We start from the raw sequence: 56,737 nt of genomic DNA, 5'->3' as shown, positions 1-56,737 counted from the left end.
CGCGCCTTCAGGGCGGCCTTCGGAATGACCCCACGCGACGTGCGAAGCAGCAGGCAGGGGTTGCGGTCTTCGGCTGCCGGTTCGACCGATGCCTTCAAGCGCTGGTTCCACGAGCTGGCGATTCTGTGAAGCTCGGACAAGGCGCTGGACCTTGTGGTGTTGGTGCAGCGAGGGGGGGGCGGACGCACCGAAGCCCGACCCGTCTTTCGATCAGGCGCTACGGACGGAGTTCGGGCGTGCTTGATCGCTCATCTGATCCAGCGACGGCCCGACCTGGGAGGCGTCGCCGTCGTTGGTGGTCGCATCGACGGCCAGATGCAGCTTTCCCCAGGTCCGGCGCCCGCGCACGCCATGCTTGTCACGGCGCCACTCGCCGGCGCCAAAGACCTTCAGCCCGGTGCTGTCGATCACCAGGGTGATCGGGAACCGGCAGGTCCACGCCCATGAGGTCCAGCAACGAGCTGAGCAGCCCTTCGGTCTGGCGCGGCGGTTGATGGAAGACGAGGCGGACCATGACCGTCGTTTCGATCACAGGATTCGAATAGCGCGCCTGACCGCCCGGCGTCGTGCGCGGCGCCGCCCGCTAGGCGGCGATCACCGCGTCGCTGACCCACAGCGTCAGACTGCCGCGCCTCTCACGCAAGCAAAGCTTGCGCTGACGGCGTCAGGCGAAGCACGGCTTCGCCGAGAGCAGACGCAAGCCAGCTTCGGACGCGGCCCAATTCGTCACCTGGAACCGCATCTTCGGAATGTGATGGCGGCGGTCGTCATTGTGCTTGTTCGGCATGCCGGGCGCTGACCAGTCCACGAAAAGGAAAAGAAGTTGTTCTGTAGGGCCGCACCACCACCTGCCAACACGGTCATCGCCTCGCTGCACCAAAACTGCGGCTCTCCATTTTTCCAGGGAAACTCCAGTCCTGTCGCGTGCGAAGACCACGAAGGCTTGCCGCGCCCAACGCGGACGCGGCAAACCGGCGTGGCGGTGTTTACACCATCCCGCCCCGGCTGAAGGGCAGGGTCTGCACCGGCTTGCCCGTCACCGCGAAGACGGCGTTGGCGACGGCGGGGGCCGACGTCGGGACGCCGGGTTCGCCCGCCCCGGTCGGGCGTTCGTGGGAATCGACGATGTGCACCTCCACCTTCGGCATGTCGGACATCCGCAGCGGCAGGAAGCCGTCGAAGTTGCTTTGATCGACCAGACCGTCGGTCAGGGTGATTTCGCCGCGCAGCGCGTGGCCGATGCCCCAGCCGGTGGCCCCCTCCATCTGGGCGGTGACGACGTCGGGGTTGACGACCTGCCCGCAATCGACGGCGACGACGACGCGGTCCACCGTGACGTGGCCCTTGTCGCTGACCGTCACCTCGGCGACATGGGCGACGAAGGTGTTGAAGCTTTCATGCACCGCGACGCCGCGCCCCTTGCCCTTGGGCAGCGGCTTGTCCCACCCGGCCTTTTCCGCCGCCAGCGTCAGGACGTTGGCCATGCGCGGATGGTCCTTCAGCATCGCCAGCCGGAAGGCCAGGGGATCCTTGCCCGCCGCCCTGGCCAACTGGTCGATCATCACCTCCTTGGCGTAGGCCGTGTGGGTGTGGCCGACCGAGCGCCACCACAAGGTCGTCACCGGCGAGGTCGGGCTGTGCAGGTCAACCGCCAGATTCGGCACGGCGTAGGCCATGTCCGACGCCCCTTCGACGGAGGTCGCGTCCACCCCGTTCTTGACCATCATCTTTTCAAACGGCGTTCCGGCCATGAAGCTCTGACCGACGATCCGCTGCCGCCACGCCACCAGCGCGCCGGAGGAATCCACCGCCGCCTTGATCGTGTGCAGGAACAGCGGGCGGTAACGGCCGCCCTTGATGTCGTCCTCGCGCGTCCACACCAGATGGACCGGGGCCTTGCCATAGGCCTTGGCGATGATCGCCGCCTCGGCGATGTAGTCGGCGTTGGTGGTGGCGCGGCGGCCAAAGCTGCCGCCCGCCCATTGGGTTTCGATCTTCACCTGTTCGGGTTTGCAGCCCAGAACATGGGCGACGACCATCTGTTCGACGCCCTGGAACTGCGACCCCGCCCAGATGGTGCAGCCGCCGTCCGGGTTCAGCGCGACGGTGGCGTTCAACGGCTCCATCGGCGCGTGGGCCAGATAGGGGAACACGAACTCGCCCTCGACCACCGCCGCCGCTCCGGCGAAGGCCTTGGCGACGTCGCCCTTGTCGGCGGCGACCGCGCCCGACGTCTGCGCCAGTTTGCGGTAATCGGCCAGCATCTGATCGGTGCCGCGCGTTTCCGCCTTGCTGTCATCCCAGACGATCTTCAGCGCCTCGCGGCCCTTGATCGCGGTCCAGGTGTTTTTTGCGATGACGGCGACGCCGACCGGCAGGGTCAGGACGTCGAGCACCCCCGGCACGGCGCGGGCCGCCTTGTCGTCCACGCTCTTGACCGTTCCGCCAAAGCGCGGGGAGCGGGCGAGCACCGCCGTCACCTGCCCCGGGCGGCGGATGTCCATGGCGAAAATCGCGCTGCCGTCAGTCTTGCTGACATGGTCCAGCCGGTGCAGGCCGGGCTTGCCGATCAGGGTGTAATCCTTCGCCGCCTTCAGCGCGACCTTCTGCGGGACCGGCAGCTTGGCCGCGTCCTCCGCCAACTCGCCAAAGGTGAAGCGGCGGTTGCTGGCGGCGTGGGAGACGACGCCCTTGGCGACCGTGACCTCACCCGCCGGCACGTTCCAGCGGGCGGCGGCGGCAGCGACCAGCATGGCGCGGGCGGCGGCCCCGGCCATGCGCAGCTCGTCCCAACTGTTGGCGATGGCGGTCGAGCCGCCGGTGCCTTGAATGCCGAAGAAATGGTTGCCGTAGAGCTTGCTGTCGGCGGGTGCGAAGGCCCCGCGCATCTGCGCCCAATCGGCGTCCAACTCCTCGGCGACGATGGTGGCCAGCCCGGTGACGATGCCCTGCCCCTTGTCCAGATGCTTGGCCAGCACCGTGACTGTGTTGTCGGGGGCGATGATGACGAAGAGATGCGGGCGCGGGTCCGCCGGACCGACGATTCCGGGAGGCGCGCCGCCAGCGGCCAGAGCGGGCAGGGGCAGATGCGCGCCCAGGATCAGCGCGCCGCCCGCCCCGGCGGCCTTCAGGAAATTGCGGCGCGACGGCGCGACCTGGACCAGCGTCCGGCCAAAGGATTCGTCTGGAAAGCCGGACTGGGCGGCCTGTCGGATGAGATGATGCAGCATGGATCAGGCCCTCACGCTCTGGGCGGCGTCTTTGATCGCCGCGCGGACGCGCCCATAGGTGGCGCAGCGGCAGACGTTGCCGTCCATCGCCGCGTCGATGTCGGCGTCGGTCGGGTTGGTGTTGGCGGCGACCAACGCGATGGCGCTCATGATCTGGCCCGACTGGCAATAGCCGCACTGGACGACGTCCAGCTTCTGCCAGGCCGCGCGGACGGCCTCGGCCACCTTGCCGGACGCGCCCTCGATCGTCGTCACTTTGGCGCCCGCCGCCAGCGTGCCGACCGGCGTTTGGCAGGCCCGCGTCGGCGCGCCGTCGACATGGACGGTGCAGGCCCCGCACTGGGCGATTCCGCAGCCGAACTTGGTGCCGGTCATGTTCAATTCATCGCGCAATACCCAAAGCAAGGGCATGTCGTCGGGGACGTCGACCTGCCGTTCCTGCCCGTTGACGGTGATGCGAATCATGCTCTCAAAGCCTCTCTGTCAGATGAGGAACCCGGTTCGGTTCCGCCCGCCCGTTTCGGGCCTGGGCAAATAGATGGAGCGTTCGCCGCCAACCGCCATCCCCCCCTCTTGGCCGCGCGGGGTTGGCGCGGCGGGCGTGTCGGCGGACGGTCGGTTGCGGATCAGGGTGGGTGTGTGGGTGGACAGACTACGCCGCCGCAGGCACCATGAACAATCCAGAGCAGGTTCATATCGACATGAAGCGCATTCATAGCCCCGCCCTCGACCTCAACCTCATCAAGGTGTTCGACGCCCTGCTGGAGGCCCGCAGCGTGTCGCGCGCCGCCGAAACGCTGGGCGTCAGCCAATCGGCGGTCAGCCACGCGCTGGGCCGCTTGCGCACGCTGGTCGGCGATCCCCTGTTTGTGCGGACCGGCGGGCGAATGGAGCCGACGCCGCGCGCCCAGCGCTTGGCCGAACCGCTGCGCGACTTGCTGCTGGGCGCGGCGCGGGCGCTGTCGGTCGAGGAAAGCTTTGACCCGCTGTTGGAGGACCGCAGTTTCACCATCTGCACGTCGGACGCCGTGCAAGCCGTGCTGCTGACCGGGTTGCTGCGCGACATCAGCACGGAAGGGCGGGAGGAGTCGCGGGTTTCCATCGCGTTGCGCAGCCTGGATCCCGACGCCATGCTGAACGGGCTGGACGACGGAACCATTGATCTGGTGATCGGCTATCTGCCCGAGGTGCGGCGCTGGCACGACCGGGAGTTCCTCTATCTGGAAAACCACGCCTGCCTGTTCAACCCGGATTTGCTTCCGCTGACCGCGCCAATCAGTCTGGAGGATTACACCCGTTACCCCCACCTGATGCCGGCCTTGCGCGGCGGATTCAGCAGCTTCATCGACGATGATCTGCACGCGCTGGGCGCCCGGCGGCGGGTGGCGGCGTCCACCACCCAGTTCCTCGCCATTCCGATGATGCTGAAGCAGACGGCGATGATAACCACCTTGCCGACGCGGACGGCTCGATTCTGCGCGCAGACGGTTGGGCTGGCGATCAGCCCGCTGCCGTTCCCGTCGGAGGATTTCGAGGTGTCGATGGGCTGGCACCGGCGCAACACCGGCTCTCCCTCCCACAACTGGCTGCGCCAACGCATTCTGAACGAGGCCAAGACTCTGTGACCGGGGCGGGCAGGAGGCTTGAAAAGCGTTGCCGGTAACGGATTTGCCGCCCGTCAAAACGGAGAGTGCGGAGATCCCGGTGGCTTGCAATCTAGAGATGCCGGTTGTGTGGCGAACCTGTGGCGGCGCGTCGCAGGGCAAGCAGGGCTTTCGGCAAAATTGCAGACATCGAATACAAGCGAGTGCGCATAAGACGGGCGGAAAAACAACCATGCCGAATGTTGTTGTCGCAGTTTTTCAATAAATTTGCCATACAGTCAGTTCTGACGGATATTATCCGAGAGGCCATCAAACGGCTCTAGAACGCCAGAAACGCACGCGACGGAGAACCTGTGTTGCGTGTGCGATAGATTTTCTGCTAAAAGACGTACAACTGCGCTCTTCGATTACTGCGTGTTAGCAATGGGGGATCAATTGAACGCGATTTTTGGCGCGACGGTTTCCATGTGTCTCGCTCTGGCTGCGGTTGGCGCCGAGGCGGCGGAAAAACTCAAGATCGGCCATGTTCTCCCGAAAGGCTCGCAGTTCAGCGAAGCGGTCCAGGTCATGGACCAGGAGCTGCAAAAGCGGACCGCTGGTCGCTACAGCATTGAAGAATACCCGGCCAGCGCCCTTGGCGACGGCAAGGCTATGCTGGACGGCGTGAAACTCGGCACCATCGACATGGTGATGTCGTCCTCGGGCGGCGCGCTGGGGCAGTTCAACCCGACGCTGGGCATCCTCGACCTGATGCTGCTGTTCCGCGACGAGGCCCACGTCGATTCGGTGCTGGACGGTCCGATCGGCAACAGCCTGCTGGACAGCTTCAAGGCGCAGGGCACCGTCGGGCTGGCCTGGGGCGAAAACGGCTTCCGCCAGTTGACCAACTCGCTGCGCCCGGTGAAGACCCCCGCCGACATCGCGGGCATGAAGATCCGCATCGCCGAAAGCGAGATCTACAAGAAGGCGTTTGAGGCGCTTGGCTCCAAGCCCTTCACCCTTCCCTTCGCCCAGGTCTATCCGGCGTTGAAGAACGGGCAGGCCGAAGGGCAGGAAAACCCGATCACCACCATCGTCGGCTCCAAGCTGAACGAGGTGCAAAGCCAGATCACGCTCAGCTATCACACCTACGCCCCGGCGGTGATCCTCATCAACGCCGACCGTTTCGGCGACATGACGCCCGAAGACCAGAAGGCGCTTCAGGACGCGGCCAAGCTGGGCGGCAAGGCCTCGCGGGTGTTCGTGCGCGCTCGCGACGCCAAGGGGCTGGAGGCGTTGAAGGCGTCGGGCATCACCATCACGCCGACGACCGATTTCGACCGCGCCGCCTTTGAAAAGGCGCTGGCGCCCTTCTACGCCGAGATGGCCAAGGTCTATCCGATGGATCAGATCATGGCGATCAAGAACACCAAGTAAGGCTGCCGCCCCAACGGGTGACGCCGATTGCGTTTAGAAACGGGGAGGGTCGCTTTTCGCACGGGAACGCCCAGACGAAGCGACCCTCCCCCTCCTCATTCAGATTTTACGCTCCTGCACAGCGCGCAAGACACAGGACAACCATCATGAATAGCCTCGGCGGAAAAAGCAGACTGACGTCGCGCCTGAAAATTTCGCACAGGATATTCATCGGCTTTTTGGCCATGATCTGTTTGATCGTGTTCCTGGGCGTTCAATATGTCGGCAGCGTCCGCTCCATCGGCGAGGAGCTGGACCATGTGATGGACACCGGCCAGGACGCCCTGACCACCTCGCATCTGGCCGATTTGAGCGAGCGGATGGACCGGGCGGTCCTGACCTACATCGCCTCGCAGACCGAACTCGACCTCGCCAACGCCCGCAAGGAGGTCGAGGAGTTTGAAAAATCGCTGGGCAATCTGAAGTCCCAGACGAACTCGCCGGTGGATGAGCAGAAAATGGCGGCTGTGGCCGCCGTCGCCATCCAATACCGCGCCGCCTTCGACGACGTGGTCAACGCGGTGGTGCAACGGCGTGAAGGCGTCGGGCAGACCTTTCTGGTTGGCGCGCAGTTGAACACCACGGCCATGGCGATTGTCGACGCCGCCCAATCCTCGGGCGAAGCGGAGGTCTCGCAGGCGACGGTTCGGCTTCAACAGGCGTTGCAGGGCACCCGCATGTCGGCGGCCCGCTATTTCACCACCTTTGATCCGAACGACGCCACCGCCGCCAAGAACGAGTTGACCCGGCTGGGCGAGGCCGTCGCCGACACCAAGGCGAAGAGCGCCGCCAACCGCCGTCTGCAACGCTTCCTGACCGCGATGGAACCGCAAATCGCCGCCTTCTCCAAGGGGCTGGAAACCGCCGTCGGCGGCACCCTGAAGCTGCTGGACACCCAGAGCAAGATCCGCCTGATCCTGGATCAGTTGATTTCCGGCGTGCGCAGCATCGTCACCTCCTTCTCCGATTTGCAGAAGAAGACGCAGGAGCGCGCCCTGGTCTCCATCGACGCCAGCGGTCGTCAGGCCATCGTCACGCCGTTGATCGCGCTGTTGGGCGGCGTCGTCTTCGCCGGCTTGATCGCCGCGTCCATCGTGCGCCCGATCCGCAGCATGACCACCGCCATGGCGGCGCTGGCCAACGGCGACACCAGCACGGAGGTTCCGGCCACCGGCAACCACGACGAAATCGGCGACATGGCCCGCGCGGTCCAGGTGTTCAAAGAGAACGCCATCAACATGGACCGGATGCAGCGCGAACAGGAAGACACCCGCCTGCGCAACGAGGCGGAAAAGCGCGACACCATGAACGGGCTGGCGATGAATTTCGAAAGCACCGTCATGGACGTGGTCGAGCATGTCGTCCGCGAATCGGAAATCGTGCAGACCAACGCCCGGATGGTGTCGGCGGTGGCCGAACAGACGCTGCAACTCGCCGCCCAAGGCGCCTCGGCGACCGAAGAGGCCAGCACCAACGTGCAGATGGTGGCGGCGGCGGTTGAGGAATTGTCCCGCTCGGTGGCCGCCATCAGCTCGCAGGCGTCGGAATCGACCGACATCGCCCGCAACGCGGTGGGCGAGGCCCGGCAAACCAACGACGTGGTGGCGGCTCTGTCCGAAGGCGCGCGCCGCATCGGCGACGTCATCCATCTGATCGAAAACATCGCCAAACAGACCAACCTGCTGGCCCTGAACGCCACCATCGAGGCCGCGCGCGCCGGGGAAGCGGGCAAGGGCTTCGCCGTCGTCGCCACCGAGGTGAAGGCGCTGGCCAACCAGACGACCGTCGCCACCGGCGAAATCAGCGTCCAGGTGGACGCCATCCAATCCTCCACCCAGAACGCGGTCGACGCGATCCGCCGCATCGGCGAAACCATCAACCGGATGGACGTCATCGCCGTCAGCATCTCCTCGGCGGTGCAACACCAGTTTGAAGCGACGCAGGAAATCTCCGAGAATCTGCGTCAGGCGGCCTTGGGCACCACGGAGGTGGCCAGCACCATCACCCATGTGCTGCACAAGGCGACCGACGCCGGATCGTCGGCGGAAACCCTGCTGGGCAGTTCGGGCATGCTGACCGATCAAACGGCGGTGCTGAAGCAAGAGGTGAACTCCTTCACCGACCGCATCCGCATCAAGTAACCGGACCGCGCCGCCTTCCCACAAAAAAGCCCCGCTGATGGAACGCCATCAGCGGGGCTTTTCGTTTCGCCGGGCCATCACACACAGGCCCAATCACGCCGCCCGAATCACGCCAGACGGGGCGCCTCGCGCATGAAGCGCGACGCCAGCGCGCCCAGCCCCAAGGCGACGCAGACCAGGGCGACGCAGCCCGGCCACCCCGCCGCCGTCCAGGACAGACCCGGCAACACCGCGCCTAGGCTGCCGCCCAGATAAAAGAAGCAAACATAGAGGCCCGCCGCCGCGCCCTTGTTGACCGGAGCGGCGCGCCCGACATAGCCCAGCGCCAGCGATTGGCACAGGAAGATCCCGGCGATGAAAACGCCGATGCCGGCGATGACGGCGGCCAGAAAGGGCAGCAACAGAATCATCTGCCCGAGAAAACAGACGCTCAAGGCCGCCAGAAAGGCCCCGCGTCCGCCAAAACGCTGAATCAAGCGCCCGTTGAACGGCGCCGCCGAGGCGCTGATCGGGTAGACCAGAAAGACCAACCCGATGCCGCTCGCCGTCAGCAGGAAAGGCGGGTCGGCCAGATGAAAGCCGACATAGGACAAGGTCGCCGTCATCGAAAACAGAACGGTGGAGCCAAAGGCGCAGACCGCGCGGATGCGCGGGTTGGCCAGATGGCGGCGCATCCCGGCGACATGCGCGGCGATCCCGTCGATGGGCCGCCCCTGGTCGGCGGGGAGCCAGAGCAAAACCACCAGCGCGCACAGGGCGGACAGGGCGGCCAGAGCGGCGAAGCCGCTTTGCCAACTGATGAACTCCGCCAGCAACCCGGCGACGAAGCGCCCGGCGAAACCGCCCATCGCCGATCCCGACACGAACAGCCCGGTCATCGCGGCGGCCTGCGGCCCGGACCAGCGGGTGGCGATGTAGGCGACCGCCCCGGTGAACAGGGCGGGCAGGGCGATCCCCTGGGAAAAGCGCACGCCCAGCAATTGGGACAGGTCGCGGCACAGGGTCAGCAGCAAAGTCAGCGGCACCAGCAGGAAAATTGCCGTCAGCATGGCCCGTTTGCGGCCAAAACGGTCGGTCAGCGGCCCCGCCGCCGGAGCGGCCAAGGCCACAGCCAGCGTGGTCGCCCCGATCACCGCCCCGGCGGCGGCGGGCGTCGTGCCGAAATCGGCGGACAGTTGCGGCAGCACCGATTGCGGGGCGTAGAGCGGCAAAAAGGCGGAAAAGCCGAGCAGGAACACGGCGATCCGTTCCTGAAGCCGAATGGCGTTCGGGGTGTCCTGAGCCAGATTGGGCAAGGGAAGTCTCCGTGATCGTCCGCGAACGGGCAGGGCAGGGGCGGACGGGGGCGACGAAGGGAAAGCCCCCGCGTTCGGCGGGGCAGGGGGGTGACGCGCCCCCTGCCCCGCCGCGCGCGGGGGCTGTCGGATCAATCGTCGCGGTCGAAGTTCAGGCTGTCGTCGGCGGCGTCCTGCGAGGCTGGTTGGACTTGGCCGAAGGTGGCGATCATGCCCTCCGGCCCGCGCAGGCGGATGGTGGCGTTGATGCCGTTCACCGCCGACCAGAACAGCTTGTGCTGGCGGACGCTGGCCTTGCGGTCGATCACCGCCTCGATCAGGCACGGCCCCTTGGCGGCCATCGCCGCGTCCAAGGCGGCGTTCAACCCGTCCAGATCATGGATTTCCCAATGCTGCCAGCCGCAAGCCTTGCCCGCCGCGCCGATGCTGAGCGTCGGCGGCGACAGGAAATCCTGATACTCCGGCACGTTGGCGGTCGGCAGATACTCAAAAATGCCGCCGCCGCCGTTGTTCAGCACGACCAGAACGATGTCGAGGTCGCCCGCCAATTGCAGGCTGCCGACGTCGTGGGAAAAGGCCATGTCGCCGATCATGCAGACGGTCTTGGTGTGGCGCTGGGCGGCGGCGATGCCGATCAGGGTGCCGATGGATCCGTCGATGCCGTTGGTGCCGCGATTGGCCAGCAGCCGCAGCCGCGTGTCCGTGTTGCCCGAAAAGCTGTCGAAATCGCGCACGCTCATCGAGTTGCCGGAGAAGACCACCGCCCCGTCGGGCGCGGCCTTGATGAGCCGCCGGACAATCGGCGCCTCCCACAGCGAGGTGTCGAAGGCGCTGCGCGACAGGGTGTCGATGAAGCCGTCGCAGGCGATGAAGGACTGGCGCCACACGTCCGGCGCGGGCTTCAGAGAACCCGACTCGGTCAGCGCCCGGCACAGGGTTTCCGGGCTGGAGCGCACGATGTGGGTCGCCCGCAGCAGCGGATCGGACCAGCGCGTCGTCGGATCGACGACGATGTAATCCGACGCGGTGGATTCCTGCATGTAGGTCAACACCGGCTTGGACATCGCCGGGCCGCCGAAATTCAAGATCCATTCGGGCTGGTGGGTGGCGGTGAAGCGCGCGGCGCGCAGGAAGGTGTCGGCCCGCGCGATCACGCCCGACTCCGCCGGAGCGCCAAACCGCAAATTGCTGAAGGGATCGGCGATGATGGGGGCGGCCAGTTGGCGGGCCAACTCGTACACGGCGGCGGGGAAGCCCGGCTCCTCGGCGTTCTCCGTCGCGCCGCAGACGATCACGCCGCGACGGCCCGACAGCGTTTCCGCCATCCGGTCGATGTCTTCCTGGCGCAGTTGAATCACCGGCTCGGTGATGGTCGGCGGCTTGGGGACGGCGCGCTTGACGCGGTTTTTGGGAACCAGCGGGTCGCGGAAGGGCTGGTTGACGTGCACCGGGCCGGGCATCGGCCACAGGCTCTGTTCATAAATGCGCGAGGCGAGCGCCGACAGCGTGTCGATGCTGGCGTCCGGCAGGGGCAGGCTGTGCGAGGAGCGGGCGTGCGCGCCATAGGCGCGGATCTGGTCAATCGCCTGGGCGGAGCAACGATCCTGATTTTCCGGCGCGCGGTCGGCGGTGATGAGGATCAGGGGGATCATCCCGGTGGACGATTCCATCACCGCCGGGAAGAACTCGCCCACCGCCGAACCCGAGGTGCAAATCAGGATGGTCGGGCGCCGGGTGACGCGGGACAGGCCCAGCGCGAAGAAACCCGCCGCCCGCTCGTCGATCACCACGGTGATTTTCAAGGCCGGGTTGGCCCGGCAGGCCAGCGCCAGCGGGGCCATCTGCGCGCCCGGACACATCACGACGTGCGTCACGCCCGCCGCCACCAGGGAATCGATCAGAAAGGCCGACCATTCGAAATTCAACTCGGCGTCGCCCTGGACAATGCCGCGAAAGGTGGTGTTGTCCTTTTCCGCCGGGCGGCTGTCGGGCGTGCTCGCGGCGGTTGGCGCGGCTGCCGGTTGTTCGATGACGCTGTCGAGACTGCCTGTTGCACTCATGCGATGAATCTCCTTTGCGACTGCCGCCACCACAGCGCAGACGTTTGGTTTTTACACCATTAGGAGAAAAAATGACAATACCCCAACGTATTTGATGAATTTGTGTCGCGATTCCCACTATTTTCCTGGTTCATATTGCAGGATGCTGCCGGAATAAATTGTATAAAATACGGATGTATGTTGAAAAATGCGGCGATTGCTTGGCCCTGACCTGCCAAGGCTCCGCCATTTTCCCACGTCTTGTGGAAATTCATGGCCGAGCAGCATCTTTTAGTTTCATGCGCATTGAGGGGCGCGCCGGTTCATCACGGCCAAGCGCCGCGCTGTTTCACATTTTGGGCGCGGCGCTTCAACCGGCCATCGCCTTGCGCCAGTCCGTCAGGGTGACGAAGCGAAAACCACGGCGGCGCCCGGCGTCCAGAATGGTCGGCAGTGCCTTGACCGAGGCCGCCTTGGTGCTGTGCATCAAGATCACCGCGCCCGGGGCCAGACGGGCGGTGACGCGGTTGGCGATGGTCGCGGCGTCGGTTCCCTTCCAATCCTGGCTGTCAATGGTCCACAGCACGGATTGCAAGCCTTGGGCGCGGGCCAAACTGAGGGTGGTGGCGTCGAAATCGCCGAAGGGCGGGCGGAACCAGGTCGGGTGAACGCCGATGGCGCTTAGGGCCTGGTTGGCGGTCGACAGGTTGCGGTCCTGCTCCGCCGCCGACAGGTCGCTCATCATTGGGTGGGTCTGGCTGTGGCTGCCGATTTCGTTGCCGGACGCGGCGACCGCTGCGGCGGCCTTGGCGTGTTCGGCGATCTTCTGCCCGATGAAGAAAAAGGTCGCCCGCGCCCCGTGCTGTTTGAGGATGTCGAGGATGATCGGGTCGTTGGGATCGGGGCCGTCGTCGATGGTCAGCGCGATCACGCGCGCGGAGGCGGCGGACGGGTTGACGCGCGACAGATCCAGGGCGTCGCCGGGAATCAGATGCTCGGTGACGAAGGGAGCGGCGCCGTGGGTCGCGGCGAAACTGCGCGTCTTGCCGACCGGCGGGGCGGCGGCGTGGAGCGCCGACCAGGGCGACAGGGCGGCGGCGGTCGCGCCGAACAGGACGGCCCGGCGGGTGGGCGTGGCGGCGGGCATGGACGTGAAAACCCCGATCAACAGATGCGCGGGGCAGAGTGTCCGGGCGAACGGCGCGGCGCAAGGCCGTTCGCCCGGAGATCGTCGGTTTTCGCCAGACCTACAGTCTTACGGCTGACGGACCTTGGCGATTTCCGCCTGAAGACCCTTCAACAGATCGGCCCCGCCGTCGGCGGCGTATTTGTCGAAGGCGGGCTTGACCATCTCGCGCATGCGGCCCAGCTCGGCGGTGCTCAGCTCGTTGATCTTCATGCCCTTTTCCTTCAGCAGGGCAAGGCTCTGGGTGGTCGCCTCGCGGCTGTCCTTGCGCTCGAAATCACGCGAGGCGATGGCGGCCTCTTGCAGGATCTTGCGCTCGTCCGCCGACAGGCCGTCAAACCAACGCTTGCTGGCCAGCACGATCCACGGGCTGTAGACATGCTTGGAAATCGTCATGTAGCCCTGAACCTCGTAGAATTTCGAGGACAGGATGGTCGTCACCGGGTTTTCCTGGCCGTCCACCGTGCCGGTTTCCAGCGCCGTGAACAGTTCGGAGAAGGCCAGCGGCACCGCGTTCGCGCCAAAGCGGTTGAACATGTCGATGTAGACCGGGTTCTGCATGACGCGCAGCTTGATCCCGTTCAGATCCTCGATCTTCGTCACCGGGCGCTTGCTGTTGGTCAGGTTGCGGAAGCCGTTTTCCCAATAGACCAGCCCGACCAGACCCTTTTCGTTCAGCGACGCGATCAGCTTCTGGCCGAACGGGCCGTCGAGCACGGCGTCGGCCTCCTTCTCGTCGTTGAACAGGAAGGGCAGGTCATAGACGCCGAAATCCTTGACGATGCCGACCAGGGTGGCGGTGGAGCCGACCATCATCTCTTGCGCGCCGCCGATCAGGGCGTTTTGCATCTGGATGTCGCTGCCCAGGCTGGCGTCGCCGAAGCCCTTCAGCTTCAGCTTGCCGCCGGACCGCTTGGCCAGCTCCTCGCTGAAGAATTTGACGGCGCGGCCTTGGTTGCTGGCCTCCGACAGGCCGTAGCCGAAGCGGATGATGCGCGGCTTGACGTCCTGCGCGGAGGCGGCGACTGGGGCGAGGATGGCGGCGGCGAGGCCGGTGGCGAGCAGAAGTTTGCGGAACAGCGTCATAATGTCGATCTCCCAAATTTTCGTGTTTTCGGTTTTTCGAGCGTTGGGCATTGGGCGTTGGGCGGCAGCGTCATTTGAACATGTGAAGGGGGGCGGTGATGATCTCCGGCACGGCGATCAGCAGGCCGGTCAACACGAGGTAGGTGAGCAGGAAGGGCCAGATGCCGCGCGTGGCGCTTTCCAGCGAGATGCGGGCGACGCCGCACACCACGTTCAACACCGTGCAGACCGGCGGATGGATCAGGCCCAGCGTGCCGATCAGCACGAACATCACCCCGAAATAGGTCGGGTCGATGCCCGCCGCCACCGCCAGCGGGGTCAGAACCGGCCCCAGCACCAGAATGGTCGGCGTCAGATCCATCACCGTGCCGACGGCCAGCAGCAGCAGCGCGATGGCCAGCATCAACAGCTTGGGTTGATCCATCAGCGGGTGCAGAAGCTCGGTCATCTGCTGCGGCAGGTCGGCCAGCGTCACCATGTAGGACGACACCAGCGCGGCGGCGCACAGGAACATCACCGTGCTGGTGGTGCGCGCCGCCTGAACCAGCAGCGGCACGATTTGCGCCAGCGTCACCTGACGGTAGATGAACAGCGCGACGAACAGCGAATAGACGGCGGCGACCACGGCGGCTTCGGTCGGGGTGAACAGGCCGCCGCGCAAACCGCCGATGATGATGACCGGCAAGGCCAACGCCCAAACGCCGTCAATCAGCGCCTTCAGCCGCTCGCCCCCGCTCGCCTTGGGTTGGAGCTTCACCGTCATGTCGCGGACGACGAACATCCAGGCGCCGACCAGACCGATGCCCATCAGCAGGCCCGGCACGATGCCCGCCATGAACAGCGAACTGATTGAGGTGTTGGTGGTCACGCCGAAGATGATGAAGGGCATGCTGGGCGGAATGATCGGGGCGATGATGCCGCCCGACGCGATCAACCCGGCCGAACGCGGCACCGGATAGCCATGGTCGCGCATCATCGGAATCAGCAGCGTGGCGAGCGCGGCGGTGTCGGCGATGGCCGATCCCGACAGGCTGGCCAGCATCACCGACGCGCCGATGGTGACATAGCCCAAACCGCCCTTGATGTGGCCGACCAGACTGACGGCCAGATTGATGATGCGCTGGGAAATGCCGCCCGCGTTCATCAACTCGCCCGCCAGAATGAAGAAGGGCACCGCCATCAGCGGGAAATTGTCGGCCCCGCTCAGCATGTTCTGGGCGACGAGCTGGGCGTCGAAAAAGTCCAGGTGGATCATCAGCGCGACGCCGGTCAGCATCAACGCGAAGGCGATGGGCATCCCCAGCAGCATGAAGCCGAACAGCGAGGACAGGAAAATCGTCAAGGTCATGGCGTGCGTCCGTCCTCGAAAATCAATGGTCTGTCGAAGCGGCGCCGAAGGCCGCCTGGGGATCGCCGGGAATGCGGGCGTCGGGCTGGCCGGACAGGATCCGCCACAGATTGACCAGCACGGTCAGCGTCATGGCGATGGCCGGGAAGAAGCCCGCCGCCGCGTAAAAGGCCATGGGGAAGCGCAGAACGGTGGAGCGCGTCTCCAGCCCGATCAAAAGCTGGATCCAGCTTCCTTCGATGAACAGCCACAGGGCGTAGAGCATCAGCAGATGGGCGACCACCGCGCAGGCCCGCCGCGCCTTGAAGGGCAAGCGGGCCTGGAGCAGCTCCAGCCCCAAATGCTGTTGACGCCGCAGCGCCAGCGTGGCCCCCAGAAACACCAGCCAGACGAACATCAGGCGGGAAATTTCCTCCGCCGCGACGATGCCGCTGTTGAAGGCGTAGCGCAGAACCACATTGCCGAAGATGAGCGCGACCATGACGGCCAGCATCGCCGCCATCATCCATTCGGTGATTTTTTCCAGCCGATCCGCCACGCGCGTCATGCGTTCCCCCCGGCGGTCGTGTTCGCCGCCCTGTTGATGGTGTTCAGATGCCGACAAGCTTCGGCCACAATGGTCTCGGCGGACAGGCGAATCGACTGGGTCAAGGCCGCTTCATCCGCGCCGGGCGGCTCCAGATCGGCGAATTGGCTGTCGATCAGCGCCGTCGGCATGAAATGCGCCGTGCGCGCCGCCATGCGCGCCGCGATCAACGGCTTGTCGCCGTCCAGATGCAGGAACAGCACCCGCGCGCTGTCGCCGCGCAACTGGTCGCGGTAGCGCCGTTTCAGGGCCGAACAGGCGATGACCAGCGGTTGGTCGGTCCGGTCGGCGTCGGCGATGAACCCCGCGATCACGGCCAGCCAGCCTTCGCGGTCGGAATCGGTCAACGGGATTCCCGCCGACATCTTGACGATGTTGGCCTCTGGGTGGTGCTGGTCGCCCTCGATGAAGCGGCAGCCGAGCGCGTCGGCCAATCCCTGCCCCACGCTGGATTTGCCGCAGCCGCACACGCCCATGACGACGACGATGGGGGGTCCGATCATGACCTTCTGTTCCTGAAGCCAGGGCTGACGCAAAGCCTTGCGTCAGTCATATGTTAGCGCTATCATTTCAGCGTCGCCACGGCGCTTCCGGTCGGGAGACCGGCGGGGCCGCTGTCGTGACGCCAGGATGCGCGATACTGTTAGCGCTAACTTTTCGCCGCGTAAAGTGTTTTGTTGGGACTGCGAACGAACAAAATCACCGTTGCCCGGAGACAGGGAAAGACCAGCCAACGCGACGCGCGACAATCGCCTTGCGCCGCGCCGACTCCGCCCGCCATCATCAACCGCGACTTTCCGCCGCGCCAAGGACAAAGGAACCAGAATCCCGTGACCAGCCGCCACCCGGACCCGCTCGCCCCCGTTTCCCCCAGCGCTGGAAAAACGCGCAAGCCGCGCTCGTCGCGCACCGGGCGGTCCACCATGGCCGATGTGGCGAACAAGGCCGGGGTCAGCGCCATCACGGTGTCGCGCGCCTTCAAACGGCCCGAATTGGTGGCCCCCGACCTGCGCGCGCGGATTTTGGAGGTGGCCCAGGCCATGGGCTATGTCCCCAACCAGGCGGCGAGCGCGCTGGCGTCCGCCCGGTCGATGACGGTGGCGGTGTTGATTCCGTCGATGACCAACGCGGTGTTCGTCGAAACGCTGGCCGGGATTCACGACGCGCTGCACCCGCGCGGCTATCAGATCCTGATCGGCGTGTCCCATTATTCGCCGGTGGAGGAGGAGCGGCTGCTGCGCACCTACCTTCAGTTCCAGCCCGACGGCATCCTGTTGACCGGCAACGACCACACCCCCGCCACCCAAACCTATCTGGCGGCGCTGGGCCGCCCGACCGTGCATATGATGGAGCTGCTGGACGACCCCGCCAGCTACAGCGTCGGCTGTTCGCAGTTTGAGGGCGGGCGGCTGATGACCCGCCATCTGCTGGAGCGCGGCTATCGCCGCGTCGGCTTCGCCGCCGTGCAGTTGGACCCGCGCACCCTGGCCCGTTTGGAAGGCTACCGGCAGGCCCTGCGCGACGCCGGACTCTACGACCCCCGGCGGGTGTGGCAGGTTCCCGAACCCTCCTCCATCAGCCTGGGCGCGTCCATGCTCGACCGCATGATCGAGGATCAGACCGACTGCGACGCCGTGTTCTTCTGCAACGACGATTTGGCGCAAGGGGCGCTGTTCCAATGCCAGCGGCGCGGCGTCCGCGTGCCCGAGCAACTGGCCATCGCCGGTTTCAACGACCTCGCCGCGTCGGCCTGGACCACCCCGACGCTGACGACGGTGGCGACCCCGCGCTATGGCATCGGGCGCGAATCCGCCGCCATGCTGCTGGATCTGATGGAAGGCCGCGAACCGCCACAGCGGCGCCTGGATCTGGGGCTGAGTTTCGTCGGGCGGGAAAGCACCTGAGCGGGGGAGGGCGGACGCCCGTTCGTTTACGCGGCGGCCATGCTGTGCAGGAAGCCCGACACGCTGCTGGTCAGCCGGTCGGCTTGGTCGGACAAATGACCGGCGGAGCGCAGCACTTCGCCCGCCCGCGCGGTGGAGCGTTCGGCGCGTTCGGCCACCGCCGTGATGCCGTCGGTGACGGTGTTGGTGTTGACGGCGGCCTCCGCCATGCGCTGGCTGATTTCGGCGACGGCGGCGGATTGCTCCTCAATCGCGGCGCTGATGAGGGCGCAGGCTTCGCCCAGATCCTCCGTCACCGCGTGCATGCCCTCCACCTCGGTCATCGAGGCCGACGCCAGCCCGTGCAGGTCGCGCAGCCGCTCGCCGATGTCGTCGGTGGCGCGGCTGACCTGTTGGGCCAACTCCTTCACCTCCCCGGCGACGATGGCGAAGCCCCGGCCATACTCCCCGGCGCGGGCCGCTTCGATGGTGGCGTTCAGCGCCAACAGATGGGTGCGGGCGGCGATGGCGCTGATGAAGTTGGCGATCTGCTGGGCGCTGTCCACCGCCGACGTGACTTGCCGGGTGCGCGCCACCGTGCGTTCCCCGCCGTGCAGCGCCTCGTCAGCGATGCCGCGCATGCGGTCGATCTGGCTGGCCATGTCGTTGACGGTCACGGCGATCTGTTCGGTCGCGGCGGCGACGGAGGTGACGGCGTGGCCCGACTGGCTGGCCGCCTGCGAGGCGTTCGACGACATCGACAAGGCGTCTTCGGCGATTTTCGTCATGTCCTCGGCGGTCTGCTCCAAGGAACCGGAGGCGTTGGACAGCTCCGCCGTGATCGCTCCGATGCGCTCGCGGAATTCGTGGGTCAGCGCGTCGATGCGGCGGGCGCGGCGCAGGTCGGTTTCGGTGCGGGCCATCGCCTCGCGCTCCAGGGCGGCGCGGGTTTCCAGCGCGTGGCGAAACTCCTGCATCGCGTCGGCCATGGCCCCGATCTCGTCGCGCCGGTGGCCGTCGGTGATCGCCACGCTGACGTCCCCCTCCGACAAACGGCGCAGGGCCGACAGGTTGCGTTGCAACGGCCCGATGATGCCGACCCGCGCGATCAGCACCGCCGTCAAGGCCCCCAGCAGAGCGGCCAGCGCGGCGGCCCCGATCATCACGGCGATGGCGTCGGCGGCGTCGGCGTCCGCCGCCTGGGCTGCGGATGCGGCGGACGCGGCGGTTCCGCTGGAAATGGCGGACGCGGCGGCTTCGATCCGCTCGACCAGCTCGCGCCCGTCGAGCAACAGATCGACGATGGCGTCGCGCGCCGTCGGGTCGAGAATCGCCACCTGCGCCGCGCCGATGACCTTCTTGATGTTCTGACCATACTGGGTGAGGTCGGCCTCCAGCCGCGCCGCGTCGGCTTTGGCGACGGCGCCGCGCTCCACCAAGCGGGCGAGGTCGGCCAACGCCCCGTCCAGATCGCTTTGCAGCCGTTCGGAAAAACGGTCGACGACCGCCGGGTTGGCGGCGACGGCGAATTCAGCCCGGTTGATGGCGGTGATGCGGGTTTTCAGCCCCGCCGCGTCCAGCGCCACCTGACCGCCGCCCTGCACGCTGCCCAACCGTTCGCGGTCGCGATTCAGCCCGCGCACGCCCACGGCGGCCACCGCCGACAGGCCGAAGGCCAGCACGGCGACGATCAGCAGCGTCTTTTGAGTCAGTCCAATTCGGGCGAGCATGGCCGTGCTCCTGCTGCGGATGGGGCGCGCATGAGGCGCGGATGGGCGACAGACCAGGGATGACGGCGCCGGGCGGCGCCGCATTCGTCCTTGGTCTGTGCGTCGAGGGGGGTTTTTAAGAGAAGAGAGGCGGCGTCAGCGCGCCCGCGATCCGCGCCCGGCCTTGCGGTCCAGCAGGGCGTGGCGGTTCAGGCGCTCCAACGCGAGGCCGTTGGCGTCGAACAGATGGCAGGCGTCGGCGCGCAGCGACAGGCCAACGGTTTCGTGCAGATCGACGGCGGTTTCACCGTCGGCCTCCACCACCAGCAACCCGGCCTCGGCGGTTTGGACATAGAGGAAGGTCTGGCCGCCCAGCCGCTCGACCACCGACACCTCGCCGCGCACCGGCCCGGCATCGTCCAGCATCAGATGCTCGGGCCGCACGCCCAGGGTCAGCGCCCGCCCGGCGATGGCCTCGCCGCCGCGCACGGGAACCGTCACCGCCCCCTGGCCGACGCCGACGGTGACGCCGTTCGTCTCGTCCACGCTCAGGCATGTGACCGGCACGCTGTTCATCTTCGGGCTGCCGATGAAACCGGCGACGAACAGATTGCGCGGGTGGTGGTACAGCTCCAGCGGGCTGCCGACCTGCTCGACCTCGCCCGCGCGCAGCACGACGATCTTGCTGGCCAGCGTCATCGCTTCGACCTGATCGTGGGTCACATAGACCATGGTGGCGTCGAGCTGCTCGTGCAGGCGGGCCAGTTCGATGCGCATCTGCACGCGCAGCGAGGCGTCGAGGTTGGACAAAGGCTCGTCGAACAGGAAGACCTTGGGCTGGCGCACGATGGCGCGGCCGATGGCGACGCGCTGGCGCTGGCCGCCCGACAATTGCCCCGGCTTGCGGTCGAGCAGATGGTCCAGTTGCAGGACGTCCGCCGCCGCCTTCACCTTGGCGTCGCGCTCCTCCTGGGGCACGCGGGCGAGCTTGAGCGAGAAGGCCATGTTGTCGGCGACGCTCATGTGCGGATAAAGCGCGTAGCTCTGGAACACCATCGCCAGCCCGCGCCCCGCCGGGGCCACGTCGTTGACGCGCCGGCCGTCGAGGATCAGGTCGCCCGAGGAGATCTCCTCCAACCCGGCGATCATCCGCAGCAGGGTGGATTTGCCGCAGCCCGACGGGCCGACGAAGACGACGAACTCGCGGTCCTTGATCTCCAGATCGACGCCCTTGATGACCGAATGGTTGCCGTAGGTTTTGTGAACGGCCTTCAGCGTGAGGTTTGCCATGAGGGATACTCCCGAGAGATTGGATCGGCGAACGCTTGAACTGGTCTTTCAAGCGTTCGCCGACCGCCGCGACGGCGGCGGCGCGCCCGCGTGGGCGCGGTAAAGCCTGCGTGGCGTTTGAACGCGATACGACACGCCACACGCGTGGCGGGGCGGTATCACTTGACGGCGCCGAAGGTGAGGCCGCGCACCAGTTGCCGCTGGCTGAGCCAGCCGAAGACGAGGATGGGGGCGACCGCCATGGTGGACGCCGCCGACAGCTTGGCCCAGAACAGCCCCTCCGGCGCCGAGAAGGAGGCGATGAAGGCGGTCAGCGGACCCGCCTGGGCGGCAGTCAGATTCAAGCTCCAGAAGGCTTCGTTCCAGGTCAGGATCACCGCCAGCAGGCCGGTGGAGGCCAGGCCCGGCAGCGACAGCGGCAGCAGCAGAAAGCGCAGCTCGTCCAGCGGGGTGGCCCCGTCCATGCGCCCGGCTTCCAGGATCTCGCGCGGGATTTCCCGGAAGAAGGTGTAGAGCATCCACACCACGATCGGCAGGTTGATGAGCGCGTAGACGAAGATCAGCCCGGCCAGCGTGTCGATCAGGCCCAGATCGCGGAAGACCAGCGTCACCGGCACCAGCGCGCCGACCGGCGGCATCATCTTGGTGGACAGCATCCACAACAGGGTGCCGCGCGTCCGCTTGGTCGGGAAAAAGGCCATGCCGTAGGCGGCGGGAACCGCCAGCGCCAGCGCCAGCAGGGTCGAGCCGAAGGAGACGACGACGCTGTTCAGGGCGAATTTCAGATAGTCGGCGCGCTCCTGGACGGTGATGTAATTGTCCAGCGTCGGCGTGAAGATCAGCGACGGGGTGGTCGCCACCGCCTCGATCTCCGTCTTGAAACTGGTCAGCAGCATCCAGGCGATGGGGAAGAACAGCGCGCTGGCGGCGAGCCAACCGGCGAGGCTGAGGGCGGCGTGTGTGTCGAGCTTCAGTCGCATGGCGGCCCTCACGCGTCGAGATTGCGGGCGATCGAGCGGACCAGGAAGGCCGCGACGATGTTGGCGAGAACAATGGCGATGACGCCCCCGGCGGACGCCGTGCCGATGTCGTATTCCAGAAGCGCCCGGAGATAGATCAGATAGGTCAGGTTGGTGGAGGCCAACCCCGGTCCGCCGCCGGTGGTCACGTAGATTTCGGCGAAGATCGACAGGAAGAAGATGGTCTCGATCATCACCACCACCTTGATGGCGCGGCCCATGTGCGGCAGCACGATGTACCAGAAGATCGCCAGCGGCCCGGCCCCGTCCATCCGCGCCGCCTCCTTCTGCTCATGGTCGAGCGATTGCAACGCGGTCAGCAGGATCAAGAGGGCGAAGGGCAACCATTGCCACGCGACGATGACGACGACCGAGAACAGCGGCCATTGGCCGAACCAATCCACCGGCTGAAGGCCCAGCGCGCGGGCGATGGCGGCGCTGACGCCGTTGACCGGGTGCATCAGCAGGTTTTTCCAGATCAGCGCGCTGACCGTCGGCATCACAAAAAAGGGCGCGATGGCGAGCAGGCGGGCGATCTTGCTGCCGAAGAACTCCTGATCGAACAGCACCGCCAGCAGCGTGCCGCCGACGATGGTGATCGCCAGCACCCCGCCAACCAGCAGCAGCGTGTTGGCCATGGCGATCCACAGCGAGGAATCGGTCAGCAGAAAGCTGTAATTGCTGAGGCCGACGAAGCCGGACAGCTCGGGGCTGAGAAGATTGTAACGCTGGAAGGAAAACCACAGCGTCATCACCAGCGGGACGATCATCCAGATGAACAGGATGACCACCGACGGGGCGACGAACGGCAGGGCGTTGACGCCCCGTCCTCCCTTGATTGGCTGGTTCATGATGCGGATGTCCAAAAAACGGGATGCGGCGGACGGAAGAGGGGCGCGCGGTCGGCGCGCCCCTCCGCCGGTTGGACGCTTACTTGATGTAGCCGGCCTGCTTCATCGTGCGCTCAACCGCCGTCTGGGCGGATTGGAGCGCTTGATCGACCGTGCTCTGCCCCGACAGGGCGGCGGCGACCGATTGACCGACCTGCGTGCCGATGCCCTGGAATTCCGGGATCGCCACGAACTGGATCCCGGCGTAGGGAACCGGCTGGGCCGTCGGGTGGGTCGGGTCGGCGGCCAGGATCGCCTTCAACACCGTCTCGCCGAAGGGAGCGGCCTTTTTGTATTCGGGGTTGTCATAGGTGGATTTGCGGGTGCCCGGAGGGGCGGAAACCCAGCCCTGCGTTTCGCCGACCAGCGTCACGTAATCCTTCGACGTCGCCCAGGCGATGAACTTTTTCGCCGCGTCCGACTTCTTGGACGAATTCGGCACCGCCAGCGCCCAGGCCCAACCCCAACCGGCGCCGTTTTCGACCTTGGCGACGGGGGCCTTGGCGAAGCCGGTCTTGTCGGCGACCTTGCTTTCCGCCGGGTTGTAGATGTGGCCCGCCGCCGCCGTGGCGTCGATCCACATGGCGCAATTGCCTGAGGAGAACAGCGCGCGGTTTTCGTTGTGGCCGTTGGAGGTCGCGCCGGGAGGGCCGTAATTCTTCAGGATGTCGACGTAGAAGGTGACGGCCTCCTTCCATTCCGGCGAGGTCAGTTGCGGCTTCCAATCCATGTCGAACCAGCGCCCGCCGAAGGTGTTCACCAGCGTGCCGACGTAGGCCATGTTCTCGCCCCAGCCCGGCTTGCCGCGCAGGCAGATGCCATATTGGTTGTCGGCGGGCTTGTGCAGGGCGGTGGCGAATTTCTTGATGTCGGTGTAGGTCGGCTGTTCCGGCATGGTCAGACCGGCCTGGGCGAACAGATCCTTGCGGTAATAGGTGAAGGAGCTTTCGGCGTAAAAGGGCGCGGCGTACAGCTTGCCGTTCACCGTCAGCATGTTGCGGACCGGCTCGATCACGTCCTTGTAATCATAGGAATCGCCCAGATCGTCGAGCGAGGCCAGCCAGTTCTGCTTGCCCCAGATCGGCGTTTCATAGGCGCCGATGGTGACGACGTCGAACTGCCCGCCCTTGGTGGCGATGTCGGTGGTGACGCGCTGGCGCAGCACGTTTTCTTCCAGAATGACCCAATTCAGGTCGATTCCGGTCTTTTCCTTGAACTTGGGCGACAGCTTTTGCATCACGACCATGTCGGCGTTGTTCACCGTGGCGATGGTCAGCGTCTCCGCCGCCGCGATGGTGGCCCCGAAACTCGTGAAGCCCGCCATGAGCGTGGCGGCGATGGTCTTGCGCATTGTACGTTTCCTCCGCTTTTTGATTGGATAGTCGAGGCTTTGGGCGCTTTTGGAAAAGGGCAAAATGACGGACGGTCGCGATGGCGCGCCGCATCGGGCGTCAGAGCGGGCATTTTGACGAGTTTTGAGCGTTTGCCCACATCTTGCCGGGGCGATGGCGCCTCCCAAATTGGGCGTTTGCTCGATAAGTGAGCAATAAAACACTTCGTGCGTCAAGCGAATTTCTGAGGCTGCGTGATGAAATATCGCGTGCGGCGCAACATAAGGCCGATATTGGTCGCTGCAACGCAGCAATACGCCGGATGTTCGCTGAGCGTCCGCTCACCCAACAAATTTTTGTTGACAGGGCGGTTGGGCTATTTCTCATATAGGTGACATTCGCTCAATCGCGTGGGCCGCCGGGGACGCGCAGCGTCGCCCCCGCCCACGCTCCTTTCGGACCCGCCACGGGATCCGCACCGGGGAAACGCCATGTATATGAAAAAATATGATCTTTCGGGTCGCGTCGCCGTCGTCACCGGCGGCGGGCGCGGCATTGGTTTGGCCTGCGCCCAGGCGCTGGCCGAGGCGGGCGGCGTCGTGGTCATCGCCGAGGTGGACGCGGCGGTCGCCGCCAGCGGCAAGGCGGAGCTGGAGGCCGCCGGTTTCAGCGCCGACGTCGTCCTGCTCGACGTGACCAAGCCCGACGACGTCACCCGCGTCGCCGACGACATCGTCGCCCGCCATGGCCGGATCGACATTCTGGTGAACAACGCGGGCATCGCCCGCAGCGGCACGCCGGGCGAAGAGGTGACGGACGAGCATTGGCTGAACGTCATCGACGTCAATCTGAACGGCGTTTTCTGGTGCTGCCGGGCCTTTGGCCGCCACATGCTGGAACGCGGCGTCGGCGCGGTGGTCAACATCGGCTCGATGTCGGGCTTCATCGTCAACAAGCCGCAGCCGCAAAGCTATTACAACGCGTCGAAGGCGGCGGTGCATCATTTGACCCGCTCGCTGGCCGCCGAATGGGGCGCGCGCGGGGTGCGGATCAACGCCGTCGCCCCCACCTACATCGAAACCCCGCTGACCAAATTCGGCATGGAGGAGGGCGGCGACCTCTACCGCACCTGGATTGAAATGACGCCGATGGCGCGCATCGGCCAGCCGGATGAAATCGCCTCCGTCGTGCTGTTCCTGGCGTCGGACGCCGCCAGCCTGATGACCGGCTCCATCGTTCTGGCCGACGCCGGTTACAGCTGCTGGTAAGCTAGAGCGCCGCCGAGACCGTCGTTGATGAGGAAAGGGTGAGATTGTGGCTATCCGGGCTTTGCTGTTTGATCTGGACGGCACCTTGGCCGACACCGATCCGCTGCATTTCGAGGCGTTCGTCGCCGCGTTGGAGCCGCATGGCATCGCCATCGACCACCAGTTCTTCAAGACGGCGATCTCGGGCCGCTCCAACGAGGCGATCTGCCGCGACCTGTTCCCCAACGCCAGCAGCGCCGAGCATGACCGCTTCGCCGACGACAAGGAGGCGGCCTTCCGCCGCGCGTCGGGCGGGCTGACCGCGATTGACGGTCTGCACGCCCTGCTGGAGCGGGCGCGCGGTCTGGGCGCCCGCATCGGGCTGGTGACGAACGCCCCGGCGGCCAACGTGCGTCATGTGCTGGATTTGCTGAAACTGACCGGCGTTTTCGACCCGTTGGTTCTGGGGGAGGAGCTGCCGCGCTCCAAACCCGATCCGCTGCCCTACCAGACGGCGCTGGCCGCGCTGGGGATGCAGCCGGGCGAGGCGCTGGTGTTCGAGGATTCGCTCCCCGGCGTGCAGGCGGCCAAGGCGGCGGGGATCCTGACGGTCGGGCTGACGACGACGCTGTCGGCGGACGCCCTGCGCCAGGCCGGGGCCGACGCGACGGTCGCCGATTTCCTCGACCCGATCCTGCCGCTTCTGTTGACGCGCGGCGCCGACGCGTTGACGCTGCGGTGAGAAACGGAACCAACCAAAGCCGCGTGGGGAGGACAGGATGACGAGCGAGGCCGCCGAGACGGTGATCGGCGTCGATGTCGGATCGACCAGCGTCCGGGCGGGCATGTTCACGCCGGACGGCCGCCTGCTGGGCCGGGCGGTGCGCCCCATCGCCACCCACCGCCCGCAGGCCGATTTCGTCGAGCAGGATTCGGCGAACATCTGGCAGGCGGTCTGCGCCGCCGTGCGCGACGCGGTGGCGGCGTCGGGCGCTGCGGCGGATCGGGTGGTCGGCATCGCCTATGACGCCACCTGCTCCCTGGTGCTGCGGCAGGCCGACGGGGGCAAGATCGGCGTGTCGCCGGATGGCGACGCTCCGGATCAGTGGGACACCATCGTCTGGATGGACCACCGCGCCATCGCGGAGGCCGAGGAATGCAGCGCCACCGGGGCGGAAGTGCTGCGCTTTCTCGGCGGGCGGATGTCGCCGGAAATGGAAATCCCCAAGCTGATGTGGCTGAAGCGCCACCGGCCTGACGCTTGGGCGCGCTGCGGTCTGGCCTTCGATCTGGCGGATTTCCTCAGTTGGATGTCGACCGGACGGAACGAGCGGTCGGTCTGCACGCTGACCTGCAAATGGACCTATCTGGCCCACGCCGAACAGCCGTGGGACCGGGCCTTTCTGGCGCGGGTCGGGTTGGATGATTTTTTTGAACGGACCGGGGCGCCCGACCGCGCCTTGCCCATCGGCCACCCTATCGGCCCGCTGACCGCGCAGGCGGCGGACGCGCTGGGGCTGACCACCCGTTGCGTCGTCGCCGCCGGGTTGATCGACGCCCACGCCGGGGCGCTCGGCACGCTCGGCGCGCATGTCGGCGAAAGCATCGACAACCGGATCGCGCTGATCGCCGGAACCTCCTCCTGCAACATGGGGCTGACAGCGGCGCCACGCTTCATCCCCGGCGTCTGGGGGCCTTATTACGGCGCGGTCTGCGACGGCTTTCATCTGAGCGAGGGCGGGCAATCGGCGACCGGCGCCTTGCTGGACCACATCGTCGAAAGCCACCCGGCCCGCGCGTCCTTCGGTCCCAAGCCGCACGACGCCATCGGCGCCATCCTGCACGCCCGCATCACGCAAGGGGAGGGGGAGGCGCTGGCCCCGCGCCTGCATGTTCTGCCCGATTTCCACGGCAACCGCTCGCCGTTGGCCGATCCGAACGCGGTGGGGGTGATCTCCGGTCTGACGCTGGACCGCAGCGCCGAATCCCTTCTGGAACTCTATTGGGCGACGGCGGCGGCCATCGCCTATGGGGTCCGCCACATCATCGACCGCATGAACGAGGCCGGATACGCCATCGACACCATTCATTTGAGCGGCGGCCATGCCGCCAACCCCTTTCTGGTCAAGCTCTACGCCGACGCCTGCGGCTGCGCCATCGCCCGCTCCGGCTGCGCCGAGCCGGTGTTGCTGGGAACGGCGACCGCCGCCGCCGCCGGGGCGGGTCTGCATCCTGGTTTGGCGCAAGCGGCCCGCGCCATGGCCGGGACGGACACGCTGCTGCACCCGGCCCCGCAGGCCCGCGCCATGCACGACCGGCGTTACGCGGTGTTTCTCGCCATGCACCGCCAACGGTTGGAACTGGACCAACTGCTGGTCAGCGCGCCCGCCTGATTGTTCACACAAGCATCCCCGCGCCCGGATCGGCGCGGGGGCTGAACCGGCCGGCCTTGGTGGGGACGGAAGGCCGGTTGTCGTCGCGCGGCGTCGGTTCGGTCGCCGCGCGATCCATGGGGCTTGCCCCATGGCCGTCCCCGTGGTGTCACCCTCCAGCCCCCTCCGTTTGCCTTGGAGCGGGGTTCCTTTGGGCCGGGCGCTCTTTGTCGCCCGGCCCCTTTTTCCATTTTGCGGCGTGGATCAACCCTTGAGCCAACACAACCCATAGCCACCGGATTCGCTTTTCACGTAGTCTGACCCCGAAACCGGCAGCAGGAACCGAACGCCCCGATGTCAGACCGTCACAGCCGGAAGCTCGATCAGGCGGCGCGCGCCGCTTGGCTCTACTACATCGCCGGGAACACCCAGGACGAGGTTGCGGCGAAGCTGAACGTGTCGCGGCAGGCGGCCCAGCGCATGGTGTCGTTGGCGGTGGCCGAAAAGCTCATCAAATTCCGCCTGAACCACCCCATTGCCGAGGCTGTGGCCTTGGAAGAGCGGTTGCGCGAGCGTTACGGGCTGACCCAATGCACGGTGATGCCGGTCGATCCCGGCCAGCCCAACCCGATCCCCGGCATCGCCATCGCCGCCGCCGAGCAGATCGAAACCTATCTGGAATCGCGCGAACCGACGGTGTTGGGCCTGTCCACCGGGCGGACGCTGCGCGCCGCCGTGGCCGAGGTCATGACGATGAACCGGCCCGAGCACAAGACCGTCTCGCTGGTCGGCGCCATGCTGCGCGATGGCCGCGCCGCGCCCTATGAGGTGGTGATGAGCCTGGCCGAGCGCACCGGCGCCTCGGGCTTCCCGCTGCCCACCCCCAGCGTGACGGAGGCGGTGGAGGAGGCGCAGGTGCTGCGCGCCCAACGCTCCTACACCCGCATTCTGGAGCTGGTGGCGCAAACCGCCGCCTGCTTCGTCGGGGTCGGCAGCATCGCCTGGAACTCCGCCTTTCACCATGACGGCTTCGTCAACGACGCCGAACTGATGGAGCTGATTGATCTGGGCGGCGTCGGCGAAATCGCCGGGCGCGTGTTCAACAACGTCGGCGAGCCGCTGCACGGCGCGGTCAACGACCGCATGGTTGGGGTGCCGCTGCCCATCCTGAAGGATTGCAACACCATCATCGTCGGCGGCGGCGACCAAAAGGTGATGGCGATCCGCGCCGCCCTGCGCGGTACACTGGCCAAGGGCCTCATCACCGACGAGCGCACCGCCGCCGCCATCCTGTCGCTGGGCTGACGCGGCGATGTTCACGCTGACGGGCGCCGGGCGATTCGAGCAGGACGTCAAGAAAAGCCGCTTCGTCGCCTGGGCGGGGCCGGTCAACGACGAAGACGAGGCGCGCCGCTTCATCGCGGCGCATGGCGCCCCGGACGCCGGTCACAATTGCTGGGCCTTTCGCGTCGGCGCGCTCCACCGTTTCAACGACGATGGCGAGCCGGGGGGAACCGCCGGACGCCCGATTCTTCAGGCCATCGAGGGGCAGGATCTCGACCGCGTGGCGGTGGTGGTCAGCCGCTGGTTCGGCGGGATTCTGCTGGGAACCGGCGGCCTGGTCCGCGCCTATGGCGGCACGGCCTCGTCCTGTCTGCGCGCGATGGCGCGCGAACCGATCATCGCCTTCGCCACCCTGTCCGTCGCCTGCGCCTTCGCCGACGAGGCGCGACTCCGCGCCGCGCTCGCCGCCCTTCCGGCGACCCTGGTCGAAAACACCGGCTTCACCCCCGCAGGCGTGCTGCTGCGCGTCACCGTCCCCTGCGGGCAGGTGGAGGAGGTCATCCGCAAAACCGCCGACGCCACGCGCGGCCAAGCGGAGATCCAGCGCGGCGACGCGGCCTGACCGGCGGTTCCGGTTCCCTATAGCCCGTCTATATTCCGCCCCATCGCGCGCCCCATCGCTTTTATATGGCCGACGGCCTTCATTGAAAGGAACCGGCGAAGACCGGATCCCGATGGTCGCGAGGCTCTCATGGTGTGGACTGTGGAACATACGGCGCTGGAACCCCGCCGCCCGACGCTGAATCCCGAAGACGCAAACCCGCCGCCGGACGAAATCCCCAAGGCGCGGGAGGTTCTGGCCGACATGGCGCTCACCATCGCCTTTTTCCTGCTGTTGGCGCTTGCGCTGCACCTCATGGTTGATGTTTTTGTCAGATAAAGCCCGATAATTCCCGTGGGCGCGCCGCCCTCTGTCCGACGGCGCGGAAATCTGTGGGCGATAAGGCGGCGGGTGGTTGTCCATGATCGTTGATGGCGTGTTGGTTGGTCTCCTCATGCTCCTGGCTTGCGCCTATGTCTGGCTCCGCGTGGCCGAAGGGCGGACCGCGCGCCGCCGCGACGGGCGGCGTTTGGGGCGCCGCCACCGCGACTGACCACCCAACCCGGCGTATATGGGATTTATACGCCAAGCCGCCTCCGCCCCGTCTCGAATCTATATGCGCCTGAGGCGCATCGTCTCCGGGTCGGATGGGCTTTCGGCGTCGCCTCGGCGACGCGGGGGGCCGGTCCGGTCTGTTCGCGCCTGTCTCCGCCGCCCGGTGCGCGGCGGCGTCGAGACGCGCCCTTGGGAGACGATTCATGCTCGACATTCTCGTCCTTGCGATCACCGTCGGATTTTTCGCCGGGGCGATCGCCTATGTCCACGCCTGCGACCGGCTGTGAGGAGGCGTCCATGACCCTTGATTATGCGCTGGCCGGTCTCGTGACCGCCGGTCTTCTGGCGTATCTCGTCTACGCCCTGATCCGCCCCGAACGGTTCTGAGGAGCCTCCCCATGACCGTCAACGGTTGGATTCAAATTCTGGTCTTCATCGCCCTGGTGGTCGCCGTGACGCGCCCGCTGGGCGGTTTCATGACCAACGTCTTCACGGGCGAACGCAACCTCTTGTCCCCCGTGCTTGGCCCGGTGGAGCGTGGGCTGTACCGGCTGGCGGGCGTTGATGAACGCCGCGAACAGCATTGGGTGTCCTACGCCGTGTCGGCGCTGCTGTTCAGCGCCGTCGGCATGCTGTCGCTTTACGCGATGCAGCGTTTTCAAGCCGTCCTGCCCTTCAACCCGCAGGAGATGGCGAACGTGCCCGCCGATCTCGCCTTCAACACGGCGGCGAGCTTCACCACCAACACCAACTGGCAGAATTACGGCGGCGAAAGCACGATGAGCAATCTCGTGCAGATGGCCGGGCTGACCGTCCACAATTTCGTGTCGGCGGCGACCGGCATCGCGCTGGCCGTGGCGCTGGTGCGCGGTTTCGCCCGCGCGTCGGCCCGCACCATCGGCAATTTCTGGGTCGATCTGACCCGCTGCACGCTGTATGTGCTGCTGCCGCTCTGCCTGGTTTACGCGCTGTTCCTGGTCTGGCAGGGGGTGCCGCAGAGCTTGGGCGGCTTCATCGACGCCACCACGCTGGAGGGCGCCAAGCAAAGCATCGCCATTGGCCCCGTCGCCTCGCAGGAGGCGATCAAGATGCTGGGCACCAACGGCGGCGGCTTCTTCAACGCCAACTCCGCCCACCCGTTCGAAAATCCCAACGCGCTGACCAATCTGGTTCAGATGCTGTCGATCTTCGCGCTGGGCGCCGGTTTGACCAACCTGTTCGGGCGCATGGTCGGCGACGAGCGCCAGGGCTGGGCCATTCTGGCCGCCATGGGCGTTCTGTTCGTCGCGGGCGTGTCCGTCGCCTATTGGGCGGAGGCGCAGGCCAACCCGGCCTTCGCAGCCTTCGGGATCGATGGCGGCGTCGATGGTCTGGCCGGAAACATGGAAGGCAAGGAAACCCGCTTCGGCGTCGCCGCGTCGGCTCTGTTCGCCACCGTCACCACGGCGGCCTCCTGCGGCGCGGTCAATTCCATGCATGACAGCTTCATGCCGCTGGGCGGCATGATCCCGATGATAAACATGATGCTGGGTGAAATCATCATCGGCGGCGTCGGCGCCGGTCTGTACGGCATGCTGCTGTTCGCCATCATCGCGCTGTTCGTCGCCGGTCTGATGGTCGGGCGCACCCCGGAATATCTCGGCAAGAAGCTGGAGGCGAAAGAGGTCAAGATGACCATGCTCGCCGTGCTGTGCCTGCCGGTGATGATGCTGGGCTGGACCGCCGTCGCCGTCGTGCTCGACACCGGAACCGCGTCGATGGCCAACGCCGGGCCGCATGGCTTTTCCGAAGCGCTCTACGCCTATGTCTCGGCAGCGGCCAACAACGGCAGCGCGTTCGGCGGGCTGACCGGCAACACGCTTTGGTACAATCTGACGCTGGCCGTCGGCATGCTGGTCGGTCGTTTCTTCGTGATCGTGCCGATGCTGGCCATCGCCGGATCGCTGGCGGCCAAGAAGCGCTCGCCCGTGTCGGCGGGAAGCTTCCCCACCCATGATGGGCTGTTCGTCGGCCTGCTGGTCGGCGTCATCCTGATCGTCGGCGGCCTGACCTTCTTTCCGGCTCTCGCGCTCGGCCCCATCGTCGAGCATCTCGCGATGACCGCCGGAACCCTCTACTGATCGGAATTCCGTTCATGGACGCTCACACGAAAAAGGTCGGTCGTTCGCAGGCGAGCACGCTGCTGGACCCGGCCATCCTCGGCCCGGCGGTCGCCGGTTCCTTCCGCAAGCTCGACCCCCGCGTCATGGCCCGCAACCCGGTGATGTTCTGCGTCGAGATCGTCGCGGCGCTGACCACCCTTCTGCTGCTGCGCGACATGGCGACGGGCGCCGCTGGCGTCGGGTTCGGCGCGCAGATCGTCGTCTGGCTGTGGTTCACCCTGATCTTCGCCAATTTCGCCGAGGCGGTGGCGGAGGGGCGCGGCAAGGCCCAGGCGGCCAGCCTCCGCAAGACCAAGACCGAAACCAACGCCCGCCTGCTGGGGGCGGACGGTCAGGTCAGCCAGCTCGTCCCCGCCACCCGGCTGAAGCCGGGCGACGTGGTGCTGGTGGAGGCGGGCGACATCATCCCGTCCGACGGCGAGGTGGTGGAGGGCGTGGCCTCCGTCAACGAGGCGGCGATCACCGGCGAATCCGCCCCGGTCATCCGCGAAAGCGGCGGCGACCGTTCGGCGGTGACGGGCGGCACCCAGGTGATTTCCGATTGGATCAAGGTGCGGATCACGGCGGCCCCCGGCTCGACCTTCCTCGACCGCATGATCGCGCTGGTCGAGGGCGCGCAGCGCCAGAAGACGCCGAACGAGATCGCGCTGAACATCCTGCTGGCGGGGATGACCATCATCTTCGTCATCGCCGTGGCGACGATCCCCAGCTTCGCCGCCTACGCGGGCGGCTCGGTCAGCGTGCTGGTTCTGGTGGCGCTGTTCGTCACGCTGATCCCGACCACCATCGGCGCGCTGTTGTCGGCCATCGGCATCGCCGGCATGGACCGTCTGGTCCGCTTCAACGTGCTGGCCATGTCGGGCCGGGCGGTGGAGGCGGCGGGCGATGTGGACACGCTGCTGCTCGACAAGACCGGCACCATCACGCTGGGCAACCGGCAGGCGGCGGAATTCCTGCCGGTCTCCGGCGTGTCCGCCCAGGCGCTGGCCGACGCCGCGCAACTCGCCTCGCTGGCCGACGAGACGCCGGAAGGCCGTTCCATCGTCGTGCTGGCCAAGGAAAGCTACGGCATCCGCGCCCGTGACATGGCCGAGATGCGGGCGCATTTCGTCCCCTTCACCGCGCAAACCCGGTTGAGCGGCATCGACGCCGAGGGAACCAGCATCCGCAAGGGCGCGGTGGACGCGGTGTTGGCCTTCGCCCATGGACCTGGCCGGATCGCCATGTCGGCGAGCGCCGGAACCACCGTCGCGACGATCCGCCCGGCAAGCGCGTCCGCCCTGTCGGGCGACCCCGCCGAGCGCGAGTTGCTGGCGATCGCCGAGCGCGTCGCCAAGGCGGGCGGCACGCCGCTGGCCGTGGTTCAGGACGGGCGTCTGCTGGGCGTCATCCATTTGAAGGACATCGTCAAGGGCGGCATCCGCGAACGTTTCGCCGAGCTGCGCCGGATGGGCATCAAGACGGTGATGATCACCGGCGACAACCCGATGACCGCCGCCGCCATCGCCGCCGAAGCCGGGGTGGATGATTTCCTGGCCCAGGCCACCCCCGAAGCCAAGCTCCAGCTCATCCGCGACGAACAGGCCAAGGGCAAGCTGGTCGCCATGTGCGGCGACGGCACCAACGACGCGCCCGCCTTGGCCCAGGCCGACGTCGGCGTGGCGATGAACACCGGCACCATGGCGGCGCGCGAGGCGGGCAACATGGTCGATCTCGACAGCGACCCGACCAAGCTGATCGAGATCGTCGAGATCGGCAAGCAACTGCTGATGACGCGCGGCGCGCTGACCACCTTCTCCATCGCCAACGACGTGGCGAAGTATTTCGCCATCATCCCGGCGATGTTCCTGGCCTTTTACCCGCAACTGGGCGCGCTGAACGTGATGCGTCTGGCCAGCCCGGAAAGCGCCATCCTGTCGGCGATCATCTTCAACGCGCTCATCATCATCGCCTTGATCCCGCTGGCCCTGCGCGGCGTGCGCTATCGGGCGGTGGGGGCGGGGGCGCTGCTGCGCCGGAATCTGTTGATCTATGGCTTGGGTGGTCTGGTCGTGCCCTTCGTCGGCATCAAGGCGATTGACCTGCTCGTCACCGCCATCGGCCTTGTTTGAGGGAATTGGACATCATGTTGAAGGAACTGCGTCCCGCGCTGGTCATGACCGTCGCCCTGACGGTCATCACCGGCCTCGCCTATCCCCTGGCCGTCACTGGGATTGCCCAAGCCGTGTTTCCCCATCAGGCCAACGGCAGCCTGATCGAGCGGAACGGCGTCGTGGTCGGCTCCGCCCTGATCGGCCAACCCTTCACCGGCGAGCGGTATTTCCAGCCGCGCCCCTCGGCGACCACAGCCGCTGATCCGGCGGACGCGACCAAGACGGTGACGGCCCCCTACAACGCCGCCAACTCGATGGGATCCAACCTCGGCCCGACCTCCAAGGCGCTGGTCGAGCGGGTCCAGGCCGACGCCGAACGGCTGAAGGCGGAAAATCCGGGCAAGCCGGTGCCGGTGGAGCTGGTGACGGCGTCGGGCAGCGGGCTGGACCCCGATCTGTCGCCCGCCGCCGCCGAGTTCCAGGTTCCCCGCGTCGCCAAGGCGCGCGGCCTGTCCGAGGATGAGGTCCGGCGTCTGGTCGCCGCCAACACCACGCCGCGCGCGCTTGGCTTTCTGGGAGAGCCGACGGTCAATGTGCTGACGCTCAACCTTGCCTTGGACAAGGCGGCGGCGAGCCGGTAAGCAGATGCGCAGAGGTTTGCGCGCGCGTCGCCCCCTCCCTAACCCTCCCCCGCTTTGCGGGAGAGGGAACTCCGCCTCAGGCCGACAAGGCTCCAAGCTCCCTCTCCCGCGTGAGCGGGGGAGGGTCGGGGAGGGGGCCGACGCGCCAGCGCAGCGACGCTTGGGAATGAAGAATCGCATGGGGGAGGACGCCGCCGGATGACTGAGGAGCGCGACAACCGACCATCGCCCGACGCGCTGCTGCGTCAGGCGGCGCGGGAGGAGCGTGGGCGCCTCAAAATCTTTCTGGGCGCCGCCCCCGGCGTCGGCAAAACCTTTGAGATGCTGCAAACCGCCCAGGCCAAGCGCCGGGAAGGCATCGACATCGTGGTCGGCGTGGTGGAAACCCACGGACGGCGGGAAACCGAAGCCCTGGTGGCGGGGCTGGAGGTCGTTCCGCGCCGCCAGATCGACTACAAGGACCGCCTGCTTGACGAGATGGACCTCGACGCCATCCTCGCCCGGCGGCCCAAGATCGTATTGGTGGACGAGTTGGCCCACACCAACGCTCCCGGCTCCCGCCACGCCAAGCGGTATCTGGACGTCGAGGAACTGTTGGCCGCCGGAATCGACGTCTACAGCACCTTGAACATCCAGCATGTCGAAAGCCTGAACGACGTCGTCGCCAAGATCACCCGCGTCCGCGTGCGGGAAACCGTGCCGGATTCCATCGTGGACCGCGCCGACGACATCGAAGTCATCGACATCACGCCGGACGACCTGATCCAGCGGCTTCAGCAGGGCAAGGTCTATGTCCCGCGCACGGCGGAACGGGCGATCCGCCATTACTTCTCGCCCGGCAACCTCACCGCGCTGCGCGAGCTGGCCCTGCGCCGCACGGCGGAGCGGGTGGACGAGCAACTGCTCACCCACATGCAGGCGAACGCGATTTCCGGCCCCTGGGCGGCGGGGGAGCGGCTGCTGGTCTGCGTCAACGAGGACGCCACCGGCGCGGCGCTGGTCCGCTACGCCCGCCGACAGGCCGAACGGCTGCGCGCGCGCTGGGGGGCGATCCATGTCGAAACCAGCCGCGCCCTGCGCCTGACCGAGGCCGAACGCGACCGCATCGCCGACACCCTGCGTCTGGTCGAACGCTTGGGGGGGAGGCGGTGACGGCGCCCGGCCGCGACGTGGCCGAAACCGTCGTCGAACACGCGCGCGCCAACAACGTCACCCACCTCGTCATCGCCAAATCCCGGCGCTCGCGCTGGTCGGAATTGCTGCGCGGGTCGGTGGCGCACAGCCTGATCCGCCGGGCGGGCGACATCAGCGTGCATGTGATCGCCGCCAATTCCGGCGACCCGATCCCGCCCAAAACGGTCAAGACCGCGCCGTCGGGCCGCGAGACCTTCTTGTGGTGGCCCTACGTCGCCGCCACCGGCTATGTCGCGGCGGCGCTGGGGGTGGGCCATGTGCTGCACCGGGTGTTGGCGCTCAACAACATGGCGCTGGTCTTCTTAACCGCCGTGCTGGCCAGCGCCGTCACCGGCGGGTTGGCCCCGTCGCTCTACGCCAGCGTCGTCAGCGTGCTGGCCTTCAATTACTTCTTCCTGCCGCCGCTCTACACCTTCACCATTTCCGATCCCGAGAACATCGTCGCTCTGTTCGTCTTCGCCGTGGTCGCGGTGATCGCCAGCAATCTGACCGCGCGGGTGCGGGCGCAGGCGGTGACGGCGCGGGCGCGGGTCAAGACCACCGAGGATCTCTATCTGTTCAGCCGCAAGCTGGCCGGGGTCATCACCATGGACGATCTGCTGTGGGCCACCGCCTATCAGATCGCCGCCATGCTGAAGGTCCATGTCGTGTTGCTGTTGCCGGAGGGGGAAAGCGTCGCCGTCCGCGCCGGATACCCGCCGGAGGACGTGATCGAGGACGCCGATCTGGCCGCCGCGATCTGGGCCTGGGAAAACAACCGCCCGACGGGCCGGGGGGCCGACACGCTGCCCGGCGCCAAATGGCTGTTTTTGCCGATGCGCACCGGGCGTGGGCTGGTCGGCGTCGTCGGCATCGACACCGGCGGCGCCGGCGCGCGGACCGGCAGCTTTCTGACGCCCGACCAGCGCCGCTTGCTCGACGCCCTGATCGACCAGGCCGCGCTGGCCATCGAGCGGGTGACGCTGGCCGAGGATGTGGACCGGGCCAAGCTGGCGGCGGAAACCGAACGGCTGCGGTCGGCCCTGTTGACCTCGATCTCCCATGATCTGCGCACGCCGCTCGCCTCCATCCTCGGCTCGGCGACCAGCCTGAAGAGCTACGGGCCGATGCTCGACGACGCGGCGCGGCTGGAGTTGACCTCGACGATCCAGGAGGAGGCGGAGCGGCTGAACCGCTTCATCGCCAATCTGTTGGACATGACGCGCTTGGAATCCGGGGCGATCCGCCCGCGCGCCGACGCGGTCGATCTGTCGGAGGTGGTCGGCAGCGCGTTGGAGCGGGTCGGGCGCATCCTGGCCGGGCATCGGGTGACGATGGATCTCGCCGCCGATCTGCCGATGGTGGAGATCGACGCGGTGCTGTTTGAACAGGCGTTGTTCAACCTGCTGGACAACGCGGGCAAATACGCCCCCGCCGGGTCGCTCATCACCGTGCGCGCCCGCGCGGAACCGGGGCGGGTGCGGGTCGAGGTGTTGGACGAGGGCGACGGGATTCCGCCTGAAGACGTGGAACGCATCTTCGACAAGTTCTATCGTGTCCACGCCCAGGACCGGCAGCGCGCGGGCACCGGGCTTGGGCTGGCGATCTGCCGGGGCTTTGTCGAGGCGATGGGCGGGACCATCACCGCCGCCAACCGCCGCGACCGCAGCGGCGCGGTCTTCACCCTGACCCTGCCCGAAGCCACAGCCCTGCCCCGGTTGGAGGAGACGCCGCTGTGAAATCCGAAGCCGCCCCCCTGCGCGTGCTGATCGTCGATGACGAACCGCCGATCCGGCGCTTCCTGCGCACCAGCCTGACGGCCCAGGGTTACGACATTGTCGAGGCCGAGGATGGCGTGAAGGCGCTGGACGAGGTGCGACGGATGTCGCCGGACGTTCTGGTGCTCGATCTCGGTTTGCCGGGGATGGACGGGCTGGAGGTCATCCGCCGCCTGCGCGGCGGCGGCGCGACCCTGCCCATCATCGTGCTGTCGAGCCGGGCGGACGAGGCGGGGAAGGTCGAGGCGCTGGATCTTGGCGCCGATGATTACGTGACCAAGCCCTTCGGCGTCGATGAGCTGCTGGCCCGCCTCCGCGCCGCCATGCGCCACAAGCTGCAACAGCAGGGCGAACGGCCCGTCTTCCGCAGCGGCGCCTTGACGGTCGATCTGGTGCGCCGGATCGTGACGGCGCAGGGGGCGGAGGTGAAGCTGTCGCCGCGCGAATACGACCTGTTGCGCATTCTGGTGGCGCATGCGGGGAAGGTGCTGACCCACCGCTTCATCTTGAAAGAGGTGTGGGGCGGGGACACCGATGTTCAGTATCTGCGGATCTACATCCGCCAACTGCGCCAGAAGATCGAACCCGATCCCGAGCGTCCCCACCACATCCTGACCGAAACCGGCGTCGGCTATCGCTTGCGCGCGCCGGATTGAGGCGTTTGGTCAGCCACGCTGCGCCAGGGCGCAGCGGGCGGCGGCGAGATCCCAGGCGGCGCAGCCCACGCTTTTGAACAGGCGCGGCGCGTCGGGGGCGGCGCCGTCCAGCGCGTCGGCCAGGGAGTGGACCTTGGTCCAATCGAAACCGGCCTGGATCAGGTCGCCCGCCTCGTGCCGCCCGCCCGCCGGGTCATCGACGAAAACCGCGCTGCCCAGAACCGGGACCGCGCCAAACTCCGCCATCTCCGGCTTGAAGGCGCCGACGCCGATCAACAGGCGATCCGGGCGCGGCTGTTCGTCATACACCGGGCTGCGGCTGGTGGTCAGCGCGATGACGACTTGGGCGGCGGCATCGACCGGGCCGTAGGCGGGGCGCAGATCCAAACCCGTTTCACCCTGACGGGCGACGAAGGCGGCGGCGGCGTCCAGGCTGCGGGCGTGGACGTCGACCCGGAGACCGGGATGCAGGGCGGCGAGCGCCTCGATGTGGCTGGCGGTCTGCTTGCCCGCGCCGATCAACGCGACGTGCGACACCGGCTGCGGCGCCAAGGTCTGGATGGCCAGCAGGGAGACGGCGGCGGTCCGCCGCCCGGTGACGGTCGGCCCGTCCAGCACCATCAGCGGCGCGCCGGTGGCGGCGTCGAACAGGCTGACCACGCCGTGAATGGTCGGCAGCCCGCGCGCGCCGTTGGCCGGGCAGACGTTGACCAGCTTGTGAATGGCGATGTCCGACGCGGTGGCGGGCATCGACAGCAGCACGCCGTCCAACGGCAGCGGCAACACCTGCCGCTCCGGGGCGGTGATGCGCCCGGCGGCGTAATCGCGCGCCGTGTCGGCCAGAATCCGGCACAACGGCCCGAAGGGCAGAAGGGCGGCGGTCTGGTCGGCGTTCAGCACCGGCATGGTGGATCCCGGCATGGGAAGGACTCTCCTAATGAGGACGACGTTGCCAGCGTTGTAGACGATTGCTCGGGCGACGCACAGACCGCGTGACGGCTTTCCGCAAGCCGCCTCCGATTGCGCTCGCCGAGATTCATCCACGACATTGACCGGAAGGAACGTATGTTCGGTCGGGAGGAGACGGCGGGATGGTCCCGCCCCCCTTCGGGAACCAAAAAATCAAAAGAGGATGGAGAGCATGACGGCGGACAGCAAGGAAGCGGGCGGCCTGTCCGCGACCGAGCGGCCGGGGGGGCCGGTCAGCCTTGGCGAGGCGACGCGCGTCTGGGCGCGGGTCGCCGCGCTCAGCTTTGGCGGTCCGGCCGGACAGATCGCCGTGATGCACCGGATCATTGTCGAGGAAAAGCGCTGGATCGGCGAGGAGCGGTTTCTCCACGCCCTGAATTACTGCATGCTGCTGCCCGGCCCGGAAGCCCAGCAATTGGCGGTTTACATCGGCTGGCTGACCAACCGAACGGCGGGCGGGTTGATCGCCGGGATCCTATTCGTGCTGCCCGGCGTGGTCGCCATCATGGCCTTGAGCTGGGCCTACGCCCTGTTGGGCAAGGTCCCGATGGTCGAGGGGCTGTTCTTCGGGCTGAAGGCGGCGGTTTTGGCCGTGGTGCTGGACGCGGTGACGCGGGTTGGCAAGCGGGCGCTGAAGAACCGGACGATGATGGCCGTCGCCGCCCTGTCCTTCATCGGGATTTTCCTGTTCGACACGCCCTTTCCCCTCATCATCGCGGCGGCGGGTCTGATTGGCCTGGTCGGCGGTCGGCTTGGCCTGTCGGCCTTTCAGGGCGGCGGCGGTCACGCCACATTCGCCCACAGGGTGGAGGATTCCCAATCCTTGCTGGGATCGGAAACCCCCGCCCACGCGCGGCCCAATCTGGGCTGGTCGCTGCGGGTGTCGGGCGTTTGTCTGGCGCTGTGGCTGCTGCCGGTCGCCGCGTTGCTGGTCGCCTTCGGCCCGGCGGACACCTACAGCCGGGTCGCCGTCTTCTTCTCGCAAATGGCGGTGGTGACGTTTGGCGGCGCCTACGCCGTGCTCGCCTATGTCGCGCAACAGGCGGTGGACAATTATGGCTGGCTGCGGCCCGGCGAGATGCTGGACGGGCTGGGCATGGCGGAAACCACGCCGGGGCCGCTCATCATGGTGGTGCAGTTCGTCGGCTTCATGGCGGGGTTTCGCGATCCGGGCGGTCTGCCGCCGCTGTTGGCGGGGACGTTGGCCGGGCTGCTGACCACCTGGGTGACGTTCGTTCCCTGCTTTCTGTGGATCTTTCTGGGCGCGCCCTTCGTCGAGGCGCTGCGCGGCAACCGGACGCTGTCGGCGGCGTTGACGGCGATCACCGCCGCCGTGGTCGGCGTGATCCTGAACCTCGCCATCTGGTTCAGCCTGCACACGCTGTTTCGCGAGCTGCGTCCCTTGCGGTTCGGCGGCGTCCGTCTGGACGTTCCGGTGTTGGACAGCCTGGATCCGGCCTCGGCGCTGCTGACCGCCGCCGCGCTGCTGGCGGTCTTCCGTTTCAAGGTTGGGATGATTCCGACCTTGGCCGCCTGCGCCCTCGCCGGGTTGCTGCTGCGCGTCGTGGTGTGACGCGCGGCCAGCAAGCCCCTTGCGGTCGGGTCGTTCAGGCGGTCGCTTGCCGATCCGGCGACGGTTCGACGATGGTGGCGACCAGCGCGAAGCTGACCAAAGAGCCAAGCCCCATGAACAAGAACACCGAATCCCATCCATAGCTGTCGAGCAGCAGACCCACCAGAAGCGGCGCGCTGGCCCCGCCGATCTGACCGCCGGTGTTCACCAGCGCGCTGGTGACGGGAAAGGCCGGTTTGGTCGCCAAAGCCATCGGATAGGCCATGTAGGCTGAAAACCCGATGCTGAGCAGCAATCCGGTGGCGAACAACAGCAGGCCATAGGCCGTCGGGTCCGCCGGGGAATTGATGAGCGCGACCATCGTGCCGCTGGTCGCCAGGGCGGAGAACAGCATGCCGGGTTTCCGGCGCCCGTTGAACACCCGATCCGACACAAAGCCGCCCAGGATGTTGCCCGCCACCGCGCCAACCCACGGGGCGGCGGCGACAAAGCCGGTTCCCATCACCGAAAACTGTTTCACGGTGAGGAGATAGGTCGGGATCCAGGCCAGCAGCACGTTGGAGATGCCGATCTGAAAGCTGTAGCCAAGCGCGCAGCCCCAGACGTTCCAATCCTTGAACACGTCGCGGGTGGTTTCCAGCGGCGTGACGCGGCGGGCGCCAATCAAACGGTCCAGCACCGGAAAGGAGCGGGGCGCCCGTTGTTCGCCGGTCGCCGGATCGGCGGCGGCGGTTTTGTCGGCGATGTGCGCGATCTCGCCCGCCGAGCAATGACGGCTGTCGGACGGGCGATCCGGCACCAGAACGTACCAGAGCGCGGCAAAGACGAAGCCGGGAAGGGCGCAGAAAAAGAAGATTTCGCGCCAGCCCCAGATCGACACGATGACGGCGCAGACCGGCGGCACGATGACCGGGCCGAACTTCACCGCCGACAGGAACAGCCCGCTCGCGGTTCCCTTTTCACGGGGCGGAAACCAGGTGTTGATCGTCGTCGTGATGCCGATGGGCAATGGCCCCTCGGCGAGGCCCAGAGCGAAGCGGCAGAGCTTCAGCGTCAGAACCGATCCGGCGACGCCGACCAGCCCGGTGAACAGCGAGGTGAGGATCATCGCCGCCGAGAACAGGCGACGGACGCCAAATCGGCTGACGGCGAAGCCCGATGGGATTTGCATCAACGCATAACCCCAGAGGAACAGGCTCAACACCGCGCCCGCCTCCGCGTTGCTCATGGCGAATTCTTTGCGGATGAACGGCATGGCGAAACCGATGTTCGCCCGATCCGCCGAGGCGATGGCGTAGATGATGAAAATCAGACCGGCGACGACCCAGCGAAACTTTGTTTTTGGCGCTCCGGACGTCCCTTCCACCGCGATGGTCATAGCCCGCTCTCCTCAAGGAAGGCCCGCGTTCGTATGGCGCGGCGGGCGCTGTCCTTGCGGCGCCGACGTCAGGCGGCGGGGAGTTGAACCTACTTCGCGTAAGCCCCGACGTAACGGCCCTCGCGGATGCTGGTCAGGATCTCCGCCTCGCGCCGCTCCTGCGCCTTGACCGCGACCAGAAGATCGGCGGCGCTGGCGGGCGGAAAGGCGACCACGCCGTCGTCGTCGCCGACGACGATGTCGCCCGGCTCAACCACCATCCCGCCAATGGACACGGGCACGTTGATCGCGCCGGGGCCGTCCTTGTAGGGGCCGAGATGGTTGACGCCACGGGCGAAGCACGGGAAATCCCCGGCGCGGATCGTCGCGATGTCGCGCACCGCGCCGTCGATGACGACGCCCGCCGCGCCGCGCGATTGCGCGATGGCGCAAATGATCTCGCCGATCAGCGCGCGCGACAGGTCGCCGCCGCCATCCACCACCAACACATGCCCCGGCTGCACCAGATCCAACGCCTTGTGGATCGCCAGATTGTCGCCCGGACGGGTCTTGATCGTCAGCGCCGTGCCGATCATCGCCCCGCCCTTGTGCTGGGGCAGCAGGCCGCCCGCGCCCGGCAGGCGGTGCAGATTGTCGCTGATGATCGCCGTCGCCGCGCCGCGCAAGGCGTCGATGACGGCGGGGTCCGCCAGCGGCGGGCAGGGATGGACAAGGGTGGTCGGCATTCCTGGCTCCTCACGACGCGCCGGGGGGTGAAGAGGCGAGCGTAACGCGGCGGGCGCGTCGCGGAAAACGATTATTTTCCCCCCGCCGCAATCGCAGTGAGGGCGGGTCAGTTGTGGCGGGCCGCCGCCATCACGCCGCCGATGCCGATGAAGGCGCCGCCGGTGATCCGGTTGAACACGCGCCCATGGCGGGTCAGCCAGGGGGCGATGCGCTGGGCCATTCCGGCCAACACCAGCTCATAGCAAAATTCGGTGAAGGCGAAGGTGCCGCCGAGAACGGCGAATTGCAGCCAGAAGGACGCGCCCGGAATCATGAATTGCGGCAGGAAGGCCGCGAAGAAGATCAACGCCTTCGGGTTCGACACCGCGACCAGAAAGCCTTCGGCGAACAGGCGGATCGGACCGTTGCGCGGGCCGCTCTCGGCCTGCCCGTCGGCCCCCCCGTCGGCCCCCCCGTCGGCGTTGATGGCGGCGGCGGGGGTCCGCCACAGACGGACGCCGAGATAGACGAGATAGGCCGCGCCGATCCATTTGGCGATGGTGAAGGCGGTTTCCGACGCCGCCAGCAGCGCCCCCATCCCGGCCAGCGACGCCGCGACCAGAACCAGGAATCCGACGACCCCGCCCAGCACCGTCGCGATGGTGCGGTTGAAGCCGTAGCGCACGCCGTGGGTCAGCGACAGCAACCCGTTCGGCCCCGGCGTCAGGGACAGGCCGATGGCGGCCAGCGCGTAGAGGATCCAGAGGTCAAGCGTCACGGTGGCGGCTCCTGCGTCAAGGATTGAGGGCGCAGTATGACGCGCGTGATCGCTCCGCGCTATTCACCCGATGAAAAAAGCAGGCGCGTCCCTCAGTTCGCCCCCATCGCGGCGAAATGGGCGCGGATGCGCTCCGGGTCCGGTTCCACCCCGGTGAACAGGCGGAAGGCGTCGCTGGCTTGAAACACCGCCATGCCGCCGCCGTCCAGCGTGCGGCAGCCGCGCGCGCGGGCTTCGCGCAGCAATTCGGTTTCCAGCGGGAAATAGACGATCTCGGCGACCCACAGGCGGCTGTGCAGCAGCTCGGCGGGCAGCGGCAGGCCGGGGAATTTCGCCATGCCGGTGGGGGTGGCGTGGATCAGCCCGTCGGCCTGGGCCATCGCCGGTTCCAATTCGGCGATGGCGTCGGCCCGGCCCGCGCCGAAACGGGCGTTGAGCTGCTCGGCCAGCGCGACCGCGCGCGCCGGGTCGGCGTCGAACAGGCTGAGACGACCGACGCCCAATTGCAAGGCGGCGTGGGCCACGGCGGCCCCGGCGCCGCCCGCCCCCAACTGGACGACGCGGGCGCGCGGCACGTCGCCCAAGCCGCGCCGGAAGCCTTCGGCGAAGCCCGAGCAATCGGTGTTGTGGCCGACGCGACGCCCGCCCGACAGCACCACCGTGTTGACCGCGCCGATGGCCCGCGCGTCGTCGGACAGCTCGTCCAACAGCGGGATGATCGCCTGTTTGCAGGGGTAGGTGATGTTCAAGCCGGTGAAGCCCAACCGCTCCGCCCCCTCCAGCAGATCCGGCAGCGCGTCCACCCCGACCTGAAGCTGGTCAAGGTCGATCAGGCGGTAGATGTAGCGCAGGCCGAGCGCGTCGGCCTCTTGCTCGTGCATCGGCGGGGTGCGCGAGGCTTGGATTCCCGCGCCGATCAGGCCGACGATGATGGAGGGCGCGCGGGCGGGGGCGGGGGCGGAGGCCGGGGCCGGGATGGCGTGCGGTGCGTTGGTCATGATGGCGTCTTTCCGAAGGAACGGAATGGTCGGGTCAGTCGAGGTAGCGTTCGGGCCAGCGGTCTTCGCGAAGCTGGGCCTGGACCGCCATGCGGACGGACGCGTTGACCGCGCCGAACTGGCGGTAGCCGCCGCGCCGCTCCACCACCTCGAAGAAAAAGCGGTCGCTGAAACTGTCGGTGTAGGCGTGCAGGAACTCGCCCTCCTCGTCGCGGTCGTAGAGCAGTTCGCGCTGCTTCAGCGCCGCCAGCGCGTCATCGTCCAGCGGGTGTTTGACCGCGAGATCGTCGTAGTAATTGGCCGGGATCGGCAGGAACGGCACGCCCGCCGCCAACCCGGCCTCGACCAGCGGGCCGATGTCGGGGCTGGAAAAGGCGATGTGATGCACCCCCGCCCCGGCGGTGGCCCCGACGAAACGCCCGGTCGCCGTGCGGCGGCTTTCCGAAATGTTCAGCGGCAGCCGCACCCCGCGCCCCGCCGTCGCGCCGGGGCTGACCAGCGCCCGGCTGCGGATCAACCCGTAGGGATCGGGCAACTCCCACAGGCTGTCCGGCAGGAAACCGAAGACGGCGCGGTAAAACAGCACGAAGCTGTCGAGCCGCCCGAAGGGCAGCGCCTGGGCCACATGGTCGATGCCGGTCAGCGCGCCGGAGGCGCCGTTGTCCGTCTCATCGCCCGGCAACATGTGGAAGTCGTCCTGCCAAATGCTGCGCCCGGCGGGATCGTCCCCGGCGGGATCGTCGTTGACCAGATAGATCAGCGTGCCGTCGGGCGCGCGCAGCGCCGGGATGCGGCGTTCGCCCGCGCCGACGCGCTCGCGCCAGGACAGGCATTTCAGCGCTTCGGCGCGGGCCATCGCCCGTTGCGCGTCGTCCACGCGAAAGGCCATGGCGCAGACCGAGGGGCCGTGCATCTGGAAATGCTCCGACGCCGCCGAATCCTCCTCGCTGTTCAGCACCAGATTGACCCCGCCCCGGCGGTAGAGATCGACCGCCTTGGAGCGGTGATGACCGGCGTGGCGGAAGCCCAATTGGACGAGCAGCGCCGCCAGCGACGCGCGCGCCGCGTCGTCCACGGCGAATTCCAGAAACTCCACCCCGTCGCAGACCGGCGGTTCGGGCAGGCCGGGGCCGTATCCGGCCTCCGCCTCCGCGTGAATCAGGGAGCGCAGACCGTCCAGCGCGGTCAGCCGGGCGGGGGCGGCGCGGAACTCGTCGTTGAAGATCTCCAACGACAGCGGGCCGCTGTAGCCCGAATCCAGCACCGCTTTCAAAAAGGGCGTCACCGGCAACTGGCCCTGGCCGGGGAAGTTGCGGAAATGGCGGCTCCAGGACAGCACGTCCATCGACAGCTTCGGCGCGTCGGCCAACTGCACGAAAAAGATCTTCTCCCCCGGCAATGCGGCGATGCCGGAAAACTCGTCGTCGAGCGCCAGCGTGTGGAAGCTGTCGACGATCAACCCCAACGCCGGGTGGTCGGCGCGCTGGACGATGTCCCAGGCCTGCCGCCAGCGCTTGACGTGGCGGCCCCAGGCCAGCGCCTCGTACCCCACGCGCAGGCCCCGGCGCTGGGCGCGGTCGGCCATCTCGGCCAGATCGGCGGCGGCGCGGGCCGGGTCGTCGATGGCGTGCGGCTGCACGTTGGAGCAGACCAGCACCAGATCGGTTCCCAGCGCCTCCATCACGTCGAATTTGCGTTCGGCGCGGTCGAGGTTGCGGGCGCGGATCGGGTCGGGCATCGCCTCGAAATCGCGGAAGGGTTGGAACAGGGTGATGGCCAGCCCCAGCCCCTCGGCGATGCGCCGCACGTCGGCGGGGGAGCCGTCGAAGGTCAGCAGATCGCTTTCAAAAATCTCCACCCCATCGAATCCGATGGTGGCGGCCGCCTCCAGCTTTTCCGGCAGGGTGCCGCTCAGCGAGACGGTGGCGATGGATTTCGCAAAGGCGGGGGTGGGCATCGGACGGCTCCTGACGCTGTGGGCGGCGGAAAGGGGGCGGGGAGAGGTGGTCAGGCCCGCCCGGCCTGCTCGTCGATCAAGCGGGCGACGCGCCGCAGCGCCAGCCCGTAACCCTGCGTGCCGAACCCGGCGATCACCCCATCGGCCCGCGCCGAGACGAAGGAGTGGTGGCGGAACGGCTCGCGCTTGTGGACGTTGGAGATGTGGATTTCGATCACCGGGGCGTCGAAAGCGTTCAGCGCGTCGAGGATCGCGACGGAGGTGTGGGTGAAGGCCGCCGGGTTGATGACGATCCCGCCCGCGTCGTTCCGCGCCTCGTGAATCCAGTCGATCAGCTCATACTCGCGGTTGCTCTGGTGGAAGCGGATGGCGAGGTCCAACTCGCCCGCCAGCGCGCGGCATTCGGCCTCCACGTCGGCCAAGGTGACGTGGCCGTAAATCTCGGGCTGGCGCTTGCCCAGCAGATTCAGGTTCGGCCCGTTCAAGATATAGACAAGACGGCTCATGCGATCTCCTGCCGGGGCTGGATCGGTGACGGGACGCGCGGAACGGAGGGGGGAAACGCGGCGCGGATCGCGCCCGTCCGGTCAGTGATGGGCGAGGATTTCGCCCAGGAAGCTGCGGGCGCGCGGGTGTTTGGGCGCGCGGAAGAAGCTCTCCGGTTCGGCCTCTTCCAAAATCTGGCCTTCGGCCATGAAGATCACGCGGTCGGCGACCTGCCGGGCGAAGCCCATTTCGTGGGTGACGCACACCATCGTCATGCCGTCGCGGGCCAGACCGACCATGGTGTCCAGCACCTCCTTCACCATTTCGGGATCAAGGGCGGAGGTCGGCTCGTCGAACAGCATCACTTTGGGTTCCATGCAGAGCGCGCGGGCGATGGCGACGCGCTGCTGCTGGCCGCCCGACAGTTGGGCCGGGTATTTGTGGGCGTGTTCGGCGATGCGCACCCGCTCCAGATAGCGTTTGGCCGTGGCCTCCGCCGCCGCCGCCGTGACGCCGCGCACCCGCATCGGGGCCAGCGTGCAGTTTTGCAGCACCGTCATGTGCGGGAACAGGTTGAAGTTCTGGAACACCATCCCGACCTCGCTGCGCACCGCGTCGACGCTGCGCGTGCTGTCGTCCAGCCGCACGCCGTCCACGATGATCCGCCCGGTCTTGATGGTTTCCAGATGGTTGACGCAGCGGATCAGCGTGCTTTTGCCCGACCCGGAGGGGCCGCACAGCACGATCTTTTCCCCCCGGCGAACCGACAGGTTGACGTCGCGCAGGGCGTGATAGGCCCCGTACCATTTGTTCACGTCCTCCATCACGATGAGAGGATCGTCACCCGAAGGCGACGCGGCGGCGGCGGTTGACGGCATGGCGCGGATGTCCTCGCACGGGAAGAGGGTGGCGGGGTGGGGCAGGAACCCCTGCGCCGCCGTTGAACAAGGAACGGCGGCGCAGGGGCGGCGGTCAGCCGACGGTGAAGGGGACGCCCTCCAGCGTGGTCGGGAATTCCGGCGGGGTGAAGCCCATCCAGGTCTGGTAGATCTTGGCCAGTTCGCCGTTGGCCTTGATCGTGTCGATGAAGGCGTTGACCGCCTCATTCCATTCCTTTTGGCCCAGACGGGTTCCGGCCCCGTTGTATTGGCGGACGAAATCGAGCTTCCGCTCATAGGCGCCGGGCTGGGATTTGTTGAGGCGCAGCGGGTAGAACTGGTTGGCCCCCACCGCCTGGACCTGACCCGACAGCAGCGCCTGGATGGTCGCCGCGTCGTCGTCGAACCGGCGGATCGTCGTGCCTTCCGGGGCGACCTTGGTCACGGCGGTGTCCTGCGCGCTCGACCGGGCGACGCCGATGGTGAAATTCTTCATGTCGGCGGGGGTGGCGATGGCCGTTCCCTTGGCCGCCACCAGAATGATGTCGTTGGCGGCGTAGGGCTTGGAGAATTGGATCGCCTTGGCGCGGTCGGGGTACATGCCCATGGTGGCGAACAGAATGTCCACCCGCCCCGTCACCAGCGCCGGAATGCGGTTGGCCACCGCCGTCGCCATGAATTCCACCGGAACCCCCAACTGCTTGCCGAACAGCTTGGCGACGTCGGCGTCAAAGCCCTCCTGCACGCCTTGGGAGTTCAGGAAGCCCCACGGCGCGTTGTCGCCCTGGATGCCGACGACCAGCTTGCCCTTGCTCTTGATGTCGGACACGGTTTGGGCGGCGGCGTCGCGCGGCAGGGTCAGCAGCGCCGGGGCGGCCAGCGCGGCGAGGCCGGCCCCCAGAACGCTGCGGCGGGTCGGGCGGAAAATCGGCGTGTCGGTCATGGTGGCGCTTCCTCTGTTTTTTGCGTTGCGGGTGGGCTTGGAACGATCAACGGGCGGCAGCGCGGGCGATCCGGCTTTCGACGCGCATGCCGTAGAGCGACAGCGGCCAGCACAGGGCGAAATAGATCGCGCCGACGACGGAGAAGACGAGCAGCGGCTCATAGGTCTGGTTCGACACGATCTGACCGGCGCGGGCCAACTCGATGAAGCCGACGATGGCGGCCAGCGAGGTTCCCTTGATGAGCTGGACCAGAAAACCGATGGTGGCGGGCAGGGCGATGCGCAGCGCTTGCGGCAGGATGACGTCGCGCATCCGGGGGACGTAATGCAGCCCCAGCGCCTTCGCCGCCTCGAACTGGCCCTTGGGCAGCGCCTCGATGGAACCGCGCCAGATCTCGCCGAGGAAGGCGCTGGCGTGCAGCGTGAAGGCGATGGCGACGGCGACCCAGGCGGGCAGCGTCAACCCGATCAACCCCAGCCCGTAATAGATGACGAACAGTTGCATCAGCAGCGGCGTGCCTTGAAACACGGCGATGTAGCCGCCGGTGATCCGCCGCAAGGCGCGCGAGGTGGAGGTCCGCGCCAGCGCCACCCCCAGCCCGCCGATTCCGCCGCCGACGAAGGCGATGGCCGCCAGCAGCACCGTCCATTTCAGGCCCTGGATCAGAAAGCCCAGCTCGCCCAGACCGAATGTGGTTCCCATGTCAGCCGCTCCTATCGGGTCGGATAGTCGAAGTAGCGGCGGGAGAAGACCGAGAAGCCGGTCATCAGCAGCCAGGAAATCGCCAGATACATCAGCGTGATGGTGAAATAGACCTCGAAACTGCGGAAGGTTTCGGACTCGATCCGCTGCGCCACCGAGGTCAATTCATAGGCCGAGATGGCCGAACAGATGCTCGACGTCAGGGTCAGCATGATGAACTGGCCGGTCAGCGATGGGTAAATGGCGCGCAGGGCCGGTTTCAGCACGATCATGCGGAACACCTGCCCCTTGTGCAGGCCCAGCGCCAAACCGGCTTCGATCTGCCCCTTGTCGATGCTCTGCACCCCGCCCCGGATGATCTCGATGGCGTAGGCGCCGCCGTTCAGGCCAAGGGCGATGATCGCCGTGACCGTCGGGTTCAGCGTCAGCCCGACGTTGGGCAGGGCGAAGAACAGGAAGAAGATCTGCACCAGAAAGGGCGTGTTGCGCACCAGCTCGACAAAGGCGATGACGATTGAGCGCAGCCAGCGGCGCGACGAGCCGCGCGCGACGACTCCGCCCACCCCGACCGCCAGCGCCAGCGTCATCCCGGACAGCGCCAAGCCGATGGTGCCCAAACAGCCCCACAGCAGGGATGGCAGCGCGTCGAGCACGACGGTGAAGTCAAGTGTGTAGCCCAAAGGCGCGTCCTCCCCTGCGGATCATGGTCGGCGGTGCGTGGATCGCGGCTTGGCCGCCGCTTTTGCGTCGCCACGCCGGGCGACGGATCAGAATAAGCCGGTCGAGGCCCGTGAACCCTGTCGGGGACGACCGCCGCCGTCTGAAGGATCAGCAGCCCGCCGCGCGGCCTCGATAAAGAACGTACTGGTTCGTACATTTTGGCGCAACTGATTTCTGCCACGAACAATCTGATTCTTGATTGTCCTTACACTGATTGAGTGTATGGGCGGCTATCGCCCGGAGATGGGGGCAGGCGCGCGCACGGGATATGGCGCGCAGGGGCAAGGATCGGCGCGACCGTCAAGGACGGGCCGAAAAGCGACGCGGCCTCGGCGACGGTTGGTCAGTAATGGAACCGGCAGGCTGCGATCACCAGGGTTTGGCTGTCGCCCTCCCCCATGACCGTGTAGACAAGGCGGTGTTCCCCGGTGATGCGGCGGGACCACCAGCCCTTCAGGCTGTGTTTCAGCGGTTCGGGCTTGCCGATCCCTTTGAAGGGGGTTCGCTTGACGTCGCGAATCAGGTCATTGATCCGGCGCAGCATGTCGCGATCCGCGTCAATCCAATGCTGGTAATCGTTCCAGCCGATGTCCGTGAAGGCCGTTTTCATTCCTCGACGAGGTCGCGCTCGACAAGGCGTCCCTCTTCGGCCTGTTGGATCGAGGCAAGCAGGCGGGCGGCGTTGGCCGGGCTGTGGAGGAGATGAAGGGTTTCCTCCATGCCCTCAAACTCTTCCAGGGACATCATGACCACCGACCGACCGCCTTGGCGGGTGACGACCAGAGGCGCGCGGCTGTCGCACACCTCGTCCATCAATCCGGCGAGATTCTGGCGGAGTTCGGTGTAGCTGACATGGGCCATGGCGGATTCCTGTCTGGTTGTTCAGGCCAGCGTCGTTGGGACGGCGATCTGAAGCTGTAGACCGATCACGTACAAATTTCTGTACACCTTGCACTGTGCCTTTGGATAAGGCCGGAGTCAATGGCCGGAGGCGAGGCGGAGAAAAGCGAGAGAACCAACATAAGTCATTGATATGTATAATATTTGACATTTTGGTCCAATTGGTTCATGACACCAGCATCGGGGCGCTTGGCGCCGACCGCGCACGGATGATGGCATGACCGCTGACGACCCGACGACGCCCCCAAAGCCCGGGCGCAAGAACAACCCGGAAGCGACCAAGCAAAACATCCTGGACGTCGCGCGGGAGGAGTTCGCCAATCTGGGCTTCAGCGGCGGGCGGGTGGACGCCATCGCCGAGCGGACGCGCACGACCAAGCGGATGATCTATTATTATTTCGGCAGCAAGGAAGGGCTGTATCTGGCCGTTCTGGAAAAGGCCTACAGCGACATCCGCAGCATCGAAAACACGCTGAACCTGGAAGATTTGGAGCCGGAAACGGCGATCCGCACCCTGATCGACTTCACCTTCGACTATCAGGAGCAGCACGAGGATTTCATCCGGCTGGTGAGCATCGAAAACATCCACCGGGCCGAACACATGAAGGCTTCCACCGTCATCGGCAATCTGAACGTCACGGTTATCGACACGATCCGCAAGATCCTGGACGCGGGCCGGGCCGCTGGACTGTTCCGGAACGCGATCTCACCGACGGATCTGCATCTGATGATCAGCGCCTTCTGCTTTTTTCGGGTGTCGAACCGCCACACCTTCACTCTGATTTTCCATCAGGATCTGGCCGCCCCCGACACCCGCGCCCGCCACAAAGGGATGATTGGCGACGCGATCATCAGCCTGCTGAAATCGGAGGGAAGCGGCGCGGAACCCCTCAAAACAAAAGGCGCATCGTAGCCACCCTGGATTGTGGCTGGTTTCAATCAGGGCGTGAACGGAATATGGCTCAACCGCGCCACGTTCGCGCTGCGTGATCGTGACCAGTCTGTCGGCACAGTTCCCGTTCCGGGCACCACCATGTCGTAGGTTGTCGACAGCAGCCAATCGCCATTGTGGCTGATGCGGACGACCCATCCGGCGGCTCCGGCATGTCCGGCCGCCGCGCCTGCGTCCGGTTCATGGCCGTGAACGTGCCAGTTTCCTGCGGTTGGGTCGCTCCATTCAAATTTAAACCCGCGTTGGGTGCGTGGCTCAAACTGAAACAGGTTGGTGCAATTTGCTGGAATGAGGGCGGACAATTGCGCCCAGTCAATCCGCCCGCCCGCCCCGCGAAGAGCCTCAAACTCAGCGCGGGTGTGGTCTCGGGCGCCGCCTGTGGGGAGCCAATCGTTCAGGCCAAACATATCGGCCAAGCCCCCGACCTCCACGCGCTGAATCGTCCCCCGCGCGGCGGGCGAACTGTGACGGGCGCTTTTCGCCTGAGCAACCGTTGGGCTGTTCATGCTTTGAGGACGATTCCATGTCGGAGGAGCCGCGAGGCGACTGTCCACCGGGGCCACGCCCGCTTTTCGCTGCGCCGCTTCTGGTCCAAAGCGGGTGAGGGGGGGCGCTGGATGCTTGGCTTGCGCGACGCCCTGGCCTTGACCGGCGTTCTTTGGAAGCAGCGCAAGCGCGGCTCCGAATCGCGTTCGCGGCGGCGGAAGCGTTCGGGTGTTTGGCGTTGGCGCGGAGAGCGGCTTCGGTTGCGCCAGAGTTGGGCTTCCGGGCCGCGCGACCCGAGATTGCTTTGACGACATGCCCGCTTTCCACTCCAACATGGGGTCAAGGACACTGACCGCTCTGATTGGCGAAAGAGTGACTCATTCCGCCATTTTAGGCGAGTCCTTCCGTTTCGCGCGCTCCGCCTCTCTCTCCAGCCGCGTCAGAGAAACCCGATGGAAATCCATGGGATCAGCACGATCAACAGCGACGCGACCAGAGTCGTTCGGGCGGCGTCACAGCCGCTTCAGATCGTCGATTTCCAGCACCGTTTCCGGCAGGGTCAGCGCCATCTCGTCAAAGCTCCGCAACAGGACGCGCGGGTTGCGGTCGCTCCCGCAGACCCGGTATTCGAGCCGAACCGCTTCGATCCGCCGGGGCAACATGCGGTCATGGTCGCTGATGAGCTGCCAGGCGAACACGCAGGTGTTGGCCGCGTCCTGGGCCACCGCGTAATCATAATCGCCGTAACGGTTGCGGCGGGCGCCGTCGGCCACCTTCACCGTCATGCCGGGAAACTCGCGGGCCAGCGTGACGGTCAGGGTCTGGGTCGAATACAGCGGCACCGGGAAGACGCGCGGCGGCTGGATCAACGCGCCGACCAGACTGTCGGGCAGGGTGTGGACGTCCAGCGTCAGACGGTTTTCGCCGGGCAACGTCGTCGGGTTGCCCAACACCACCATGTACGAGGTGTAGATCGCCCCGGTCGTGCGCGTCCGTCCCGCGACGATGGGGAATTGCGGGCTGTTGGGCAGCGTCACCGGCAGATCGGCGGGGGCGAGCCGCCGCCATGGGTTGGGCGCCTGGGTCAGATTGTTCTCGACCCACCCGGCGCAACCGGTGACGGCCAAACTGGCGGTTAGGATGAACGCCCGCGAAAGCCGTGAACGACCGAACATGCTCGCCCCTTCACCAGTCATGATAAATGGTCTTCCAGGTGGTGGAGAGGCCTTCGCGCGATTCCTCGGTGCTCAGACGGTCGTCGAGCGACTTGAACAGCGCGTAGGCCTGATCCAGCCGGTGCAGATTGTACAGGGACCAACCGCGCAGGATGCCCAGATTGCGCGGTTCCGGCTCCAACTCTTTGCGGGCGTCGAGCAGGCGCAGCGCGTCCAGATAGCGCTTGTCCTCCAACGCCCGGTTGGCTTCGGTGGCCAGCAGGCTGGCGCGGATCTCCGCCTTTTGCGTGGTCGTCAGGTTGGCGCGCGGCAGGTCGCGGGTCAGTCCGGCGACGTCGCCGGTCGCCAGCCGCGCCACCGCTTGGCCATAGGCGTTTTCCTGCGCCGGGGTGGCGTTGTCCTCCAACCCCCGGTCGCTGTTGGCGCGGCGGCTGGTGGGTTTGGCCGGCTTGTCGCTTTTCGCCGGTTCGCGGGCGGCGAGCGCCTGGGCCTCGACGAAAGCGGCCTCCGCCTCGGTCGGGCGCTTCAGCTCCAGCAGGCACCAGCCGCGTTGTTGGACCAGGGCGGCGGTCGGGCCGCTGCGGGCGATCATCCGCTGAACGGCGTTCAGGCAGCCGGCGAAGTCATTGCGGGCCAGCGCCATGTCCAGCTCGCTCGGTCCCTGCGGGGCCGCCGGTCCGCCGCCGGTTCCGCCGCGCGGCGGGTCGGCGACGGCCTTCAACGCTTGATCGACGCGGCTGGATTTGCCGCGCCAGGGGGTTCCGGCCTCGCGCGCTTCGGCCTTTTTGCCCATCCCGGCCAGCGCCAGGATCAAGCCCTCCGCCGCCTTGTCGGACGGGGACCAGCCGTTGGCCTCGGCGAACCAGGATTGCGCCTCCGCGTGTTTTTTCTGGCGCTGGAAATACCAGCCAAGCGCGATGGCGGCGTCGGCGTCCTGTTTGTCGCGGGTTGTCTGTTCGACTCGGCTCAGGTCGGCGGCGGACAGGGCGCCCCCCTTGGGGTTGCCCAGCCGTTCCAGCAGACGGCCGGATTCCAACTCCCCCTCCACCTTGCGGACGGTGGTGTAATCCTCCCCCGCCGCCGGGTTGGCGGTGGCCCCGATGGCGGTCAGCTCGCGCAGTTGCTCCGGGCTGAGATAACGGGACGCCTTGAAAATGGTGTCGCGCCGCTCCTTGGCCTTGGGGCATTGGCTGACGATGGTCTTGTAGCGGTCAAAGGCGCGGTCGGTCTGCTTCAACTCGGCGTAGGCTTCGGCCAGCCGCCACGCGTTGTCCAGCCGGTTGCAGGCCACCGCCTCCGGCTGGGCGGCGGCGGCGTCGATCACGTCCTGCCAGCGTTTGGTGTCGCTCGCCCCGCGCAGGCGGTTGGCCCCCTCGGCGACGTCCAACTCTTGCAACAGCTTGGCCGACGGCTGCCAGGAGGGGCTTTGGCGGCGCTGTTCGGCGATGGCGGCGCGCGCCTCGGCGAATTTTCCCGCCGACAGCAGCGCCCAGAACGGGCTTTCATCAACGCCGGGGGTGGCGGCCTGCGGGGTGAACAGATCCTTCGGCGGCTCCCAACTGGGATCGAGCGCGCGCAGCCGGGCGATTTCCGCCTCCAACCGCTCGACGTCGCCGATGCGGGCGTAATAGCGCAGGGCGGAATCATCCATCGCGCCGGGGGCGGCGGCGGGACCGCTGCCGGGGGCGGGGGCCACATCAACCTTCACGCCGGGGGCGAGCGCCCGACCGCCGGGGGTGGACGCGGCCAGCGCCGTTGACGCGCCCACCGACAAGCCGATCAAGGCGGCGCCGAGCAGCGGACGGATGAGACGGTTCATGGCGCGATTCCCAGACTTTGCGCGGCCAGCGCCGACAGATGGGCCAAGGTGGTCGAAAAATAATCCTCGGTCGCGGCGAGCGGCGGCACGGTCACGCTGTTGCCGGTCCCCGCCAGCTCGCAGGCCAGCCGATAGACCGCCAGCATGCCGACCGAGGCCGGAACCTGCGTCGTCGTGCCGCCGGGCAGCGAGACGGTGGCGGGGATCGCGTCGCCGCCGGACTTGGCCGCCAGCATGGCGAAGGGGCGGAAATAATAGGGATCGCGATAGCCGTCCAGCGCCAGATACAGCGGCGCCCGCACCGCGTCATAGCCATATTGCTTGCGAAAGCCCTCGGCCACCGTGACGCCGCCCTTGGCGTCCAGCGTCAGCCAATCGGGCGGCAACTGATAAGCGCCAAAGCGCGCCTTGGCCAGCAGCACCAGCCCGCTGTCGGCGACCTTGCGCCACAGGGCGGGATCGGGCAGCAGCGAGGCGGGCAGGGCGGCGAAGGCGCGCAGCGCCGGAAACACCCAATAGCTGAGATTGAGGGTCAGCGAATCACCCTTGCGGAAGCCGTCGCGTCCGGGCAGCAGCACGGTCAACCCGGCCTGTTCGACCACCACGGCGGCGGCCAGCGCCTTGACGATGGCGACGGCGGCGGCGCGGTAGGCCTCGACCTTC

At 66.9% G+C, this 56,737-nt stretch carries 52 protein-coding genes and 1 pseudogene (2 of these 53 running past the window's edge); 21 read left to right on the top strand and 32 right to left on the bottom strand.

What is annotated here, in order from left to right; all coding sequences use genetic code 11:
* On the top strand, nt 1–129 hold the final stretch of the coding sequence (locus D3877_RS25205) for an AraC-like ligand-binding domain-containing protein (protein ID WP_238475081.1). 906 nt of this gene lie to the left of the window's left edge; 129 of the gene's 1,035 nt are visible here — the last part of the coding sequence; its start codon lies off the left edge, out of view; it ends in the stop codon at nt 127–129.
* A 111-nt stretch (nt 130–240) separates the two neighbouring features.
* Here the strand turns inward: D3877_RS25205 and D3877_RS30675 are convergent.
* The 3 genes and pseudogenes from D3877_RS30675 to D3877_RS25190 form a co-directional block, all read right to left on the bottom strand.
* Nucleotides 241–787, bottom strand: a pseudogene (locus D3877_RS30675) (transposase); the annotation flags it as partial.
* A 199-nt stretch (nt 788–986) separates the two neighbouring features.
* Nucleotides 987–3,230, bottom strand: a complete 2,244-nt coding sequence (locus D3877_RS25195; RefSeq protein WP_119833530.1) for a xanthine dehydrogenase family protein molybdopterin-binding subunit — start codon at nt 3,228–3,230, stop codon at nt 987–989.
* Nucleotides 3,231–3,233: 3 nt separating this feature from the next.
* Complete coding sequence (locus D3877_RS25190; RefSeq protein WP_119833529.1) at nt 3,234–3,695, bottom strand: (2Fe-2S)-binding protein; 462 nt, start codon at nt 3,693–3,695, stop codon at nt 3,234–3,236.
* Between the two features lie 236 nt (nt 3,696–3,931).
* Between D3877_RS25190 and D3877_RS25185 the strand changes: the two genes are divergently transcribed.
* From D3877_RS25185 to D3877_RS25175, 3 genes are all read left to right on the top strand, one after another.
* On the top strand, nt 3,932–4,855 hold the full coding sequence (locus D3877_RS25185) for a LysR family transcriptional regulator (protein ID WP_119833528.1): 924 nt from the start codon (nt 3,932–3,934) through the stop codon (nt 4,853–4,855).
* Nucleotides 4,856–5,299: 444 nt separating this feature from the next.
* Nucleotides 5,300–6,250: a TRAP transporter substrate-binding protein gene (locus tag D3877_RS25180; RefSeq protein WP_119833640.1), complete on the top strand. Its 951-nt coding sequence runs from the start codon at nt 5,300–5,302 to the stop codon at nt 6,248–6,250.
* Nucleotides 6,251–6,474: 224 nt separating this feature from the next.
* Nucleotides 6,475–8,430 (top strand): methyl-accepting chemotaxis protein, encoded by a 1,956-nt coding sequence (locus D3877_RS25175; RefSeq protein WP_238475072.1) that lies wholly within the window; start codon nt 6,475–6,477, stop codon nt 8,428–8,430.
* A gap of 107 nt (nt 8,431–8,537) precedes the next feature.
* On the opposite strand, the gene D3877_RS25170 is transcribed toward D3877_RS25175, so the two are convergent.
* From D3877_RS25170 to D3877_RS25140, 7 genes are all read right to left on the bottom strand, one after another.
* The gene (locus tag D3877_RS25170) at nt 8,538–9,725 is read right to left on the bottom strand and encodes an MFS transporter (RefSeq protein ID WP_238475071.1); all 1,188 of its coding nucleotides are present in this window, start codon (nt 9,723–9,725) and stop codon (nt 8,538–8,540) included.
* 131 nt (nt 9,726–9,856) lie between these two features.
* Nucleotides 9,857–11,785: a 2-succinyl-5-enolpyruvyl-6-hydroxy-3-cyclohexene-1-carboxylic-acid synthase gene (gene menD / locus D3877_RS25165; protein WP_119833525.1), complete on the bottom strand. Its 1,929-nt coding sequence runs from the start codon at nt 11,783–11,785 to the stop codon at nt 9,857–9,859.
* Nucleotides 11,786–12,134: 349 nt separating this feature from the next.
* Nucleotides 12,135–12,911 (bottom strand): polysaccharide deacetylase family protein, encoded by a 777-nt coding sequence (locus D3877_RS25160; protein ID WP_119833524.1) that lies wholly within the window; start codon nt 12,909–12,911, stop codon nt 12,135–12,137.
* Nucleotides 12,912–13,019: 108 nt separating this feature from the next.
* Entirely contained in the window at nt 13,020–14,036 is a 1,017-nt protein-coding gene (locus D3877_RS25155) for a TRAP transporter substrate-binding protein (RefSeq protein ID WP_119833639.1), read from the bottom strand.
* A gap of 70 nt (nt 14,037–14,106) precedes the next feature.
* Nucleotides 14,107–15,384 (bottom strand): TRAP transporter large permease, encoded by a 1,278-nt coding sequence (locus D3877_RS25150; protein WP_119833523.1) that lies wholly within the window; start codon nt 15,382–15,384, stop codon nt 14,107–14,109.
* A 22-nt stretch (nt 15,385–15,406) separates the two neighbouring features.
* The gene (locus D3877_RS25145; RefSeq protein ID WP_119833522.1) at nt 15,407–15,931 is read right to left on the bottom strand and encodes a TRAP transporter small permease; all 525 of its coding nucleotides are present in this window, start codon (nt 15,929–15,931) and stop codon (nt 15,407–15,409) included.
* On the bottom strand, nt 15,928–16,473 hold the full coding sequence (locus D3877_RS25140; RefSeq protein WP_119833521.1) for a gluconokinase: 546 nt from the start codon (nt 16,471–16,473) through the stop codon (nt 15,928–15,930). Before D3877_RS25140 ends, D3877_RS25145 begins: the two co-directional genes overlap by 4 nt.
* A 327-nt stretch (nt 16,474–16,800) precedes the next feature.
* Between D3877_RS25140 and gntR the strand changes: the two genes are divergently transcribed.
* On the top strand, nt 16,801–17,874 hold the full coding sequence (gene gntR, locus D3877_RS25130) for an HTH-type transcriptional regulator GntR (RefSeq protein ID WP_199720957.1): 1,074 nt from the start codon (nt 16,801–16,803) through the stop codon (nt 17,872–17,874).
* Between the two features lie 26 nt (nt 17,875–17,900).
* On the opposite strand, the gene D3877_RS25125 is transcribed toward gntR, so the two are convergent.
* From D3877_RS25125 to D3877_RS25105, 5 genes are all read right to left on the bottom strand, one after another.
* Nucleotides 17,901–19,583: a methyl-accepting chemotaxis protein gene (locus tag D3877_RS25125; RefSeq protein WP_158599998.1), complete on the bottom strand. Its 1,683-nt coding sequence runs from the start codon at nt 19,581–19,583 to the stop codon at nt 17,901–17,903.
* 135 nt (nt 19,584–19,718) lie between these two features.
* Nucleotides 19,719–20,852: an ABC transporter ATP-binding protein gene (locus D3877_RS25120; protein ID WP_119833517.1), complete on the bottom strand. Its 1,134-nt coding sequence runs from the start codon at nt 20,850–20,852 to the stop codon at nt 19,719–19,721.
* 158 nt (nt 20,853–21,010) lie between these two features.
* The gene (locus tag D3877_RS25115; protein ID WP_119833516.1) at nt 21,011–21,832 is read right to left on the bottom strand and encodes a carbohydrate ABC transporter permease; all 822 of its coding nucleotides are present in this window, start codon (nt 21,830–21,832) and stop codon (nt 21,011–21,013) included.
* A gap of 8 nt (nt 21,833–21,840) precedes the next feature.
* Nucleotides 21,841–22,722: a carbohydrate ABC transporter permease gene (locus D3877_RS25110; RefSeq protein ID WP_119833638.1), complete on the bottom strand. Its 882-nt coding sequence runs from the start codon at nt 22,720–22,722 to the stop codon at nt 21,841–21,843.
* 79 nt (nt 22,723–22,801) lie between these two features.
* On the bottom strand, nt 22,802–24,112 hold the full coding sequence (locus D3877_RS25105; RefSeq protein ID WP_119833515.1) for an ABC transporter substrate-binding protein: 1,311 nt from the start codon (nt 24,110–24,112) through the stop codon (nt 22,802–22,804).
* Nucleotides 24,113–24,583: 471 nt separating this feature from the next.
* On the opposite strand from D3877_RS25105, the gene D3877_RS25100 reads away from it, so the two are divergent.
* From D3877_RS25100 to D3877_RS25045, 14 genes are all read left to right on the top strand, one after another.
* Nucleotides 24,584–25,360, top strand: coding sequence for an SDR family NAD(P)-dependent oxidoreductase (locus D3877_RS25100; protein WP_119833514.1), 777 nt, complete (start codon nt 24,584–24,586; stop codon nt 25,358–25,360).
* Between the two features lie 46 nt (nt 25,361–25,406).
* Complete coding sequence (locus tag D3877_RS25095) at nt 25,407–26,081, top strand: HAD family hydrolase (protein ID WP_199720955.1); 675 nt, start codon at nt 25,407–25,409, stop codon at nt 26,079–26,081.
* A 37-nt stretch (nt 26,082–26,118) separates the two neighbouring features.
* Entirely contained in the window at nt 26,119–27,732 is a 1,614-nt protein-coding gene (locus D3877_RS25090; RefSeq protein ID WP_119833512.1) for an FGGY-family carbohydrate kinase, read from the top strand.
* Between the two features lie 333 nt (nt 27,733–28,065).
* Complete coding sequence (locus D3877_RS25085; protein WP_119833511.1) at nt 28,066–29,016, top strand: sugar-binding transcriptional regulator; 951 nt, start codon at nt 28,066–28,068, stop codon at nt 29,014–29,016.
* 7 nt (nt 29,017–29,023) lie between these two features.
* On the top strand, nt 29,024–29,617 hold the full coding sequence (locus D3877_RS25080; RefSeq protein WP_119833510.1) for an IMPACT family protein: 594 nt from the start codon (nt 29,024–29,026) through the stop codon (nt 29,615–29,617).
* 129 nt (nt 29,618–29,746) lie between these two features.
* Nucleotides 29,747–29,935 carry a hypothetical protein gene (locus tag D3877_RS25075; protein WP_119833509.1) on the top strand — a complete coding sequence of 63 codons (189 nt, stop codon included), beginning with the start codon at nt 29,747–29,749 and terminating at the stop codon, nt 29,933–29,935.
* 82 nt (nt 29,936–30,017) lie between these two features.
* Nucleotides 30,018–30,149 carry a hypothetical protein gene (locus D3877_RS30905; protein ID WP_274379646.1) on the top strand — a complete coding sequence of 44 codons (132 nt, stop codon included), beginning with the start codon at nt 30,018–30,020 and terminating at the stop codon, nt 30,147–30,149.
* A gap of 299 nt (nt 30,150–30,448) precedes the next feature.
* Nucleotides 30,449–30,538, top strand: coding sequence for a K(+)-transporting ATPase subunit F (locus tag D3877_RS25070; RefSeq protein ID WP_042698952.1), 90 nt, complete (start codon nt 30,449–30,451; stop codon nt 30,536–30,538).
* An 11-nt stretch (nt 30,539–30,549) separates the two neighbouring features.
* Nucleotides 30,550–32,271 carry a potassium-transporting ATPase subunit KdpA gene (gene kdpA / locus D3877_RS25065; protein WP_119833508.1) on the top strand — a complete coding sequence of 574 codons (1,722 nt, stop codon included), beginning with the start codon at nt 30,550–30,552 and terminating at the stop codon, nt 32,269–32,271.
* 14 nt (nt 32,272–32,285) lie between these two features.
* Nucleotides 32,286–34,424 (top strand): potassium-transporting ATPase subunit KdpB, encoded by a 2,139-nt coding sequence (gene kdpB / locus D3877_RS25060; RefSeq protein ID WP_119833507.1) that lies wholly within the window; start codon nt 32,286–32,288, stop codon nt 34,422–34,424.
* Between the two features lie 14 nt (nt 34,425–34,438).
* The gene (locus D3877_RS25055) at nt 34,439–35,047 is read left to right on the top strand and encodes a K(+)-transporting ATPase subunit C (protein WP_119833637.1); all 609 of its coding nucleotides are present in this window, start codon (nt 34,439–34,441) and stop codon (nt 35,045–35,047) included.
* A gap of 198 nt (nt 35,048–35,245) precedes the next feature.
* Nucleotides 35,246–36,199 carry a sensor histidine kinase KdpD gene (locus D3877_RS30670; RefSeq protein WP_238475070.1) on the top strand — a complete coding sequence of 318 codons (954 nt, stop codon included), beginning with the start codon at nt 35,246–35,248 and terminating at the stop codon, nt 36,197–36,199.
* A complete protein-coding gene (locus D3877_RS30665; RefSeq protein WP_238475069.1) occupies nt 36,196–37,959 on the top strand; it encodes a DUF4118 domain-containing protein in 1,764 nt (587 codons plus the stop codon). The genes D3877_RS30670 and D3877_RS30665 overlap by 4 nt, the downstream gene beginning before the upstream one ends.
* Nucleotides 37,956–38,654 (top strand): response regulator, encoded by a 699-nt coding sequence (locus D3877_RS25045; RefSeq protein ID WP_119833506.1) that lies wholly within the window; start codon nt 37,956–37,958, stop codon nt 38,652–38,654. Before D3877_RS30665 ends, D3877_RS25045 begins: the two co-directional genes overlap by 4 nt.
* 9 nt (nt 38,655–38,663) lie before the next feature.
* Here D3877_RS25045 and lhpI read toward each other — a convergent pair whose 3' ends face one another.
* Nucleotides 38,664–39,575, bottom strand: a complete 912-nt coding sequence (gene lhpI / locus D3877_RS25040; protein WP_119833505.1) for a bifunctional Delta(1)-pyrroline-2-carboxylate/Delta(1)-piperideine-2-carboxylate reductase — start codon at nt 39,573–39,575, stop codon at nt 38,664–38,666.
* 220 nt (nt 39,576–39,795) lie between these two features.
* Here lhpI and chrA point away from each other — a divergent pair, with 220 nt between their 5' ends.
* Nucleotides 39,796–41,196, top strand: coding sequence for a chromate efflux transporter (gene chrA, locus D3877_RS25035; RefSeq protein ID WP_199720953.1), 1,401 nt, complete (start codon nt 39,796–39,798; stop codon nt 41,194–41,196).
* A gap of 34 nt (nt 41,197–41,230) precedes the next feature.
* Here chrA and D3877_RS25030 read toward each other — a convergent pair whose 3' ends face one another.
* From D3877_RS25030 to D3877_RS24975, 12 genes are all read right to left on the bottom strand, one after another.
* Nucleotides 41,231–42,574, bottom strand: a complete 1,344-nt coding sequence (locus D3877_RS25030; RefSeq protein WP_119833503.1) for an MFS transporter — start codon at nt 42,572–42,574, stop codon at nt 41,231–41,233.
* Between the two features lie 89 nt (nt 42,575–42,663).
* The gene (locus D3877_RS25025; protein WP_119833502.1) at nt 42,664–43,299 is read right to left on the bottom strand and encodes an RraA family protein; all 636 of its coding nucleotides are present in this window, start codon (nt 43,297–43,299) and stop codon (nt 42,664–42,666) included.
* 107 nt (nt 43,300–43,406) lie between these two features.
* The gene (locus tag D3877_RS25020; RefSeq protein ID WP_119833501.1) at nt 43,407–44,057 is read right to left on the bottom strand and encodes a LysE family translocator; all 651 of its coding nucleotides are present in this window, start codon (nt 44,055–44,057) and stop codon (nt 43,407–43,409) included.
* Between the two features lie 92 nt (nt 44,058–44,149).
* Nucleotides 44,150–45,055 (bottom strand): shikimate dehydrogenase, encoded by a 906-nt coding sequence (locus D3877_RS25015; RefSeq protein WP_119833500.1) that lies wholly within the window; start codon nt 45,053–45,055, stop codon nt 44,150–44,152.
* A gap of 34 nt (nt 45,056–45,089) precedes the next feature.
* The gene (locus D3877_RS25010; RefSeq protein ID WP_119833499.1) at nt 45,090–47,012 is read right to left on the bottom strand and encodes a bifunctional sugar phosphate isomerase/epimerase/4-hydroxyphenylpyruvate dioxygenase family protein; all 1,923 of its coding nucleotides are present in this window, start codon (nt 47,010–47,012) and stop codon (nt 45,090–45,092) included.
* 50 nt (nt 47,013–47,062) lie between these two features.
* Nucleotides 47,063–47,518, bottom strand: a complete 456-nt coding sequence (aroQ, locus tag D3877_RS25005) for a type II 3-dehydroquinate dehydratase (protein ID WP_119833498.1) — start codon at nt 47,516–47,518, stop codon at nt 47,063–47,065.
* An 81-nt stretch (nt 47,519–47,599) separates the two neighbouring features.
* Nucleotides 47,600–48,376, bottom strand: coding sequence for an amino acid ABC transporter ATP-binding protein (locus D3877_RS25000; protein WP_119833497.1), 777 nt, complete (start codon nt 48,374–48,376; stop codon nt 47,600–47,602).
* 94 nt (nt 48,377–48,470) lie between these two features.
* Complete coding sequence (locus D3877_RS24995; RefSeq protein WP_119833496.1) at nt 48,471–49,319, bottom strand: transporter substrate-binding domain-containing protein; 849 nt, start codon at nt 49,317–49,319, stop codon at nt 48,471–48,473.
* Between the two features lie 46 nt (nt 49,320–49,365).
* The gene (locus D3877_RS24990) at nt 49,366–50,022 is read right to left on the bottom strand and encodes an amino acid ABC transporter permease (protein WP_119833495.1); all 657 of its coding nucleotides are present in this window, start codon (nt 50,020–50,022) and stop codon (nt 49,366–49,368) included.
* Between the two features lie 11 nt (nt 50,023–50,033).
* Nucleotides 50,034–50,702 carry an amino acid ABC transporter permease gene (locus D3877_RS24985; protein ID WP_119833494.1) on the bottom strand — a complete coding sequence of 223 codons (669 nt, stop codon included), beginning with the start codon at nt 50,700–50,702 and terminating at the stop codon, nt 50,034–50,036.
* Nucleotides 50,703–51,085: 383 nt separating this feature from the next.
* Nucleotides 51,086–51,352, bottom strand: coding sequence for a Txe/YoeB family addiction module toxin (locus D3877_RS24980; protein WP_119833493.1), 267 nt, complete (start codon nt 51,350–51,352; stop codon nt 51,086–51,088).
* Nucleotides 51,349–51,603 (bottom strand): type II toxin-antitoxin system Phd/YefM family antitoxin, encoded by a 255-nt coding sequence (locus D3877_RS24975; RefSeq protein ID WP_119833492.1) that lies wholly within the window; start codon nt 51,601–51,603, stop codon nt 51,349–51,351. The genes D3877_RS24980 and D3877_RS24975 overlap by 4 nt, the downstream gene beginning before the upstream one ends.
* Before the next feature lie 256 nt (nt 51,604–51,859).
* On the opposite strand from D3877_RS24975, the gene D3877_RS24970 reads away from it, so the two are divergent.
* Complete coding sequence (locus D3877_RS24970) at nt 51,860–52,555, top strand: TetR/AcrR family transcriptional regulator (RefSeq protein WP_119833491.1); 696 nt, start codon at nt 51,860–51,862, stop codon at nt 52,553–52,555.
* 26 nt (nt 52,556–52,581) lie between these two features.
* Here the strand turns inward: D3877_RS24970 and D3877_RS29615 are convergent, their stop codons facing one another.
* The 4 genes from D3877_RS29615 to D3877_RS24955 all read right to left on the bottom strand — a co-directional run.
* Nucleotides 52,582–53,001 carry a polymorphic toxin type 30 domain-containing protein gene (locus D3877_RS29615; protein WP_338014632.1) on the bottom strand — a complete coding sequence of 140 codons (420 nt, stop codon included), beginning with the start codon at nt 52,999–53,001 and terminating at the stop codon, nt 52,582–52,584.
* Nucleotides 53,002–53,592: 591 nt separating this feature from the next.
* Nucleotides 53,593–54,255: a cellulose biosynthesis protein BcsN gene (gene bcsN, locus D3877_RS24965; protein WP_238475068.1), complete on the bottom strand. Its 663-nt coding sequence runs from the start codon at nt 54,253–54,255 to the stop codon at nt 53,593–53,595.
* Between the two features lie 10 nt (nt 54,256–54,265).
* The gene (locus tag D3877_RS24960; protein WP_119833490.1) at nt 54,266–56,074 is read right to left on the bottom strand and encodes a hypothetical protein; all 1,809 of its coding nucleotides are present in this window, start codon (nt 56,072–56,074) and stop codon (nt 54,266–54,268) included.
* Nucleotides 56,071–56,737 carry the 3' portion of a family 8 glycosyl hydrolase gene (locus D3877_RS24955; protein ID WP_119833489.1) on the bottom strand. The gene runs 401 nt beyond the window's last position, so 667 of the gene's 1,068 nt are visible here — the last part of the coding sequence; its start codon lies beyond the right edge, outside the window; it ends in the stop codon at nt 56,071–56,073. Before D3877_RS24955 ends, D3877_RS24960 begins: the two co-directional genes overlap by 4 nt.

The sequence above is a fragment of the Azospirillum cavernae genome (assembly GCF_003590795.1).
Classification (GTDB): domain Bacteria; phylum Pseudomonadota; class Alphaproteobacteria; order Azospirillales; family Azospirillaceae; genus Azospirillum; species Azospirillum cavernae.
The sequence above is the reverse complement of the archived record's forward strand: the minus strand, read 5'-3'. Positions and strand labels throughout refer to the sequence as shown.

What these genes read in the sequence shown, in the direction of transcription:
- D3877_RS30670 (WP_238475070.1), top strand. Translation starts at nt 35,246, where the DNA reads ATGACTGAGGAGCGCGACAACCGACCATCGCCCGACGCGCTGCTGCGT.
- lhpI (WP_119833505.1), bottom strand. Translation starts at nt 39,575, where the DNA reads ATGCCGGGATCCACCATGCCGGTGCTGAACGCCGACCAGACCGCCGCC.
- D3877_RS25115 (WP_119833516.1), bottom strand. Translation starts at nt 21,832, where the DNA reads ATGCGACTGAAGCTCGACACACACGCCGCCCTCAGCCTCGCCGGTTGG.
- D3877_RS25055 (WP_119833637.1), top strand. Translation starts at nt 34,439, where the DNA reads ATGTTGAAGGAACTGCGTCCCGCGCTGGTCATGACCGTCGCCCTGACG.
- D3877_RS25185 (WP_119833528.1), top strand. Translation starts at nt 3,932, where the DNA reads ATGAAGCGCATTCATAGCCCCGCCCTCGACCTCAACCTCATCAAGGTG.
- D3877_RS29615 (WP_338014632.1), bottom strand. Translation starts at nt 53,001, where the DNA reads ATGTTTGGCCTGAACGATTGGCTCCCCACAGGCGGCGCCCGAGACCAC.
- D3877_RS25150 (WP_119833523.1), bottom strand. Translation starts at nt 15,384, where the DNA reads ATGACCTTGACGATTTTCCTGTCCTCGCTGTTCGGCTTCATGCTGCTG.
- D3877_RS25080 (WP_119833510.1), top strand. Translation starts at nt 29,024, where the DNA reads ATGTTCACGCTGACGGGCGCCGGGCGATTCGAGCAGGACGTCAAGAAA.
- D3877_RS25140 (WP_119833521.1), bottom strand. Translation starts at nt 16,473, where the DNA reads ATGATCGGACCCCCCATCGTCGTCGTCATGGGCGTGTGCGGCTGCGGC.
- bcsN (WP_238475068.1), bottom strand. Translation starts at nt 54,255, where the DNA reads ATGTTCGGTCGTTCACGGCTTTCGCGGGCGTTCATCCTAACCGCCAGT.
- D3877_RS25195 (WP_119833530.1), bottom strand. Translation starts at nt 3,230, where the DNA reads ATGCTGCATCATCTCATCCGACAGGCCGCCCAGTCCGGCTTTCCAGAC.
- D3877_RS24960 (WP_119833490.1), bottom strand. Translation starts at nt 56,074, where the DNA reads ATGAACCGTCTCATCCGTCCGCTGCTCGGCGCCGCCTTGATCGGCTTG.
- D3877_RS25010 (WP_119833499.1), bottom strand. Translation starts at nt 47,012, where the DNA reads ATGCCCACCCCCGCCTTTGCGAAATCCATCGCCACCGTCTCGCTGAGC.
- menD (WP_119833525.1), bottom strand. Translation starts at nt 11,785, where the DNA reads ATGAGTGCAACAGGCAGTCTCGACAGCGTCATCGAACAACCGGCAGCC.
- D3877_RS25190 (WP_119833529.1), bottom strand. Translation starts at nt 3,695, where the DNA reads ATGATTCGCATCACCGTCAACGGGCAGGAACGGCAGGTCGACGTCCCC.
- D3877_RS25180 (WP_119833640.1), top strand. Translation starts at nt 5,300, where the DNA reads ATGTGTCTCGCTCTGGCTGCGGTTGGCGCCGAGGCGGCGGAAAAACTC.
- D3877_RS25090 (WP_119833512.1), top strand. Translation starts at nt 26,119, where the DNA reads ATGACGAGCGAGGCCGCCGAGACGGTGATCGGCGTCGATGTCGGATCG.
- D3877_RS30905 (WP_274379646.1), top strand. Translation starts at nt 30,018, where the DNA reads ATGATCGTTGATGGCGTGTTGGTTGGTCTCCTCATGCTCCTGGCTTGC.
- kdpB (WP_119833507.1), top strand. Translation starts at nt 32,286, where the DNA reads ATGGACGCTCACACGAAAAAGGTCGGTCGTTCGCAGGCGAGCACGCTG.
- D3877_RS25160 (WP_119833524.1), bottom strand. Translation starts at nt 12,911, where the DNA reads ATGCCCGCCGCCACGCCCACCCGCCGGGCCGTCCTGTTCGGCGCGACC.
- D3877_RS25110 (WP_119833638.1), bottom strand. Translation starts at nt 22,722, where the DNA reads ATGAACCAGCCAATCAAGGGAGGACGGGGCGTCAACGCCCTGCCGTTC.
- D3877_RS24995 (WP_119833496.1), bottom strand. Translation starts at nt 49,319, where the DNA reads ATGACCGACACGCCGATTTTCCGCCCGACCCGCCGCAGCGTTCTGGGG.
- chrA (WP_199720953.1), top strand. Translation starts at nt 39,796, where the DNA reads ATGACGGCGGACAGCAAGGAAGCGGGCGGCCTGTCCGCGACCGAGCGG.
- D3877_RS25015 (WP_119833500.1), bottom strand. Translation starts at nt 45,055, where the DNA reads ATGACCAACGCACCGCACGCCATCCCGGCCCCGGCCTCCGCCCCCGCC.
- D3877_RS25085 (WP_119833511.1), top strand. Translation starts at nt 28,066, where the DNA reads ATGTCAGACCGTCACAGCCGGAAGCTCGATCAGGCGGCGCGCGCCGCT.
- D3877_RS24980 (WP_119833493.1), bottom strand. Translation starts at nt 51,352, where the DNA reads ATGAAAACGGCCTTCACGGACATCGGCTGGAACGATTACCAGCATTGG.
- D3877_RS25175 (WP_238475072.1), top strand. Translation starts at nt 6,475, where the DNA reads ATGATCTGTTTGATCGTGTTCCTGGGCGTTCAATATGTCGGCAGCGTC.
- D3877_RS24990 (WP_119833495.1), bottom strand. Translation starts at nt 50,022, where the DNA reads ATGGGAACCACATTCGGTCTGGGCGAGCTGGGCTTTCTGATCCAGGGC.
- D3877_RS24970 (WP_119833491.1), top strand. Translation starts at nt 51,860, where the DNA reads ATGACCGCTGACGACCCGACGACGCCCCCAAAGCCCGGGCGCAAGAAC.
- D3877_RS25025 (WP_119833502.1), bottom strand. Translation starts at nt 43,299, where the DNA reads ATGCCGACCACCCTTGTCCATCCCTGCCCGCCGCTGGCGGACCCCGCC.
- D3877_RS25145 (WP_119833522.1), bottom strand. Translation starts at nt 15,931, where the DNA reads ATGACGCGCGTGGCGGATCGGCTGGAAAAAATCACCGAATGGATGATG.
- D3877_RS25030 (WP_119833503.1), bottom strand. Translation starts at nt 42,574, where the DNA reads ATGACCATCGCGGTGGAAGGGACGTCCGGAGCGCCAAAAACAAAGTTT.
- D3877_RS25155 (WP_119833639.1), bottom strand. Translation starts at nt 14,036, where the DNA reads ATGACGCTGTTCCGCAAACTTCTGCTCGCCACCGGCCTCGCCGCCGCC.
- D3877_RS25000 (WP_119833497.1), bottom strand. Translation starts at nt 48,376, where the DNA reads ATGCCGTCAACCGCCGCCGCCGCGTCGCCTTCGGGTGACGATCCTCTC.
- D3877_RS25105 (WP_119833515.1), bottom strand. Translation starts at nt 24,112, where the DNA reads ATGCGCAAGACCATCGCCGCCACGCTCATGGCGGGCTTCACGAGTTTC.
- aroQ (WP_119833498.1), bottom strand. Translation starts at nt 47,518, where the DNA reads ATGAGCCGTCTTGTCTATATCTTGAACGGGCCGAACCTGAATCTGCTG.
- D3877_RS25120 (WP_119833517.1), bottom strand. Translation starts at nt 20,852, where the DNA reads ATGGCAAACCTCACGCTGAAGGCCGTTCACAAAACCTACGGCAACCAT.
- D3877_RS25075 (WP_119833509.1), top strand. Translation starts at nt 29,747, where the DNA reads ATGGTGTGGACTGTGGAACATACGGCGCTGGAACCCCGCCGCCCGACG.
- D3877_RS25070 (WP_042698952.1), top strand. Translation starts at nt 30,449, where the DNA reads ATGACCCTTGATTATGCGCTGGCCGGTCTCGTGACCGCCGGTCTTCTG.
- D3877_RS25100 (WP_119833514.1), top strand. Translation starts at nt 24,584, where the DNA reads ATGTATATGAAAAAATATGATCTTTCGGGTCGCGTCGCCGTCGTCACC.
- D3877_RS25125 (WP_158599998.1), bottom strand. Translation starts at nt 19,583, where the DNA reads ATGCTCGCCCGAATTGGACTGACTCAAAAGACGCTGCTGATCGTCGCC.
- D3877_RS24975 (WP_119833492.1), bottom strand. Translation starts at nt 51,603, where the DNA reads ATGGCCCATGTCAGCTACACCGAACTCCGCCAGAATCTCGCCGGATTG.
- kdpA (WP_119833508.1), top strand. Translation starts at nt 30,550, where the DNA reads ATGACCGTCAACGGTTGGATTCAAATTCTGGTCTTCATCGCCCTGGTG.